At 35.1% G+C, this 51283-nt stretch carries 41 protein-coding genes, 1 tRNA gene and 2 pseudogenes; 20 read left to right on the forward strand and 24 right to left on the reverse strand.

Features of this window, described 5'->3' with window-relative positions; genetic code table 11:
* Positions 1–27: 27 nt before the first annotated feature.
* The 17 genes and pseudogenes from BN2628_RS02185 to BN2628_RS02265 form a co-directional block, all read right to left on the reverse strand.
* Positions 28–438, reverse strand: a pseudogene (locus tag BN2628_RS02185) (DUF6956 domain-containing protein).
* Between the two features lie 399 nt (positions 439–837).
* Positions 838–1248, reverse strand: a pseudogene (locus tag BN2628_RS02190) (DUF6956 domain-containing protein).
* Between the two features lie 41 nt (positions 1249–1289).
* Complete coding sequence (locus BN2628_RS16680; protein ID WP_074023926.1) at positions 1290–1511, reverse strand: DUF3873 domain-containing protein; 222 nt, start codon at positions 1509–1511, stop codon at positions 1290–1292.
* Between the two features lie 76 nt (positions 1512–1587).
* A complete protein-coding gene (locus BN2628_RS02195; protein ID WP_055095906.1) occupies positions 1588–2121 on the reverse strand; it encodes an antirestriction protein ArdA in 534 nt (177 codons plus the stop codon).
* 716 nt (positions 2122–2837) lie between these two features.
* On the reverse strand, positions 2838–4067 hold the full coding sequence (locus BN2628_RS02200) for a site-specific integrase (protein WP_055095908.1): 1230 nt from the start codon (positions 4065–4067) through the stop codon (positions 2838–2840).
* A gap of 276 nt (positions 4068–4343) precedes the next feature.
* A tRNA-Ser gene (locus BN2628_RS02205) sits at positions 4344–4430 on the reverse strand.
* A 106-nt stretch (positions 4431–4536) separates the two neighbouring features.
* Positions 4537–5238 carry a Crp/Fnr family transcriptional regulator gene (locus BN2628_RS02210; protein WP_044230547.1) on the reverse strand — a complete coding sequence of 234 codons (702 nt, stop codon included), beginning with the start codon at positions 5236–5238 and terminating at the stop codon, positions 4537–4539.
* Positions 5239–5433: 195 nt separating this feature from the next.
* The gene (trxB, locus tag BN2628_RS02215) at positions 5434–6381 is read right to left on the reverse strand and encodes a thioredoxin-disulfide reductase (RefSeq protein WP_021930314.1); all 948 of its coding nucleotides are present in this window, start codon (positions 6379–6381) and stop codon (positions 5434–5436) included.
* 12 nt (positions 6382–6393) lie between these two features.
* Complete coding sequence (locus BN2628_RS02220; RefSeq protein WP_021930315.1) at positions 6394–7032, reverse strand: outer membrane lipoprotein periplasmic chaperone LolA1; 639 nt, start codon at positions 7030–7032, stop codon at positions 6394–6396.
* A gap of 1 nt (position 7033) precedes the next feature.
* Positions 7034–9523, reverse strand: coding sequence for an FtsK/SpoIIIE family DNA translocase (locus BN2628_RS02225; protein WP_021930316.1), 2490 nt, complete (start codon positions 9521–9523; stop codon positions 7034–7036).
* 76 nt (positions 9524–9599) lie between these two features.
* Positions 9600–11006 carry a TrkH family potassium uptake protein gene (locus BN2628_RS02230; RefSeq protein WP_257606367.1) on the reverse strand — a complete coding sequence of 469 codons (1407 nt, stop codon included), beginning with the start codon at positions 11004–11006 and terminating at the stop codon, positions 9600–9602.
* A gap of 81 nt (positions 11007–11087) precedes the next feature.
* Positions 11088–12422 (reverse strand): Trk system potassium transporter TrkA, encoded by a 1335-nt coding sequence (gene trkA / locus BN2628_RS02235; protein ID WP_021930318.1) that lies wholly within the window; start codon positions 12420–12422, stop codon positions 11088–11090.
* Positions 12423–12466: 44 nt separating this feature from the next.
* Positions 12467–14362, reverse strand: coding sequence for a 1-deoxy-D-xylulose-5-phosphate synthase (dxs, locus tag BN2628_RS02240; RefSeq protein ID WP_021930319.1), 1896 nt, complete (start codon positions 14360–14362; stop codon positions 12467–12469).
* 452 nt (positions 14363–14814) lie between these two features.
* The gene (locus tag BN2628_RS02250; RefSeq protein ID WP_021930321.1) at positions 14815–15588 is read right to left on the reverse strand and encodes a prephenate dehydrogenase; all 774 of its coding nucleotides are present in this window, start codon (positions 15586–15588) and stop codon (positions 14815–14817) included.
* Positions 15589–15592: 4 nt separating this feature from the next.
* Complete coding sequence (locus BN2628_RS02255; RefSeq protein WP_021930322.1) at positions 15593–16666, reverse strand: bifunctional 3-deoxy-7-phosphoheptulonate synthase/chorismate mutase type II; 1074 nt, start codon at positions 16664–16666, stop codon at positions 15593–15595.
* Positions 16667–16686: 20 nt separating this feature from the next.
* A complete protein-coding gene (locus BN2628_RS02260) occupies positions 16687–17883 on the reverse strand; it encodes a pyridoxal phosphate-dependent aminotransferase (protein WP_021930323.1) in 1197 nt (398 codons plus the stop codon).
* The gene (locus BN2628_RS02265) at positions 17858–18700 is read right to left on the reverse strand and encodes a prephenate dehydratase (protein ID WP_021930324.1); all 843 of its coding nucleotides are present in this window, start codon (positions 18698–18700) and stop codon (positions 17858–17860) included. Before BN2628_RS02265 ends, BN2628_RS02260 begins: the two co-directional genes overlap by 26 nt.
* A 511-nt stretch (positions 18701–19211) precedes the next feature.
* Here BN2628_RS02265 and BN2628_RS02270 point away from each other — a divergent pair.
* The 8 genes from BN2628_RS02270 to BN2628_RS02305 all read left to right on the forward strand — a co-directional run bounded on the left by BN2628_RS02270 (position 19212) and on the right by BN2628_RS02305 (position 28560).
* On the forward strand, positions 19212–19670 hold the full coding sequence (locus BN2628_RS02270; RefSeq protein ID WP_021930325.1) for a hypothetical protein: 459 nt from the start codon (positions 19212–19214) through the stop codon (positions 19668–19670).
* A gap of 211 nt (positions 19671–19881) precedes the next feature.
* Complete coding sequence (locus BN2628_RS02275; protein WP_021930326.1) at positions 19882–20838, forward strand: NmrA family NAD(P)-binding protein; 957 nt, start codon at positions 19882–19884, stop codon at positions 20836–20838.
* 51 nt (positions 20839–20889) lie between these two features.
* The gene (locus BN2628_RS02280; RefSeq protein ID WP_021930327.1) at positions 20890–21405 is read left to right on the forward strand and encodes an NAD(P)H-dependent oxidoreductase; all 516 of its coding nucleotides are present in this window, start codon (positions 20890–20892) and stop codon (positions 21403–21405) included.
* A gap of 5 nt (positions 21406–21410) precedes the next feature.
* Positions 21411–22169: an META domain-containing protein gene (locus tag BN2628_RS02285; protein WP_055095914.1), complete on the forward strand. Its 759-nt coding sequence runs from the start codon at positions 21411–21413 to the stop codon at positions 22167–22169.
* A 127-nt stretch (positions 22170–22296) separates the two neighbouring features.
* On the forward strand, positions 22297–23130 hold the full coding sequence (locus BN2628_RS02290; RefSeq protein WP_055095916.1) for a CvfB family protein: 834 nt from the start codon (positions 22297–22299) through the stop codon (positions 23128–23130).
* Positions 23131–23257: 127 nt separating this feature from the next.
* A complete protein-coding gene (locus BN2628_RS02295) occupies positions 23258–24319 on the forward strand; it encodes a leucine-rich repeat domain-containing protein (RefSeq protein WP_055095918.1) in 1062 nt (353 codons plus the stop codon).
* A gap of 131 nt (positions 24320–24450) precedes the next feature.
* Positions 24451–25452, forward strand: coding sequence for a DUF6340 family protein (locus BN2628_RS02300; protein WP_044230562.1), 1002 nt, complete (start codon positions 24451–24453; stop codon positions 25450–25452).
* Between the two features lie 114 nt (positions 25453–25566).
* The gene (locus tag BN2628_RS02305; protein WP_044230601.1) at positions 25567–28560 is read left to right on the forward strand and encodes an AsmA family protein; all 2994 of its coding nucleotides are present in this window, start codon (positions 25567–25569) and stop codon (positions 28558–28560) included.
* Positions 28561–28637: 77 nt separating this feature from the next.
* On the opposite strand, the gene BN2628_RS02310 is transcribed toward BN2628_RS02305, so the two are convergent.
* From BN2628_RS02310 to lon, 4 genes are all read right to left on the reverse strand, one after another.
* Positions 28638–29900: a phosphoglycerate kinase gene (locus BN2628_RS02310; protein WP_044230563.1), complete on the reverse strand. Its 1263-nt coding sequence runs from the start codon at positions 29898–29900 to the stop codon at positions 28638–28640.
* A gap of 113 nt (positions 29901–30013) precedes the next feature.
* Positions 30014–30844: an orotidine-5'-phosphate decarboxylase gene (gene pyrF, locus BN2628_RS02315; RefSeq protein ID WP_044230602.1), complete on the reverse strand. Its 831-nt coding sequence runs from the start codon at positions 30842–30844 to the stop codon at positions 30014–30016.
* A gap of 10 nt (positions 30845–30854) precedes the next feature.
* Positions 30855–31940 (reverse strand): peptide chain release factor 1, encoded by a 1086-nt coding sequence (prfA, locus tag BN2628_RS02320; RefSeq protein WP_044230564.1) that lies wholly within the window; start codon positions 31938–31940, stop codon positions 30855–30857.
* A gap of 504 nt (positions 31941–32444) precedes the next feature.
* Positions 32445–34898 (reverse strand): endopeptidase La, encoded by a 2454-nt coding sequence (lon, locus tag BN2628_RS02325; RefSeq protein ID WP_087880361.1) that lies wholly within the window; start codon positions 34896–34898, stop codon positions 32445–32447.
* Between the two features lie 239 nt (positions 34899–35137).
* Between lon and BN2628_RS02330 the strand changes: the two genes are divergently transcribed.
* Positions 35138–35848: a tRNA1(Val) (adenine(37)-N6)-methyltransferase gene (locus BN2628_RS02330; RefSeq protein ID WP_044230566.1), complete on the forward strand. Its 711-nt coding sequence runs from the start codon at positions 35138–35140 to the stop codon at positions 35846–35848.
* Here BN2628_RS02330 and BN2628_RS02335 read toward each other — a convergent pair whose 3' ends face one another.
* On the reverse strand, positions 35849–37351 hold the full coding sequence (locus tag BN2628_RS02335) for a potassium/proton antiporter (protein WP_044230567.1): 1503 nt from the start codon (positions 37349–37351) through the stop codon (positions 35849–35851).
* Positions 37352–37537: 186 nt separating this feature from the next.
* On the opposite strand from BN2628_RS02335, the gene gnd reads away from it, so the two are divergent.
* Genes gnd through pgl form a run of 3 tightly spaced genes read left to right on the forward strand, consistent with a single transcriptional unit; the run spans position 37538 to position 41233 of the window.
* On the forward strand, positions 37538–39001 hold the full coding sequence (gene gnd, locus BN2628_RS02340; RefSeq protein ID WP_044230568.1) for a decarboxylating NADP(+)-dependent phosphogluconate dehydrogenase: 1464 nt from the start codon (positions 37538–37540) through the stop codon (positions 38999–39001).
* A 7-nt stretch (positions 39002–39008) separates the two neighbouring features.
* On the forward strand, positions 39009–40532 hold the full coding sequence (gene zwf, locus BN2628_RS02345; RefSeq protein ID WP_044230569.1) for a glucose-6-phosphate dehydrogenase: 1524 nt from the start codon (positions 39009–39011) through the stop codon (positions 40530–40532).
* Complete coding sequence (gene pgl / locus BN2628_RS02350; protein WP_044230570.1) at positions 40529–41233, forward strand: 6-phosphogluconolactonase; 705 nt, start codon at positions 40529–40531, stop codon at positions 41231–41233. Before zwf ends, pgl begins: the two co-directional genes overlap by 4 nt.
* Positions 41234–41239: 6 nt before the next feature.
* On the opposite strand, the gene trmD is transcribed toward pgl, so the two are convergent.
* The gene (gene trmD / locus BN2628_RS02355) at positions 41240–41920 is read right to left on the reverse strand and encodes a tRNA (guanosine(37)-N1)-methyltransferase TrmD (protein WP_044230571.1); all 681 of its coding nucleotides are present in this window, start codon (positions 41918–41920) and stop codon (positions 41240–41242) included.
* Between the two features lie 148 nt (positions 41921–42068).
* Between trmD and ligA the strand changes: the two genes are divergently transcribed.
* The 4 genes from ligA (at position 42069) to BN2628_RS16690 (ending at position 46134) form a co-directional block, all read left to right on the forward strand.
* A complete protein-coding gene (ligA, locus tag BN2628_RS02360; protein WP_044230572.1) occupies positions 42069–44072 on the forward strand; it encodes an NAD-dependent DNA ligase LigA in 2004 nt (667 codons plus the stop codon).
* Between the two features lie 27 nt (positions 44073–44099).
* A complete protein-coding gene (locus BN2628_RS02365) occupies positions 44100–44639 on the forward strand; it encodes a DUF6913 domain-containing protein (RefSeq protein ID WP_044230573.1) in 540 nt (179 codons plus the stop codon).
* Between the two features lie 42 nt (positions 44640–44681).
* Positions 44682–45575, forward strand: coding sequence for a 4-hydroxy-tetrahydrodipicolinate synthase (gene dapA / locus BN2628_RS02370; protein WP_044230574.1), 894 nt, complete (start codon positions 44682–44684; stop codon positions 45573–45575).
* Positions 45576–45672: 97 nt separating this feature from the next.
* Complete coding sequence (locus BN2628_RS16690) at positions 45673–46134, forward strand: DUF4293 domain-containing protein (RefSeq protein ID WP_044230575.1); 462 nt, start codon at positions 45673–45675, stop codon at positions 46132–46134.
* A gap of 73 nt (positions 46135–46207) precedes the next feature.
* Here the strand turns inward: BN2628_RS16690 and uvrA are convergent, their stop codons facing one another.
* Positions 46208–48997, reverse strand: a complete 2790-nt coding sequence (gene uvrA, locus BN2628_RS02385) for an excinuclease ABC subunit UvrA (RefSeq protein ID WP_044230576.1) — start codon at positions 48995–48997, stop codon at positions 46208–46210.
* 222 nt (positions 48998–49219) lie between these two features.
* Here uvrA and BN2628_RS02395 point away from each other — a divergent pair, with 222 nt between their 5' ends.
* The 4 genes from BN2628_RS02395 to BN2628_RS02410 all read left to right on the forward strand — a co-directional run.
* On the forward strand, positions 49220–49429 hold the full coding sequence (locus tag BN2628_RS02395) for a YtxH domain-containing protein (protein WP_021930360.1): 210 nt from the start codon (positions 49220–49222) through the stop codon (positions 49427–49429).
* 120 nt (positions 49430–49549) lie between these two features.
* On the forward strand, positions 49550–49927 hold the full coding sequence (locus tag BN2628_RS02400; protein ID WP_044230578.1) for a phage holin family protein: 378 nt from the start codon (positions 49550–49552) through the stop codon (positions 49925–49927).
* Positions 49924–50175, forward strand: a complete 252-nt coding sequence (locus tag BN2628_RS02405; RefSeq protein ID WP_021930358.1) for a hypothetical protein — start codon at positions 49924–49926, stop codon at positions 50173–50175. Before BN2628_RS02400 ends, BN2628_RS02405 begins: the two co-directional genes overlap by 4 nt.
* A gap of 103 nt (positions 50176–50278) precedes the next feature.
* On the forward strand, positions 50279–51283 hold a 1005-nt coding region (locus BN2628_RS02410), incomplete at its 3' end, for a TlpA disulfide reductase family protein (RefSeq protein ID WP_055095924.1).

Here is a 51283-nt window from a genome sequence, read left to right on the forward strand (position 1 = left end):
GCTCTGTATGGGTACATATTTCTCTAATCACACTTTTATCTGTTCAAAGTTGTATTCTCCCGTTATGACTGCCGTATGGTCGTTTATGGCTACAAATCTGACACATTCATAGCTGTTTACCCAACCTTGCAGAGAAGAAACGCCCTACATGGAAACATCTTCAAAAACGCTGCGGTCTATTTGGCTAATTGGCTCGCCAAAAACTACTATAATTGTCTGAAAGTTCGGCTTGTCCTCCAGCAGCCGCAAATGGTGTAACGTGCCGAACTCGTCAGACTTGCGCCCCCATGCCCAATCCTCCGTGTAGAAATCATCGCCCCACTGGTGCGGATGGTCGAAATGCACTTTCACGTTTACCGAATATTCGTTTTCTTCCGTGTCCTTGATAGCGCCCGTTACCATCATGCCCGTAAAAATGCACTCGCAACGCCTGCCGATTAGGTCTTTGCTTACTTCTGTCGTTTCATGTCCTCAAACTTTTATGGGTTATTGCTCCGTTCTTTCTTCTCTATCCATTCGTTACGCCTGCGGCGGCATTCTGCCAGCGTCTTAGCCANAGCTTTCGTTCTCGTTCAATAATGACAGCGGCGAGGAAGAAGAGCCGCTCCCGTGAGTTGCCCGACTCACAACGCTGAGTTGCCCAACTCAGCACTTTGGGTCGCCCGGCTTGCGGAAACGTGCCGGGCGGCTTTTTTATGCCAGTCTTTCGGGGAATGTCGGCGGGGTTCTTTGCTACTTTCCTTTCCCGGCACTCACTGAAAGAAAATAATGGCGGCAAACAGCCGCCGTTATCTATTAACTGTTTTTAAGGCTCTGTATGGGTACATATTTCTCTAATCACACTTTTATCTGTTCAAAGTTGTATTCTCCCGTTATGACTGCCGTATGGTCGTTTATGGCTACAAATCTGACACATTCATAGCTGTTTACCCAACCTTGCAGAGAAGAAACGCCCTACATGGAAACATCTTCAAAAACGCTGCGGTCTATTTGGCTAATTGGCTCGCCAAAAACTACTATAATTGTCTGAAAGTTCGGCTTGTCCTCCAGCAGCCGCAAATGGTGTAACGTGCCGAACTCGTCAGACTTGCGCCCCCATGCCCAATCCTCCGTGTAGAAATCATCGCCCCACTGGTGCGGATGGTCGAAATGCACTTTCACGTTTACCGAATATTCGTTTTCTTCCGTGTCCTTGATAGCGCCCGTTACCATCATGCCCGTAAAAATGCACTCGCAACGCCTGCCGATTAGGTCTTTGCTTACTTCTGTCGTTTCATGTCCTCAAACTTTTATGGGTTATTGCTCCGTTCTTTCTTCTCTATCCATTCGTTACGCCTGCGGCGGCATTCTGCCAGCGTCTTAGCCACTGTCGAAAACAGTTCCCCGTCCGTGTGGCGGTAGTCATATTGGCAGAATGTCCGTCCCCTGAATGCGCACGAACGGAATTTCACGAACTTTTCCTCTCCCGGTGTTTGGGTGATGCTCACCCCGTTTCTGTTTAATGATTGCATAAATTTCTGTATTTGTTGGTTACGAATTTGTTATTTTAGTGGGCAGGGCTTTGACACCCCGCCCGGATTATCCTTTTCAAGCCGCCCGGAATACAAAGCCGTCATCAAACCAATAATCGCACATGAACAAATCACGGGCAAATTTTTCATAATCGAAATAGGTCTTTGCGAACTCCGGCAGGTCGTAGCATTCTTCCACGATTTGATAGGCAAAATCTTCTTCATCGTCATACTGCCCTTGATACTCGTCTTGGAAGTCCCTAACAAGGTCGTCCGCATCCTTTTCGCCCACGTCATAGCCTTTGTAGTTGCACCACACGAAAAAGGCTTCCTGTTCCGTGTCGCCCAAATTTTCCACCGCATCCCGCAAGGTGAAGAAGTTCTCGGAAATCCAGCTTTCGGAAATCAAGTTCTCCGGGATGTTCTCGTAATCCTGAAACATAAATTCCGCATCTTCCTCGTCCTTGTGAAGCTCCCGGCAGGCTTCGTAAAACTCTTCCTTGTCCACATAGTCCGACAAGTCCAGCCATGCGCCGAACAGTGAACCGTTGTTGTACTTGCCGTAAGTGCCTACATAAACTTTTGCTTCTGATAATGTTGCCGTTTCCATATCGCTGTAATTTTTAAGTTTTTAATTTTTATGCGGATTCGAGAGGTGAGGGAGTTGAAGTTTCACTGAACTTTTTTCCCGTTTCCCGTAAATCCGACCTTTTTTTATGCGTCTTCCGTCGGGTCGGTCGTTTTCGTTTCACATAGGCTGGTTTGTGAAGTGTCCAGAGCGGGCAAGGTTTCGGCAAAAAATACCTCGCAAGGCAGGGAAGATTTTTTGCACGAACCTGCGGCTTGACCTTTCCGGCTCGTAGGGACACGTAGCTACCTTTGCCTATTGAAACGTGAGAAACGACCTCCCGGCTGGGGGACTGCATAAGGGGGAGGGTTTACCGATAGGGAAACGGGATAAAAGTTCTTGTTCCCTTTCATCTGTTAGGGAACACTATACGAAGCGGGCGGGAAAGGCAAGGGTGTCGGAAGCCCGTCTTTCGATACGCTTGTGCGGGTTTCCGAAGGCTCTTTTCACGAAAAACAGTCAGCCATGTTCCGCACGGCTGGCGTTTCGGGGAATGTGCCGGAGGAAAAGGGGATAAAAAATGCGGGTAGCCCGGTGGACTGCCCGCAAGATAAATGGAAACTACTTGTTGGAATACAATCCATTAAACGGCATTTCGTTACCGAAACCGTTACCTGTCTGTTTCCGGTTTGTCATAGGTAACGAAAAATAGAATTATGTCAGTTAGGGGCATCACATTTTGTGATACCCCTAACTGATTATAAAGCGATTTCCTTGTAAATCTTCTCAATGCCAACAAATTTTTTATCAAGCCCTTGCATATCGTTGCCTATCTTGCTGTTGGTTATGCGGGCGTAAATTTGGGTCGTTTCAATATTTGTATGTCCCAGCATCTTGGACACAGTTTCAATGGGTACGCCCTTTGCCAACGTGGTGGTCGTGGCGAACGTGTGCCGGGCAAGATGGAATGTAAGGTTCTTTTTAACCCCGCAAATGTCGGCGATTTCTTTTAAGTACGCATTTAACTTCTGATTGCTGATTACAGGAAGGATCTTGCCATTCGGCAATTTGCCTTTGTACTTCTTCAAAATCATCTTGGGTATATCCAGCAAGGGAACATTTACATCCGTGTTCGTTTTCTGTCGTTTCGTCATTATCCAAAGTTTGCTGTCAAATGACTTACGGATATTTTCCTCACGCAGATTTGCCACATCGCTGTATGCCAAGCCAGTGAAGCAGGAAAAGATAAATAAGTCCCTGACATGTTCCAGCCGTTCGGAAACCATTTTCTTTTTGAGGATGATTTTTATCTCGTCCTCAGTTAAATATCCTCTGTCCACTTTTTCCAAGTGGATTTTATAGTTGAAAAACGGGTCTTTCTCCAATATGCCATTGTTACGGGCAATAATGATAATACGTTTGAAAAACTGCATAAACTTGGCGGTCGTGTTGTAACCGCATTTACAGGCTGTACGCAAATACAATTCAAAATCGGTAATGAACATCGGAGTTATTTCCTTAATGGATATGTCCGATACATTGTATTTGCTTTGTATAAATTCAGCGAGGTGTCGGCGGGTGACTTCGTATTTGCGGTAGGTCGCTATCGTCTTGGATATGCCTACTAACTGCTTAACATCGTCATTGTGCTTTTTAAACAGGGTCAAAATTGTTTCGTGGCTCTCACTATGACCTAAAAACTCGTTCTTCACTTTCTCAGCGGTAACATAGTTGTCTCGCCGTTGCATTTCATGATAAATGGTATTCAGGGCAGAACGTATGTCGTCCAACAAAGCATTTATCTTTCCTGCATCCTTGCCTTTGGCTTTACCTGATGCTACGTTCCAATTATTAGGAAGGATGCTTTGCTTCGTACTGAACTGGCATAGCTTGCCATCAATGGTGATACGTGCCATAATCATGGCTTCACCGTTTTTCCTTTCTGAACCTTTCTTTAGGTAGAATAGTACCCGGAATGTTGATTTCATAACTCATTGTTTTTAGTCGTTGCAAAATTACTTTTTACTTCTTGTTTTTGAGTTATGCAGCAAGTGGACTAATTAGGTCATTATCAGGTCATTTTAGGACAATTCGTTACCGTTTTTGTCCGGTGGCGAATAGGTAACGATTTAGTAACGTTGCACTGTCTTATTCGGTACTTTTGAAGTCTTGGAAGTAGGGCTTTCGGGCAATAAAAAAAGCCACAAATCATTGATTTGTAGCTTTTTGTCCGTTTACTGACCATTTCTGTCCAGTACGTTCAGCGGAGAGAGAGGGATTCGAACCCTCGGTACAGTTACCCGTACAACGGTTTTCGAGACCGTCCCGATCGACCACTCCGGCATCTTTCCTTTTATGTGACAAATTTATAAATAAATATCTTGAAACGGGATATTTAGGAGTACTATTTTTTATAAAATTATTCTGAATAGAAAAACTTTCACAATCTACATGTTGTTATCCAAAACGACTTATTTTTTTCAATTTTTCTTCATCAATAATCTTTATCTTACGACCATCAACAACTATTATCTTTTCGTTAGCAAAACAGGAAAGTGTCCTAATAGCATTAGATGTCGTCATATTAGAAAGATTTGCTAAATCTTCACGAGCCATATATATATTCAGTGTAGCTCCGTCTTCTTCAAGTCCATAATTTTCCTTAAGAACAATCAACGATTCAGCCAATCTTCCTCGGATATGTTTCTGTGTAAGATTTACTGTACGAGCATCAGAAATTCCCAAATCTTTTGCTAATTCTTTTATAAAGAAATATGCTAACTGATTATTTTTACGTATTTGTGTTTCAACGATTTCCATTGGTAGAAAACCTATAGTCGCAGATTCAAATGCAGATGCTGCCGTTACATAATCCTCATTAGCAAAATAAGCTCTATATCCGAAATATTGAACAGGTCGAATCAATCTGATAATTTGGCTACGTCCACCTACACCATCTTTATAGATTTTCACTTTTCCTTTCAAAAGACACATCAACTGGGTTGCTTTTTCCCCTTCACTATATATCATCTCATTTTTTCTGAAAGTCTGAATATGAAAATTATCTGTTAATGTCCTTTTCTCCTCACTATTCAGAATGGCCCACATATCGGACATATCTTCCTTTAAAATAGACTCTAATGTGCTCTTCTTAACCATGACTTGCTATATAACACTGTTGTATAGCACAAATATATAGATTTTTTCAGTTCAAAGGTTTCAAATATGTATAAAATTTATAATATTGGAAGTAAATTTATTAGATTAGATAAAAAAATCCCCATAAAAATCATTTGAATACAAATTTAATCTTTATGGAGACTATATTTATTATATTTTTTCAATTATTGGGTATTATAAACCGTTTTCTACTAAATAACGTTCTGCATCGATAGCAGCCTTACATCCTGATGCAGCTGCGGTAATGGCCTGTCTGTAACGCGGATCTGCCACATCTCCTGCAGCAAATACACCAGGAACATTTGTTTCTGTAGTTCCGTTATAGGTTATTATATACCCATTCTCATCAAGTTTTAGAAATTTGGCAAATATATCGGTATTCGGTTTATGCCCTATTGCTAAAAAGAAACCATCAATCGGTAAATCTATATATTCTTCCCTGTCAGTTCCTTTAGCTTTCACTAAATGAGCGCCTTGTAAATTGCCATCACCAAAAAGTCCGATAGTTTGTGTTTCAAACATAACTTCTATATTCTCTGTTTCCCGTACTCTTTGTTGCATAATTTTAGATGCTCGCAAATAATCCTTACGTACTATCAAATACACTTTACATGCCAGTTGAGCAAGATATATTGCTTCTTCACATGCAGTATCCCCGCCTCCAACGACAGCCACTACTTTTTTACGGTAAAAAAAGCCATCACAAGTAGCACAAGCAGATACACCCATCCCTGAATATTTAGTTTCATCTGGAAGACCTAAATATTTGGCAGATGCACCTGTTGCTATTATTACAGAATCTGCTTCTACTTTTTTCTCACCATCAATGATTACTGAATAAGGTGATTTGTTAAAATCAACTTCTGTTGCAATGCCATAACGTACATCTGCACCAAAACGTATGGCTTGTTTTTTCAAATCTTCCATCATATCAAAACCTGAAATTCCTTCAGGATAACCTGGAAAGTTCTCTATATCTGTTGTAGTTGTCAATTGTCCTCCAGGCTGTATTCCTTCATACAATACCGGAGCCAGATTTGAACGTCCCGCATATATTGCAGCTGTATATCCGGCAGGACCGGAACCAATGATGAGACAGCGAACTTTTTCGTTATTTTCCATATTCTCTTTTATTTATCGTAAATCAATAATTTCAGCTTCAGGGAACTGTCTTTCGTCAAAAACAAATTCCGAATTCTTAAAGTTCAATCCTGTTTGATATTCAGTAACATGTATATTCAAGCTCGTCTTATTGGAATTAAATACGACAATACTTACCGGATATAGTCGAGTTACATCAATCTCCAATAAAATGTTCTTTATGCCTCCGTTCTTTTGGAGCGGAATCAATTCTACTCTTTCCAAACCATTACTTTTTCCTTTATACAGACTCTTAAATTCTTTTTTATAGGATTTTAATATCATATAAGGATTTACTTCTTGTATTTCATCTCGACTTGGTATACTTAAATTTACTTCATTACTTGATGGCATAAATGCCCACTGATTTTTTCCGTCATACCAAATCATCATATCTTGAGATTTAAGGGTAAAACATTGCCCTTGCATCTTTAAAGTTCCGGACGTACGTCCACTCACTTGATTTTGTGCATTCTTATTCTCTATAGAGAATCGTGCCGATATTCCTTTGGAAGCATTGTACTTTGCAACGACTTTATCAAGAAGTTCAGTTGCCTTACTTTGTGAAAAAACAGCACTTCCACATGCCCAGAAGAAAGCGCCAAATATAAAGGAAAATATATATTTTCTCATCTTATCTTAAATTATTAAATATCTGTTCCAACTGGACCTCATCCATTACCAGAACCTGTCGAGGTTTGCTTCCCTCAGAAGGGCCGACAATTCCGGCAGCTTCTAATTGGTCCATAATACGTCCTGCACGATTATATCCTAAAGAAAATTTTCGTTGTATTAGGGAAGTAGAACCTTGCTGATTCAATACAATTAGACGTGCAGCCTCTTCAAACATGGAATCTCTCTCTTTCAGATTTACCTCACCTATTCCAGAATCTCCACCTTCACCTACATACTCGGGTAGGGCATAAGCCGAACTATATCCTTGTTGGGAACCTATGAAATCGCAAATACGCTCAACTTCTGGAGTATCGATTAACGCACACTGGACACGAACTAAAGAACTTCCTTGAGAAAACAACAAATCTCCCCGTCCTATTAATTGATTTGCACCTGGACAGTCAAGAATTGTTCTTGAATCTATCATAGACGAAACTCTAAACGCTACACGAGCAGGGAAGTTAGCTTTTATAACACCTGTAATAATGTTGGTAGAAGGACGTTGTGTTGCAATAATCATATGAATACCTACAGCCCTCGCCAACTGGGCAATACGAGCAATAGGCATTTCTACTTCTTTGCCTGCGGTCATTATTAAATCTGCAAATTCGTCAACTATGACAACAATATAAGGCATATAACGATGTCCGTTGTTCGGATTCAACCTCCGGGAAATAAACTTGGCATTGTATTCTTTTATATTGCGGGTTTGCGCCTTCTTTAACAAATCGTACCTGTCATCCATTTCTTTAGTTATGGAATTCAATGTTTGTACTACTTTGGTAACGTCTGTTATGATAGCGTCCTCACTGTCCGGTAATTTTGCCAAAAAGTGCTTTTCTATGTTTGAATATATACTAAATTCTACTTTTTTGGGATCAACCAACACCAATTTTAGTTGCGAAGGATGCTTTTTATAAAGCAAAGAGGTGATAATCGCATTCAGGCCGACTGATTTACCTTGTCCTGTAGCCCCTGCGACTAAAACATGTGGCATTTTACATAGGTCGAACATAAATACATCATTCGTTATCGTTTTTCCTAAAACAATAGGAAGATCATATTTACTTTCTTGAAATTTTTTCGAGGATATGACCGAAAGCATGGATACAATCTGAGGGTCTTTATTAGGTACTTCAATGCCGATAGTTCCTTTCCCAGGTATAGGTGCAATAATACGAATTCCTAAAGCTGAGAGACTCAATGCTATATCATCCTCTAAATTTCTTATTTTAGAAACCCTGACTCCGGCTTCTGGGATTATCTCATATAATGTTATAGTAGGTCCTACTGTAGCCTTTATCATTTTGATACGGATACCGTAATTTTTCAAAGTTTCTGCAATTTTTTTCTGATTTGCATTTTGCTCTTCCATATCAATCTGACGGTCTGGCTCATCGTATTTTTCCATCAAATCCAATCCTGGAGATTTATATCGAGACAATTCTAAAGTAGGATCATAGTCATCCAATTCATTTCCCTGATATTCCTCTTCTTCAATTATTTCAGTGCCAGCTTCGACAGTAAAAGTATGTTCTTCTCCTTTTTCTGTTATAGGAATATTATCTTGAGAAATATCTGAATTGTTCTCATTTAGGTGTTGGTTGAATACAACCTCAAACTTATCAGTATCATCATTATTGAAATTTTCGATCTGATTTTCATCTATTTCGGGTGCAATATATTCATATGAGTCTTCTTCTTTATCATTATTCGACAATATATCTTCAGTATTTTTATTCTTATTGTCGTTTGGTGACATTTCATCTACATAATTTTTGTCAGAAGATGATATTTCTTCTTTTCTTTTGGAAGAAGCTTTTATATCTAATGAAAATACTTTTCTTAAAAATGGGACCGTAGAAGAACTGATAGAAATCAGAAAAGTCAAAACTCCAGCAATGATTACGAGTAAGGTTCCTGACCAACCGATATTTGCTTTGAGTAATAAGGTCGTGTAGTATCCATGTTGTCCACCTAAGTAAATAAAAGAATCTTGGTAACTATCGATAAAAAAGAAACCGCATATCAAAGATCCTAATATCACTATTGCACATGTGTAGCATATCCACTTAATAACAGAGATTTGCTTGACTTTCATTAGCTTCAGCCCGATAGCACATACAAAAATGCAAATAACAAACGATGATACTCCTACCCATTGATTGATAAACAAATTAGATAGATATGCTCCTAAGGCTCCAGTCCAGTTTTGAATATCATTTTTCACACTACTGAGTTCTGCCAAAGACAAATTCTCCAATTTGCTTTGATCTGCATCTCCCGTATAAAAAAACGACATAAACGAAATAAATAAATATACACCAAACATAACGAAAAGCAATCCCGCAACAAAATGGGTGCGCTCATCCTTGAAGAAATTGATTACCTTTCTTATGAGAGAATCTTCGTTCTTATGTTGTTTTTTATCTTCTTTTTTCTTAACCATAAAAAATTTTTCAATTTTGACAAATACAAAAATACGAAAAGTTTGCCAGTATCTTTTTTGAAATAAAACTATCTGTTTATTTTTTCCAAAAATAGGGAGTAAAAATAATCAAGATTGTAAATAATTCAAGACGACCTACCAACATAACAAAAGACAAAAGCCAGATACCGGCATCCGGAATAAGAGCGAAGTCCGATCCCATTCGACCAAATCCGGGACCAATGTTACTGAGACATGAAAGAGTACATCCAAAAGCCTCTTCGAACGTAAGTCCCATAGCCGAAAGTAATACCGAACTGATGACAAATACAAGCAAATAAACGAAAATGAAAGCTAATATTTTCGATACTAATTCGTATGAAATTACTTTATTATTCACTCGAACCGGAACTACGGCATTCGGATGAATATGGCGATATAGTTCATTAACTGTATTTTTTATCAAGACTACAAGGCGTATTGTTTTTGCTCCTCCACTGGTAGAACCCGCGCAAGCACCAAAAAACATAACCAAAAACAATATGACGGCATAAAATGGTCCCCAGTCGTTGAAATTAGCTGTAGTAAATCCTGTTGTAGTAATATTAGTGACTACCTGAAACAATGATGAACGTATAGTACCTTCTGCAGAACCCTGTATTTGCCCGCTCATAAACAGCCCTGCGGCAATAGCTATAGTAGCCAATATCAAAACATAGGTATACCATCTCACCTCTTCGTCTTTAAAAAGTGACTTATAGTCTCCTTTCACAACAGCAAAATATACTATTGAAAAATTTATACCTGAAATGTACATAAAGAAGATGATAATATAATCAATATAGGCCGAGTTCCAATAAGCAATACTGGCTTGCTTTGTCGAATAACCTCCTGTTGCAGTTGTTGACATGGCATGACAAATTGCATCAAATAAATCCATAGGCCCAAGTACGAGACAAATGACGAGAACTGTTGTTATTGCAACATACATTCCCCATAGTCTTTTTGCTGTTTGGCCTATTCTTGGACGTAATTTATTATGAGTAATGCCTGTTGTTTCAGCATTAAATAATTGTATTCCGCCTCCTGAATTAAGCATTGGCAATATAGCGAGGGTAAACAAAATTATACCCATACCCCCTAACCATTGTGTAAAACATCTCCAAAAAAGAATGCCATGGGGCAAATTATCAATATCTGTCAAAACAGTAGCTCCGGTTGTCGTAAAACCGGAAATTGTTTCAAAAAAGGCATCTGCTACATTCGGAATGCATCCATGTATAATAAAAGGAAGCATTCCAAAAATAGAAAAAAAGATCCATGTTGTAGCAACGATAAGAAAACCTTCTCTCTTTGCCAGATGTTTTGAATGATTACGAGTCGTCATTATCATTATAACACCTGCCACAATCGTGATTCCTATCGTTGTCAAAAAAGCAAAAGCATCACTTTCATCATACCAAAGAGACACCAAGAAAGGTACAATCATAAAAAATGCTTCCATGCATAAAAGCATTCCTATGACTCGAAATACTATTTTAAAATTTATTTGTTGTATATCGTTTTTATGCACTTCTGTATCATTTTAATTAAAGAGTTTCTCTATTTTTCGAATAGCGGTATCCAAGCAAAATACAACAACATGGTCATTTGGCTGAATGTGAGTATTACCATTAACAATAAGCCCTTTACCATCACGAATCAATCCACCTATGGTTAAATCTTTAGGCAAAGACAAATCTTTTACTTGGGCCTTAGTTATTTTTGACCCTTCTTTGGCAATGAGTTCCGCAACTTCTGCATCAGCCAGACTGAGGCACTTCACATTTGAATCATCTTCGTCAAGGAGCAATTGGTAGATACGGCTGGCTGCTATTAGTTTCTTGTTGATAACCGAACCGATATTCAGTCCCTCAGCTACAGTGATAAAAGATATATTTTCGACTTCAGCTACAGTTTTAGGTACGCCAAAACCTTTGGCAGTAAGGCATGCCAGAATGTTGGTCTCTGAGCTATCGGTCAATGCAATAAACGCATCAGTATCCATTATTCCTTCTTCTTTTAGAAGGTCTATATCTCGTCCGTCACCTTGAATAATCACTGTATCATTCATCTTTTCAACCAGCTTATAACTCTTTGCTTTATCCGATTCAATAAGTTTTATTTTGAGATATTCCGGTGCAATATCTGCAATACGTACAGCGATACGGCTTCCCCCCATAATCATTACTTTACGAACATCTATTTCAGTTTTGCCAGTTAACAAACGTATATCTTGTATATGATCTGGGGTAGTAGTAAAATATACGATATCATTCAATCTGATAATATCATTACCACGGGGAATAATCGTTTCGTCTTTTCTCTTTATAGCCGCTATATGATAGAAATTGTGTTCTCTTGTTAAATCACTCAATTTGTAATCGAGAATTTTTGCCTGTTCTCGAAGCTTTGCTCCAATAAGAATAAGTTCTCCATTACATAATTCGAACCAATTCCTTACCCAAGTCCGTTTCAATGCAGTAACTACTTCTTGCGCGGCTAACATTTCTGGATAAATCAATACATCAACTCCAAGTTTTTTAAAAAATGCTTGATTATCAGGTAATAAATATTCGTAATTATCGATGCGAGCCACAGTCTTTACTGCGCCTAAATTGGTAGCCATTGTACAAGCTGTAATATTTCGAGACTCAAATGGGGTTACTGCAACAAACAGATCGGCTCGGTTCACTCCGGCTTTTTTCAGAACATCAAATGAAGTAGGAGAGCCCACGACTGTCATCAAATTATAATTGGCATCTATCCACTGCAATTTCTCGACATCCGTATCGATAAGTATGATATCTTGATCTTCTCGGGATAATAGTTTTGCAAGATGTGTCCCGACTTCTCCAGCTCCCGCAATTATTATTTTCATTGTTCCGTTGTCTTAATATAAAATAATTCTGGATTAATTTTTAATTACCACTCAGAAACCAATATATTTCTTATATTTTCTTCATCCATTTTGCATAATTTATATAATTCTGCAATTGTACCATGTTCTATAAATTGATCAGGTATTCCTATCCGTTTTATACGAGGAGTGTAATTATTATCTGACATAAATTCCAAAACGGCAATACCTAATCCACCTTTTATGCTTCCGTCCTCGACAGTTACAATACGCTTAAATTTTCGGCCTATCTCATGAAGAATTCCTTCATCAATAGGTTTTAAAAAAATCATATCATAATGTGCGATAGAAGCACCTGCTTCTTCAGCCTTTTCTATCGCTTTTGCCGCAATATTTCCTATCGGACCGATACTAATCAACGCTATGTCATTCCCATCCTTTAATTTTCGGCCTTTTCCTATTTCCAATAGTTTGGGAGTACACTTCCAATCTGTCAGTACTCCACGCCCTCGAGGATATCGAATAGTAAATACACCTGTATCTTCTGCTTGGGCTGTATACATCAAATGGCGCAAATAATGTTCATTCATAGGGGATGCTATAGTCATATTGGGAATACATCTCATATATGATAAATCAAATGCTCCATGATGAGTGACGCCATCTTCTCCTACCAGACCTGCACGGTCAAGGCAAAAAATAACATGTAGATTTTGAATAGCAACATCATGTATGACTTCATCAAAAGCCCTTTGCATAAATGTTGAGTATATATTGCAGAACGGAATTAGTCCCTCTTTAGCCAGTCCTCCCGAAAAAGTAACTGCATGTTCCTCAGCAATGCCAACGTCAAATGTTCTATGTGGATATTTGTTCATCATATACGTCATAGAGCACCCTGTAGGCATTGCGGGAGTAATACCTACAATTTTTTCATTTTTCTCAGCTAATTCCAGCAATGTAAGGCCAAATACGTCTTGAAACAATGGTGGCAAATTATTACTGTTGGGAATAATCCGCTCTCCCGTTTCTATATTAAACTTACCAGGAGCATGCCACTCGGTTGCAGCTTTTTCTGCAGGAGCGTACCCTTTGCCTTTTACTGTCCGCAAATGTAGCAGTTTAGGGCCTGTCATATCTTTTATGTCATTTAATACCCGCACCATTGTTCCGACGTCATGACCATCCAATGGGCCGAAATAACGGATATTCAATCCTTCAAAAATATTTTGCCTTCGGCCAATGAGAGCTTTCAGACTATTATTGAAACGTAAAATGAAACCTTTGCTTTCCTCTGTTACCAAGTTAAGTCTACGTAAGGCAAGGTATACCTTATACCTTAGACGATTATAGCGAGGAGAAGTGGTCAATTTTATTAAATATTCATTTAATGCCCCGACATTATGGTCTATGGCCATATCATTATCATTCAGTATAATAAGTAAATTATTGGGGTTAATAGCAGCATTATTTAAACCTTCAAATGCCAATCCTCCTGATATGGATGCGTCTCCTATAACTGCAATTACTTTCTGGTCGTTCTCGTGTTTTAGATTAGCAGCTACTGCCATACCTAAAGCTGCAGAAATTGAATTAGACGCATGCCCTGCTATAAAAGCATCATATTCACTCTCTTTAGGATTTGGAAAGCCACTTATTCCTTTGAATTTGCGATTTGTAGAGAATAAATCTTTTCTACCTGTCAAGATTTTATGACTATACGCCTGATGTCCCACATCCCATACAATGCGATCATATGGAGTATTAAATACATAATGCAAAGCCACAGTAAGTTCTATTGCCCCTAAACTTGATGCAAAATGACCGGGATTATGAGACAATTCCTCTATTATAAATTTTCTTAACTCATCACATACTTGAGGAAGCTGAGAAATGTTAAGTTTCCTTAAGTCTGCTGGAATATGTAATGTCGATAATATATCGTTTTTTTTACTGTTCATAACGAAATCAACAATTCGATTGCAAATGTAGTTCTTTTACCGAAGATTTGTCTCTAATTTAAAGGTTTATTGTTTTTACTATTATTCATTATTTATGAACAATATTGATTTTCATTCCTTTCGCTTTTTTATTTGTTTATAAATAGGAGCAAAAATAATGACACCTGAAAAAAAGATGGTCAATGCTACACGAGTATTTATTCCATGATAACCCTTAATCAATAGATAACATAATAACAACCACAGTAAAGTAATACAGCAGATTCTGAAATTGGATAACTTTCGCATTTTATCGATTTTACAGGTTATATATGCAAATATATACAAAGATTTCTTTAAAGTAAAATTATAGTATAAATATACTCTGATGAATCTAATACAAAAAATATCACCCTTAGTATGGTCCAAGGGTGATATTTTTTTGGAGAGAAGATTCTAAAACAAATTTATACTCATTTCAAATTGTTTCTCACCTTTGTTAAATATTTCTTCATGCTTTCACTATCCTTTTTATTGATTATGTTCAATAATTCAGACAATTGTTCTTGTATAAGTTGTACCTGAGCCGGAGTATGAGGATTAAAGAGAATTTCTGTTAGTAAATAATCATCTTCAGATAATAATCCTCGGGCGATATCCATATGTTTTTTGAATGTTGTTCCTGGTGCTTCTTGGTGTTTCATTACTGAAGCAAACACCAGGGTAGAAGCAAAAGGTATAGATAATGAATAAGCTATAGTCTCATCATGTTCTTTAAATGAATATTCAAAGATTTTAAGCCTCAGATTATTGTATAAATCTTTAAAAAATACCTTTCCCAAATGGTCTGATTCAGAAATAATAATGGTATTTTGAGTACTTAAATCACTCAAATTAGCAAATGTAGGTCCAAACATAGGATGAGTAGATACAAATGGATGTCCTGCATCTTTATAGAATTCAGGTAATCCTGTTTTTACCGAAGCAATATCTGAAATGATACAGTTTGCTGGGATATAAGGCAACACCATTTTGAATGCTTGTATTGTATATTTTACGGTTGCAGCATTGATTACCAGTTCTGGTTCAAAAGCTTTTATTTCATCGAGCTTTGTCATTCGTTGCGTATTAAATGCAAAACGCAAACGCTGAGGGTCAGTGTCAAACAAGGCCACTTCATGCTGGAAACATAATACATCAGCAAAAAAAGACCCCATTTTCCCAGCACCTAAAATTAAAATTTTCATTTCATTAATCGTTCAAAATTTTTATTTGTTGCCTTACCGATTCTTCATGTATAGCTTGTAACACAACTTTCATAAACTCTCCATCCATTTCCATATCTTCAGCTTGATTAATACGCTTATTCAATATTTCATCATAGCGGGCAGTTTGTAATACTGGCATATCGTGTTCTTTCTTATATTGGCCTATTTCCCGAGATACTCTCATTCGTTTTGCTAGTAATTCCAGAAGCTGGTCGTCAAGTTCATCTATCTGTTTTCGCAATTCAGATAAACTCTCTGTGGTTTGAGTCGTCTCGCGTACAACCAGCATATTTAAAATATAATTCAAAACATCAGGAGTAATCTGTTGATTTTTGTCGCTCCATGCACAGTCTGGGTTACAATGTGATTCTATAATCAAACCATCAAATCCTAAATCCATAGCTTGTTGGGATAGAGGAGCAATCAATTCTCTTTTTCCTCCGATATGACTGGGATCGCAGATAATCGGTAAATTTGGAAGGCGGCGACGCAGTTCAATGGGAATGTGCCATTGGGGTAAATTTCGGTACATCTTTTTATCATATGAACTGAATCCGCGATGTATTACACCTATTCGGTGCAATCCTGCATTGTATATCCTTTCTACGGCACCTATCCATAATTCCAAATCTGGATTTACCGGATTTTTAATAAGGATCGGAATATCCACACCTTTCAATGCATCAGCGATTTCTTGTACAGCAAAAGGATTCGCAGTTGTTCTGGCTCCGATCCAAAGTAAGTCTACTCCATATTTTAATGCTTCAAAGACATGTCGTTCGTTTGCTACTTCAGTCGAAACATACATTCCGGTCTCTTCTTTCACATGCTTCAACCATACGAGTCCTTCACTTCCGACACCCTCAAACCCCCCTGGCTTTGTACGGGGTTTCCAAATTCCAGCCCGAAAAATCTTTATACCTTTATTTGCCAAATCTTTTGCTGTAGAAAGCACTTGTTCTTCCGTTTCGGCACTACATGGACCAGCTATAATCAACGGTCTTTTTTCTTCTATACCAGGTAATAAAATAGATTCTAAATTCAATGATTCTGCCATATTTCTATTTTTTATATTTTTTATAATGAATGTGTTATATGTCTTCTTATACGTTCAAGAGCCAGCTCCAACATGTCTTCCTTAGCACACAGCGAGATACGTATATATCGTTCCCCTTGGCTTCCGAAAATTATTCCTGGTGTTATAAAAACATGAGCATCATATAGAACCCTGTCGGCCAATGTAACAGCATCTTTTTCTTGTTCGGGAATACGAGCCCATAAAAACATTCCTACTTGTGACGACTCATAAGTACAATCCAGCTCTTTCGCAATTTTTTCTGCGATTTTCCTGCGTTTACGATAAAGCTCTACATTCATTTCCCGATGCCATTCTTCATCTGTTCCCAGAGCAGTAACAGCAGCAGTCTGTAATGGACGGAACATTCCAGAGTCTATATTACTTTTTACCCTAAGAATCCATTCCACAAATTGAGCATTAGTAGCCAACATTCCGATACGCCATCCGGGCATGTTGTGGGACTTACTCATAGAATTCATTTCAATGCAGATATCTTTTGCTCCGGGAATGCTGAGAATACTTAATCTTTCATTGTTAAGGATAAAACTGTATGGATTATCATTAACAATAATGATTCTATGCTTTTTGCCAAAATCTACTAATTTTTGAAAAAGTCCCTGTGTTGCCGGAGTCCCGGTAGGCATATTCGGATAATTAACCCACATTAATTTTACTCCCGATAAATCTTGTTTCTCTAACTCATGAAAATCCGGCATCCATCCGTTTTCAGGTGTCAACTTGTATTCAATCAAACGAGCCTCTGCCAAACGACTCACCGAATGATAAGTCGGATAACCCGGATTAGGTACCAAAACAGCATCTCCTGGATTGAGAAAAGCTAACGAAATATGTAATATGCCTTCCTTTGAACCTATTAAAGGCTGAATTTCTTTCTGTGGATCTAACTCTACATGAAACCACTTGTTATACCAATTAGAAAAAGCTTTTCTTAATTCCGGTATTCCAACATACGGTTGATATCCATGAGTATCCGGACGTAAACTGTCTTTACATAAGGTTTCTATTGTTTTAGGATGAGGGGGTTGATCTGGACTTCCTATCCCCAGGCTAATAACCTGCTTTCCTTGAGCATTCATTTCCGCAATTTCGCGGAGTTTTTTCGAAAAGTAATATTCACTGATACTATTTACCCGATTTGCGGGTATAATATTAAAGGGGTTGGTTGAATTCTGCATATTCTCCAAGAATTTTAAAATCTTTTGTTAATGGCTTTATTGCGTCAAGAGCTTGTCTATACCGAATATAATTATCGAATGTCACGTCAACATAAAAACGATATTCCCATTCTCGACCAATAATTGGTAATGATTGTATTTTTGTCAAATTGACATCGTAAAAAGAAAGGATAGTAAGTACTTTTGATAGACTTCCTTGTGTATGCGGCAAACTAAATACTAACGATGATTTATTTATTTTTGATTCATCAATAAGTTCATCCTTCTTCCAACTGTCAGCCAAAACCAAAAAACGGGTAAAATTGCGCTTATTCGTTTCTATTCCTTCAGCTAATATATCTAATCCATACAATTCAGCCGCTAATGAACCACAAATTGCAGCATGTCCTTTCAATTTATGCTGAGCTATCTCCAATGCACTGCCTGCAGTATCTCCTTTTTCTACTATTTTAATAGACGGATATGAATGAAGAAAATCTGAACATTGCATCAACGCTATTGGGTGAGAATTTATTTCCGTTATTTTTTCTATTGTTTCTCCCGGAAGTGCAGCTAAAACATGCGAAATTCTGAGTTTATACTCACCAACGACACAAAGTTCACTTTGTCTAAGTAGTTCATGATTTTGTAAAAGAGAACCCGCAATTGTATTTTCTATCGCCATAATCCCCAGCAGAGATGTGTCTTTACTCATATGTGTAAATAACTCATCAAAAGTCTGGCATGGGTCTATCTCAATATCTTCATCCCTGAAAAAACGTCGTGCGGCCATTTCATGATAACAGCCCGAAATACCTTGAATCGCAACTTTTTTCATCACAATTTATTTTTTGTATTTAAAAAATCCCACCTTTTTTTGAAAAAGGCGGGATATGATTTTTATTCATTTACCATATACGTTATCTATATCCCACCTTATGATTTTCATAAAGTAATAAAAATAAAAAACAAAAAAATAAGTATAGGTTAACATCAGCTTTTATCTTAAATTGTTATCAAAAAAAAATCCCGTCATAGGACGGGATTTTATATTTGTTATTGTATTTGTTTTTATTTTTTGTATGCATAAAATCCCGTTTCACTTCCTGCTAAAGTAAAAGTAAAAAAAGAAATAATATGCGTAATTAAAATTCTTCATCTCAACATCAACATTATTTTGTTTTGATGTTGCAAATGTAATGAATAGTTTTTTTTCTCAAAACAAATTGCTATTTTTTTTGAAAAAAAGTACACATAAAAAATTCGAAGGTGATATTAAAAGAAAAGTAACATTTTTCTATAATTATCATTTTTTTTCTATCTTTGACTCATAAAAGGAGAAATATATTATGGAAGCTGATAAAAAGGAGCTCTATGACGATATAATTGAAGCATTCATTTCTGCAATAAAAAAAGCAAATGCCGATAATTCATATTCATTGTCAGATATGTATGTTTGTTTCAAGTATGATGATCTTTCTTTGTCTATATATGACGATATGGAAAGGTTGTTATTGCAAACGACAATAGATGCTTGGGAACCTTTGAAAAGTGAATCGGTCGACTTCAATGAAGTTGTAATTTCGACTCTGAAAGATGTTCTTAATAGTGATATTATGAAAAAAGAGTTCGATACAGTCAATTTTGTTGGGCCTTTTTCTGTCATATTAATCGATGAAGAATATGAACAGATTTGTGAACTTATTACAATAGATAAGGATAACATTTTCCTCGAAGACGATTTTTTCAGTAAAATAGACAAAGAATTGGATGATTTTTTTGAAAAATTAATGTCTGATGTGAAATAATAAATCTCAGTCGCAAAACATATTTTTTCTATAATTAATTGAAAGACCTTTATACATTTTGTGATGGGGTACTTAAAATGATAAAAGATTATTAGAAATAATTATTTTTTCAAATGAAAATTGGGCGAATCTCATTTTTGGGTAAACATAATTTTTTATATAATTCTTAAACAAATCGTATAAGACATCTGTTTTTATAATAAAAATTTGTATGATATTATTAACAGATGTTTCCGATTATTTAGGTAAAACTATTTTATCCAGACTACAATCAAGTGAACAATGGGAAAAAATAAGGGTAATAGTACCACCTGAAAAAAATTTCCATATAGAAAAATATGATAAAACCGAATATGTCACAGGTAGACTAAATGACCATCCTTTCTTAGACAAGGCGCTAAAAGATATAGACACTCTGATACTTAATACCTCCAATATTTTATATGATTATCGAGCTTTGTTCAAAGCTTTAATTAGTGCAGCCAAAGGAAATGAAATAAATCATTTGATATATATCAGTTCTGTATTAGCCGAAGATTCGTCTGACACTATAGCTCATGAATGTCACGAAACAGAGTTGTATATATATCAATCTGGAATACCTTATACTATACTTCGTATAAATATACTAATGGAACAACTTCCGTTTTTTATAGGCAATCCTTATGAAAATGAAAAAATATATTATCCTGGAGGAAATGGAAAAATAAATTTTATTTCTTCAGTTGATGTCTCAGAAGTTATTTTTCATATTTTAAATAATAAGACTTCTAAAAATAAAATACATATACTTTCTCACGAAAACGGATATACATTTTATGATATAGCTTCAAAGTTGTCACAAATAAAACGAAAAAATATTTTTTATGAAGATATTGATCTTCACATATACGAAGAAGCGTTATCTCAGACATTCCTTTCCGTTGATTCTGTCAATCGACTATGTAATATAGCAAGGAGTATAAAACAAAATAAATTCAATATATCAGACTACACTTTGCAACAAATATTAATATCTCAAGTAAATAATAAAAAAAATATTGCTCAAAACATTAAAGAGTGGTTTTTCTGTAAGGAAAATAAACCTTTATTATTAAAGCATTCTATTAAAAATTTACCGGATTTTTTATCAGAAGCCGAGTGGAATAAAATATATACGCTTTTTTAAATTTTTTTCACCCAACAATAACTATCTTTGAATTTACAAAATAAATATACAATGGAAAAGTTTAAAGTTATAATCCTGTTAGCTCATCCGAATATTCAGGATTCTCAGGCTAATAAAGCTCTCATTGAAACCATAAAAGAATACCCCTATGTTGGAATTATCAATTTATACGATAATCCTTATGATGTAGAAATGCAAATAAATATGATAAGCGATTCTAAAGCTGTCATATTTCAATTTCCTCTATATTGGGCTAGTGCACCATCAGAACTAAAAAAATGGATAGATGACGTTTTTACACCTATTTCAAAAACAAATATAGTAAAGGATAAGCCTTTGCAAATTATAACAACAACAGCGTCGGAATATGAAGCATATCGTTCTGGTGGCAGAAATAAGTTTACGTTGGACGAGTTACTCCGGCCATATGAAATGTTAGCAAATCATTCAGGAATGAAATGGTGTACTCCAATGGCAGTATATGGAATAAATACACCATCAGTAGCTATCAATATAGAAAAAGGGAAAAAAGAATACCGTAATATTATAGAACAACTTATTAAATAGATATTATGAAACAATTTATTAGTCTTTTTATTTTATTCACCATATTATTTCCCAGTTGCAAATCAGTGCAAACACCCTCTATTACAGGAAAATGGGAAGTAACAATATTTATTTCCAATAATGATACACTAAAGTTACCCTCTTCTCCAGCAACAATTCTATTGACTGATACAGGAACTATTTACGGTTCTGGTAGTTGTAATCGATATTTTGGGACTTATACTTTCAAAGGAAAAAATAAAATAGATATTGTACCCACAGGACGTACGCAAATGTTTTGTCCTGAAATACTTTTTGAAGATACCTTTATTAAAGCGCTTGAAGATATCGACAACTATTCGATACAGGACAGTGTCTTAGTACTTTCAAATAAAAGCAAAGATATAATTTTAAAGCTATCGCATTTTCAGGATAAAATCATTGGCGTATCCAATGACAGTCATGGGTGTAATACTGCAGCCGGATATACATGGTCTGAAATACGAAATGAATGTATCCGGGTTTTTGAAGATGGAATTAGAGTAAATCCTGTAAATGATCCACGAGCTACGACATCGGCTTTTATCATTTTCTCAATAGATTCTTTGAAAGCGGAGATATTCTTACCTGATCAAGAAGAGCATCCCATATTGAGCAGAAGAATTCTTCCCAATGGAAAATATGCATGGAACATGGAAGACGATGATACATACAATATCAGGTTTACAGAAAATCAATGGATAATTGAAAAAAGAGGGAAGATTCTATATTCAACAAAAAGATAAAACATAATCGATATTGTGATGAAACGTGTTGGTAAAATTTCAATTATTTTTATTGATACTTTTTTATTATATCTCATAATAACGAAATGAAAATTGTATCTTTACAAAATGAAAATTGAGTATAACTATGGTACAAATTGGTAAATATAATACATTAGAAGTCTTAAAGAAAGTTGATTTTGGAATATACTTGAAAGGCGACAATAATGAGGAAATATTGCTCCCATCTCGTTATGTTTCTCATAACTGTCGGCTAGGAGATAAAATCGATGTATTTGTTTATCTTGATTCTGAAGATAGAATTATTGCTACTACAGAACATCCGTATGCCCAAGTCGGGGAATTTGCTTATTTACAAGTAAAATCGACCAATCGAGTAGGGGCATTTCTCGATTGGGGGTTGATGAAAGATATCCTTGTCCCTTTTCGCGAACAAAAAATGACAATGAAGGAAGGATATAGTTACATAGTGTACCTATATGTCGACAGCGAATCGCAACGCATTGCAGCGTCGGCCAAACTTGATAAATATCTTGATAATGTTCCTATAAACTATGTCCCTAACCAAGAAGTCGATATATTAGTAGTACAAAGGACAGACTTAGGCTATAAAGTGATTATCAATAACCTGCATTGGGGAATGGTGTACCACAACGAAATTTTTACAAATATCGAAAAAGGAGACAAACTCAAAGGATATATAAAGCAGATAAGAAATGATGAAAAAATAGATGTATCTCTACAACCCTTTGGTTACGAAAAAATAGATGCTTTATCTCAACAAATCCTCGACGTGCTTAAAGATAATGACAATTATTTGCCTTTATCTGACAAATCTCCGGCAGAAACTATCTATAATTACTTTTCTTGTAGTAAAAAAAATTTCAAAAAAGCAATTGGAGCTTTATATAGAAAACACCTGATTCTTATTTTGAATAATGGCATTAAAGCCATACAGTAGTTAAAATTCACAATACTCTTTTTTAATATAGAACTTTTTTTCAGTCTTATTGTTCTAATCTGTGTGAAGTTAGTCAACGTGATTGTTAATAACTATCAGTAAAGAAGGACATTAAATTTAAAAAGTTATGAAACGAGTATTGTTTACAATGGGAATGCTTTTATTGGGAAGCGTAGTTCTATTTGCGCAGAAACCGAATAAAATGGAAGTTAGGAATCTGCAAAGTTTTTTACAACAAAAATCGGCCAGAGGTGACACAAATGCTGATAGGCTCGAAATTTCCAGCATAAATTCACCTATGACCTGGAAAGGAGTAGTCTGGAATAACGGACAAGTACAAGAAATCAATTGGAAAGATAAAGACCTGGCTGGAGAATTAAACGTAAAAGGCTTTACAGCACTACAAAAATTAGATTGTTCCCGAAACAAAATATCAGCAATCAATGTGACAGGTTGTTCTTCCTTGAATACACTGAATATAAGCCGTAACGTCATTTCTAATTTGGATCTTACTGGCTGCTCTGCTTTGGTCAAGTTAGATTGCTACAAAAATCGATTGACAAACTTAGACCTTTCTGCACCTACTTCTATCAAAAATTTAAATTGTTCAAACAATCTTTTTGTCGAACTAAATGTTTCTGCTGCACCGACATTACAAACTCTTAATGTACAAGGATGTCACTTGGAGGTATTGAAAGTGGATAGTTGTGAAAATCTAAAAAATTTATACTGCGGTTATAATAAACTGACCAATCTCAATCTCTGGGGGACTGTCAACTTACAAAATTTAAATATGGATAATAATAACATAAAAACGATGATTATATCCAAATTACCTTCGTTATTATCCTTATTCTGCAGTGATAACAATATGACAACTCTTGGCGTATTGAATTGTGACGCATTGATGGACTTAGTTTGTTCATATAACAATCTGACTTCTCTTGATCTTAGTGGAACAGATAAACTTACATTTGTTGATTGTTCTTATAATGACTTGACAAATCTTGATTTGAGTAACCGAACCTTATTACAGAGAGTTCTCTGCAATCAGAATCAATTAAATTTATTGGATGTATCTTTCTGTCCAAACTTAGTATACATTAATTGTCGGTACAATCAGATAACAGATTTGAGGACAATCGGAGATAACAATCTTCGTATGATTGCTTGTCAATGGAATTATTAGAATTAAATACATCGATAAATAAAAATATCGCTTACTATTTTTTGTGAATAGTAAGCGATATTTTTTAACTTGGCAGGTAAAAAGAAAAATAAATTTGTAAGTTTGTATATGTAACTAATATTGGCAATCGTATGAAATTATTATTGAATATATTGTGTCTTTTGGGGCTAATGTTAACATCATGTACTACAATTGAAAGTTTGTCTTTCGACATCATACAACCTGCAAAAATCACATTTCCTGTCTATGCTCGTTCTATAACGACTGTATCGAGAAAAATGTCTGAAAAAGAGTTTAGCGGGACTTATATTAATGGATACGAAAAATTACAAAAGTTATCAATAAAGACAAGAAAGAATTTAGGAGCTACCATAGAACGTAGTATTATAAATACCTTAAATGAAACTCAGTATTTCTCACGTATCGAATCATACGGTGAAATAGATGCGGAGGTTCTAAATGATAAAATTATACAAGGGATAAAAGATAGTACTTCAACATCGTCAATACTCTTTTTAAAATCATTTTCAATAGAACCTACATTAATTGATTTTATATATGGGTCGTCATCTGAATATTATACTTCTACTTTTAGGATAAAAATTAAAGCAGTTTTTGATATATATTTGGGAAATGACATCCAATCCAAAACAATCGCATTTACAGACTCCATCAAATGGGATTCATACAGTACCAATAAAGAAGACTTACATCAATTTATTCCGGACATAGATGAATGCTTAAAAGAGGCTGCCGAATATATAGGAAACAAAGTTGTACAACAATTATTACCAAGTAATAAAAATGTCAAGCGTTTTTACTTTAACACTTCATCTCCTATTATGAAGGATGCAGATCGTTATTGGAAAAGTGGAAACTATGACTATGCATCGTATTTGTGGGAATATATGTACGAAACCAGTAAAAAAAATTACTTTAAGGCTATGGCTGCCGCAAATCTTGCATTATATAATGAATTGAAGGACAACTATACACAGGCTGAAATATGGGCTAAAATGTCAATAGATTTATTCAAAGACAATTCAGAGGAACAAAAAATGATGGAAAACTATTTAAAAGAATTGAAGAAAAGAATAGAAGACGATCAAATATTGCGTTTCCAGTTAATCTAAATTTGTTAGATTGAATAAGGTATAAGAATATAATCGAATCACAATTATTTCTATTTTCAATTATAAAAACGTATATAGGTTTGTACCTTTGTATGGGTTATAAATTTTATGAATATGAATACACGTATAAAAAAGAATCTGAAAATAACAATTATTTCTGTTGTTTCGTTTTTATGTATAATATTTATAATAATTGCTATTGTAATCAATTTTATCTTTACTCCGACCAAATTGACGCCGCTGGTATTGAAAATTGCCAATGAAAATCTAAATGCTCGAATGAATATGTCGAGCGTAAACCTAACATTTTTTTCATCATTTCCTGATTTTGAACTACGAATAGAAAATGGTTCTCTTATCTCCAACGTTTTTAATGATAGTATAACGAGAAAGCAAGATTCTTTATTGACATTTTCAAAGTGTGCTATTTCTATAAAACCATTACAGTACATTTATAATAATAAAATCTCTATTAAATATATTCTTTTCGATAAAGCTTCGGTATATGCTTACATATCTAAAGAAGGACAAGCTAACTGGGATATTATCTCTACAGATACGACTGCATCCGCTATTGACACGACAGCATCTTCATTTAACAGCGATATAGATATAAAGAAAATTATATTCAGGCAAGCTAATTTCTATTTTGATGATAGAAATACGGATATTTATACCCATATAGACAGTTTGAATCTTAAAATGAAAATGTCATTAACTCCAGAAATCTCAGAGTTGAAACTAAGTAGTAATTGTAAAAATTTACTATTTTGGCAGAAAGGTGAGTTATTGATAAACCATTTAGCCATAGGATTAGATACTGATTTGGCAGCTAATAAAAAAACAAAAACATTTACGATAGATAATGCAAAAATCAATTTAAACGGATTACAGCTTACTGCCAATGGAGAACTAAAAAGAGACACAACCCATAAAGTGCTAATAATGGATATGGACTATGGGTTACAAGCCCCTTCCGTTGAAAATGTTCTGAAAATGATTCCTAAATCGGTGATAAAAGATAATAAGATAACAGCAGAAGGCCAGGTAGAAATGTCTGGAAAAATAAAAGGAGAATATGGAGATAAAAAACTGCCAACTGTTTCTATGAAACTCAATATAAAAGACGCCTCAGCCCAATATAAAGGAATGCCTTATGGTATAGATAAGTTAAGCGCCGACTTGGATGTTTTTATAGATATAATGCGAAATACTCCATCTTATGCTAATTTGAAGATTTTTAAATTTTTAGGAGCCCATACGGATATTTTGGCTGATGGAAAAGTCGAAAACTTATTAGATGATCCCTATATTACATTTCATACCAAATCGACAGTAGATTTTAATGCACTAGCCCAGACATTTCCTCTTCAACCCGGTGTGACTCTAGGTGGAATACTGACAGCTAATCTTGATTTTAAGGGCAAACTGTCTTCTATAAAAGCACAAGATATTGGGCGTTTATATGTTAAAGGTGACGTTGGCATAAAAAATGTAATTATAAAAGATATTAACAAGAATTTTGATTTTACAGGGGATGCATCATTGAATTTTAGTGGCGATAAAGCTTTATCTGCAAAAGCAAGTATTTCTTCTGTAATCCTCAAAAGTAAAATTGCAAATTCGACAATAGATAGTCTATCTATTTCTGCTGCGTCTCCTGAAGGCCTACCGGACACTACAAGGATTATCCCATTGAATCTTCATGTAAAGATGCAAAAATTAAGAGCATCAATAGGAGATAGTATTAAATTGTACAGTGGAAGAACAGAAGCTGACATTCAATCAAGGCCTTCGAAGAAGAATATCAAGAAGCCAATATTTACAATCAAGCTTAGAACCGATTCTCTTTTCTTTAAGACAAATGATGCAAAAATGGCCATGGATTTGGCTGGATTCAATATAACAACATTCCAAATCCGGGATTCCCTTTGGATTCCACAAGGAACTATCGGTTTTAACCGATTACATTTTATATCTAAAGACTTTGGATTACCTATTCGAATGAAAGAAACCAGTGTAAATTTTGAAAGACGAACTATTTCTTTACAACAAGCAAAAATAAGAATTGGACGCTCTAATATCGTTGCTACCGGTTCTGTCCATAACTTAGGTCGCTTTATGACAAAGAACGAACTTCTCTCTGGGAAACTTAATATCTCATCCAAACGTATTGATTGTAATCAATTAATTGCAGCAATGTCTTCTATTTCAGAAATCAGTGAAGATGATAATATGAATGTCAGTGATTCTATTGCAAACGAAGGAGGGGAGATGCATCTTTTCGTAATACCCAAAAATTTAGATCTCGAATTGACAACAAATGTCGATAAGGTCACTTACAATAAAATGATATTCAAAAATATAAATGGAATTGTTAGATTGAAAGATCAAATTGTCAATTTAGAGAATCTTAGTATGGAAGCTCTTGATGCACAAATGAAAACATCTATGATTTATAAAGCATCTGACCCTTATGTTGCATATACAGGCTTCGATTTCAATATAAACAAAATAAATATTGGAAAATTAGTAGATTTTATTCCCGAATTAGATACTATTGTCCCTATGCTACGTTCCTTCAAAGGGCTTGTTGATTTCAATATTGCAGCGGAAGCACGTCTCGACTCTTTAATGAATATAAAAATTCCTACTTTACGTTCTGCTATATATATAAAAGGAGACAGTCTTGTCTTACTCGATGGAGAGACATTTACCAAATTGGCTAAAATATTGATGTTCAAAAATAAAAAAGAAAATATGTTTGACAGCATTTCTGTCAACATTACAGTAGAAGATGGTAATGTCAAGGTATATCCATTCCTCGTAGAGATAGATCGTTATAGAGCAGCTGTGGGAGGAGAGCAGAAACTGGATATGACCTTTAACTATCATGTATCTATTTTGAAATCGCCATTACCATTTAAAGCTGGTGTAGATATTTATGGAAATTTGGACAAAGTGAAATTTAAAATAACGAGAGCCAAATATAAAAATATGGTATCACCGGCATATATTCAAAAGATTGATAGTACTCGGATGAACATGGGAAAAGTTATCAATAGCCATTTCAGACGATTAATAAATCTATCGCCACGAAATCAATGAAAATAAAAAAAACTTTGCAATAAAAAGGCGATATCCTCGGATAGGATATCGCCTTTTATTATCCTTATACAAAATATTTATCCTTGGATAGCTTTAATTCCTGGAAGTTCTTTTCCTTCAATAGCCTCAAGTAAAGCACCTCCACCAGTTGATACATAAGATACGCCACTTGCTAATCCAAATTTGTTTACGCAAGCTACAGAATCACCACCTCCTACAAGAGAGAAAGCTCCATTCTTCGTTGCTTCAACAATGGCTTCTCCTACAGCGCGAGAACCATGAGAGAAATTGTCAAACTCAAATACTCCTGTAGGTCCATTCCAAAGAATTGTTTTTGATTTCTTTATTACATCAGCAAATAATTCTTCAGATTTAGGCCCAATATCAAGACCTTCCCATCCATCAGGAATTTCGTTGACAGGAGCATATTTAGTGTTAGCTTCATTACTAAAAGAATCTGCAATTTTTGCATCAACAGCCAAAACCAAATTTACATTTTTTTCTTTTGCTTTAGCCATTAACTCTTTTGCTAAATCAAGCTTATCATCTTCACAAATCGAATTTCCGATTTTCCCACCCATTGCTTTTGTAAAAGTATAGGTCATACCACCTGTAATAATCAAATTATCAACTTTATTCAATAAATTTTCGATAATTTCAATTTTAGAAGATACCTTAGAACCTCCCATTATGGCAGTAAATGGACGGTTAATATCTTTCATAACTTTTTCTACAGCTTTAACCTCTTTCTCCATCAGGTAACCAAACATTTTTTTATCAGGAGTGAAATAATCGGCAATCAATGCTGTAGAAGCGTGAGCACGATGAGCTGTACCAAATGCGTCATTTACATAAACGTCAGCTAAACTAGCTAATTCTTTAGTAAACTCTTTCTGACTAGCTTTAACAGCTTTCTTTGCTGTGGCTTTCTCTTCGTCAGTAGCATCCTCTGCCAAACCACGAGGCTTACCTTCTTCCTCTGCATAGAAACGGAGATTCTCAAGAACTAGCACTTCTCCGGGTTTTAAATCGGCAACAGCAGCTTTAACTTCTGGACCTACAGAATCAGCTACAAATTTTACAGGTTGACCCAATAACTCAGACAAATGAGCAACTATATGTTTTAAAGAAAATTTATCTTCTGGACCTTTTTTGGGACGTCCCAGATGAGAACCAATAATAACACTACCTCCATCAGCAATAATTTTTTTCAATGTAGGTAATGCTGCACGCATGCGGGTATCGTCTGTTATTTTTAGATTTTCATCTAATGGTACGTTAAAATCAACACGTACAAATGCCTTTTTTCCAGCAAAATTAAAATTGTCTAGTGTTTGCATATTATAATAAATTTAGAAAGTGATTCTTTTCATTTACCTGCAAAAATAAAAAATATATTAGAAATAAATTGATATTTAGTATTCTTTAATCGGTAAATGATACATTCTTTTTTTTAAATCAAACTCTTCATTTCCAGTAAAGATTTCATCTCTTCCTGTACTTTAAGTGCTTGTTCTCGAGATAATGCAGCGAAATTTTCATCTTGTCCAGCATATATGATTTGACGAGATGAATTTACCAATAAGCCGCACTGATTATTGATTCCATACTCTACAACTTCTCGTAGGCTTCCGCCTTGGGCTCCGACTCCTGGAACCAATAAAAAGTGGTTTGGAACAATACGACGAACATCTTCAAATAATTTTCCTTGAGTAGCTCCTACGACGAACATCATCTGATCTTCGGAAGCCCATTCTTTCGATACTCGAAGCACTTTTTCAAACAAACGTTCTCCATTGGAATCTGTTGTAAACTGAAAATCATGAGAACCTTTATTAGATGTAAGCCCTAAAACAATAACCCATTTATTCGTGTATAACAAAAATGGTTTGACACTATCTTCTCCCATATACGGAGCAACTGTAACCGAATCAATATCTAAATGTTCAAAAAAACTCCGAGCATACATTTCTGAAGTATTTCCAATGTCTCCACGTTTTGCATCCGCAATAATAAATTGGTCAGAGTAGTTCTCCTTTATATATTTTACTGTTTTTTCAAAAGCTTTCCATCCATCGATTCCAAGGCTTTCATAAAAAGCCAAATTAGGTTTATAAGCAACACATAAATCTGCCGTTGCATCTATAATCTGTTTATTAAAAGCAAAAATAGGGTCTTTCTCTTTCAATAAATGTTGCGGAATTTTCTTAACATCAACATCAAGCCCAACGCATAGGAACGATTTTTTCCGCTTAATATTTTCAAAAAGTTCTTTTCTGTTCATATATGATATTTTATAATTCACTTTCTTTTAAACGTTCGGCGTTTTCTGCCACAATCAAATGGTCTATACAATCTTGGATGTCTCCATCCATAAAAGCTGAAAGATTATATATAGTATAATTGATTCTATGATCAGTAATACGGCCTTGTGGGTAATTATAAGTACGGATTTTTGCCGAACGGTCACCCGTAGACACCATAGTCTTTCGTTTACTGGCTATCTCATCCAAATATTTTTGGTACTCCATATTATATATGCGAGAGCGCAATTCGACCATAGCTTTTGCTTTATTTTTTATCTGAGATTTTTCGTCTTGGCATTGGACCGTTATGCCGGTAGGTATGTGTACTAAACGAATGGCAGAATAAGTGGTATTTACGGATTGACCTCCGTGACCAGAAGCACAAAATATATCAGTACGTATATCTTTTTCGTTAATTTCTACATCAAACTCTTCTGCTTCGGGAAGTACAGCAACAGATGCTGCAGACGTATGGACTCGTCCCTGAGTTTCCGTCACTGGGACTCTCTGTACCCGATGTACTCCCGATTCATACTTCATTGTACCATACACACTGTCTCCACTGATAGTAAAAATAATCTCTTTATAACCACCTATCGTTCCGTCACTAAAACTTGTAACTTCGACCTTCCAGCCTTTTGTTTCACAATATTTACAGTACATTCTAAAAAGATCTCCTGCAAAAATGGCAGCTTCATCGCCTCCTGTGCCTCCTCGAATTTCTACAATGGCATTTTTCCCGTCTTGAGGATCAGCAGGAACCAATAATAATTTTATTTTTTCCTCTAAAGCTGGTAGTTTTGATTGGCAATTATCCAATTCTTCTTTTGCCATTTCTTTCAAATCGGCATCCTCTTCCGATTCAAGAATCATTCGAGCTTCTTCTATATGACTAAGTAAAGTTTTATATTCATCTTGGGCTTTCACGATTTTTTCAAGATCACGATACTCTTTCGTCAACTTTACAAACCTTTTCATATCTGCAATAACAGCAGGATCTGTAATGAGTGTACCAACTTCTTTAAAACGAAGAGTCAAGCCCTCAAGTTTATCTATTAAAGTATTTTCGCTCATTCTTTCATTTTGTGTTTCAAGATGCAAATATACTAAATTATTAGAGTAAAATTTAACGATTATGCAATGAAAAGAGTTATTAACCAAATAGCCCGGAATCCCCAAGCTTAAGAATTTTCTTGTCACTCAGGTCCCGGGCTATTTATTTGAGTAGTAGCATATGTAAAACATAAACTTCTACTTCTTTGTTCGGCAGAAATCGTTATTCAATTATAAAATTTGTTTATAACTGATTTTTTTATCCAAAATAGAAGGACCTGTCGTACATTTGTACATCGTAAATTTTGCTCAGCTCAGATTTATGAATTTCTTTTGAGGATGTTTTTCTGTTTTTACAAGGAGAATAGCAGACTATCTGATGAGTGAGAATGGGAAAAGTCCGAAAGAAAACACAAAAATGACCGGATAGTATTTTCTTATTGGAAAATTTTAAATAGGCTCTAAAAAAATCGGAATCGAAAAAAATATGCTCGACTCCGATTTCTCAGTATTTTATTGCATGCTTCAATCAAGTTTTATTGGATGTTTTACTTGCTCATCCAATAATGCAAAATCGAGAACCTCTTTGATATCTCGAACATAGTGGAATGTAAGCCCCTTGAGATAAGATTCTCTTATCTCTTCTATGTCCTTTTTATTTTCTATCGATAATATAATGTCCTTAATATTGGCTCTCTTTGCTGCAAGGATTTTTTCCTTTATGCCACCTACAGGAAGTACACGCCCTCTCAAAGTTATCTCTCCGGTCATAGCCAGATTAGGACGAACTTTGCGCTGAGTAAATGAAGATGCAATAGAAGTTACCATCGTAATACCTGCCGACGGACCATCTTTGGGAATTGCACCTTCTGGAACATGAATATGTACACTCCATTTATCAAATAATTCGTCGTTAATATTCAACATATAAGCATGGGATTTTACAAACTGCATTGCAATAACAGCAGATTCCTTCATCACATCACCTAAATTTCCAGTCAAAGTAAGTTTTTCACCCTTACTTTTGCTTAGACTTGACTCAACGAACAATATTTCACCTCCAACGGCTGTCCATGCTAATCCTGTGACAACCCCTGCATATTCATTTCCTTCATATTTATCTCTATTATATTCAGCAACACCCAAATAATCATGTAAATCTGCGACAGTCAATACATGTGAATATTCTTCTTCAGAAGCTTTCTTACGCGCTATTTTACGCATAATTTTAGCTATTTTCTTATCCAACTCCCGAACTCCCGATTCTCTAGTATATGACTCGACAATAGCATCTAATGTCTTTTTGGGAATATCGATATCATCCTTATCCAATCCATGGTTTTCTAGCTGTTTTGGTACCAGATGCCGGCGGGCAATCTCAACTTTTTCTTCTTGTATATACCCACTTACATCTATCAACTCCATGCGGTCAAGCAATGGTTGAGATACGGTATTCAAATTGTTTGCTGTTGCTATAAATAATATCTTAGACAAATCATAATCAACGTCCAAATAATTATCATGGAATGCATTATTTTGTTCTGGATCAAGAACTTCCAATAGGGCTGAAGCTGGATCTCCTTTAAAGTCATTCCCTATCTTATCAATCTCATCCAATACAAAAACCGGATTTGAAGAACCAGCTTTTAAAAGACCTTGAATAATACGTCCTGGCATAGCTCCAATATAAGTTCGTCGATGCCCTCTAATTTCTGCTTCATCATGGAGACCTCCTAAAGAAATACGGATATATTTCCTTTTCAAAGCTTCTGCAATGGATTTCCCCAAAGATGTTTTTCCTACTCCTGGAGGCCCATACAGGCAGATGATTGGAGATTTGAGATCACCCCTCAATTTTAAAACAGCCAGGTGCTCTATAATACGCTCCTTGACTTTTTCTAAACCATAATGATCTTTATCCAATTGTTTCTGAGCATGTTTGAGATTAAAATTATCTTTAGTATATTCTCCCCACGGCAAATCTACAAAAGTCTCCAAATAATTATATTGGACAGAAAAGTCTGGAGACTGAGGATGAAGGCGTTCCAATTTCTTAACCTCTTTCTCAAAAACTGCACCAACCTTTTCGTCCCACTTTTTATTTGCAGCCTTCTCTCTAAGTTCCAAGATATCTTGCTCTTGGACACTCCCGCCTAACTCATCCTGTATAGTCTTTATTTGCTGTTGTAAAAAATGTTCCCTTTGTTGCTGGTTAATATCTTCACGAGTTTTTGATTGAATATCAGCCTTTATTTGTATCAATTGGGCTTCTTTACTCAGCGAAGCATATAATGAAAAAGCTCTTTGTTTTAGAGAACCGATATTTAATAATTCCTGCTTTTGTTGAGCTACAATAGGAATATTTGAACACAAGAAGTTAATCAAATAATAGGAATTATCTATATTTCGTAATGCAAAGCTTAATTCTCGAGTAGGCTCGCCCAGTGTTTTTAGGATTTTAAATGTTAACTCTTTTATTGCTGATATGAGAGCTTCAAATTCTTTATCATTTTCTACAGGCAATTCATCTTCTAATAGAGTTATATTGCCTTTCAAATATGGATTTAAAGTTGTCAAATTATCAAGATGAAAACGTTTTTTCCCTTGTAATATTACTGTAGAACTGGAGTCGGGCATTTCCAAAATTTTTACAATTTCAGCAACGGTTCCGATATCATATAAATCCTCATACTCAGGATTATCTATAGACATTTCTTTCTGGCATGTAACTCCAATCAAACGTTTCTTTTCATATGCCTCTTTTACCAGCTGCAAAGATTTTGGCCGGCCTACAGATACTGGAAGTGCAACGCCCGGATACATAACCATATTACGCAATGGCAAAATTGGCAAATCTGTTTTAGCCACTCCAGAACATTCCATATCAGGGTTTCCCTCTATTTCTGTAAAAATTGGCATAATAGTAGCATTCTCTTCCGTATCTTCCAACGGGTTATTGTCATTAAAGAAATTCTTCATATATTTACTTGTCATTTTGTCAGGTTATTATCCTAAATACAATCATCTCTCATTATAAAACATAATGCGTTTCAATATTGCAATGAGCGTGCCAAAGTTAATCATTCAAAGCCTTACCATGAAATTATTATTATTTTTTTGTTTATTTGCATTCGAATTAGAACTTATTCAAAATTTTATTAGGATATAAAAAGATTAGAAACAACCGTTTTTAACTTATAAACATAAATATCGAATAAATGAGTAATTCATATTTTAAATTCAAACAATTTACGATTTACCAAGATAATTGCGCCATGAAAGTCGGAACTGACGGGGCTCTTTTAGGGGCTTGGTGCTCATTTCCACAAAAAGGTATGATATTGGATATTGGATGTGGAACCGGCCTCATTTCTATTATGGCAGCACAACGAACTGAAGCATTGGTAGACGGAGTTGAAATAGACCAAAATGCCTATAAACAAGCACAAGAAAACGTGGCTTTGACGCCTTGGAAGAACAGAATCAATTTGTACTTCAATGATTTCAATCTGTTTGCCCAAAATACTACAACCCAATATGATTACATTGTTTCTAATCCGCCTTTTTTCAAAGATTCTCTTCTTTCACCTTCTACAAGTAGAAATAATGCCCGTCACACTATATCTCTGAATTATGAAACTTTATTTTCTAAATCAACAAATTTACTGAAACCCAAAGGTAAAATAGCAATTATTTTCCCATATGAATTAGAGAATTATATCTTTTCAATAGCATTATTCTATCAATTTTATCCTATCCGCATAACTCGGGTAAAAGGCCATGCAAAACGCCCGATAAAAAGAATTATCACAGAGTGGGGAAGGGAACTGGTAGAATACAAATCAGATGAATTAAATATAGAATCAATACCCGGTACATATAGTCCCGAATTTATATCTTTATTACAAGATTTCTACTTAAAATTTTAGCTAACTGTTTTTCTCCATTGAATAGTTTTTAATGCCTAAACTTTCATACGCATGCCTCAACTCTTCATCATTATCACTTATCACTAGTAATTTATCTCCAATATTCAATTTTGTATGTCCTTTTGGAACAAAAAAATGCTCTGCTCTTTTCACCATTACAACTAATGTGTTATCGGGCAAAGTCAAATCCATCAACTTGTTACCATTCATCAGAACATTTTCACTTACAGTAATTTCAGACATCGCTGATTTTATTTCATCCGGTAGGGAAACATCAAAGTCTTTTTTCAACTCACCATTCTCGGCAAGACCGAGCCATTTTGCCATAGGTCCAACAGTAGTTCCCTGAATAATTAAAGACACTATAGTGATAAAAAATACTATATTAAAAATAAATCGTGCATTTTCTATACCTGCTATTAGAGGGTATGTAGCAAAAATAATTGGAACAGCACCTCGCAAACCTACCCAAGAAATATAACGACGAGCATTTTTACTAAAACGCCGGAACGGTAAAACACATATAATAACAGACAATGGTCTTGACATGAATATCATAAAAAAGCCAATCAGCAAACCTATAACAGCTACCGGTAGTAACTCCGATGGATTTACTAATAGGCCAAGAGTTAAAAACATCACGATTTGAAATAACCAAGTAAATCCATCAAAAAAAGTACTCACACTGCGTTTATGCACAATTTTATGATTCCCTACTACAAGTCCGGCTATATAAACGGCCAAATATCCGTTTCCTTTTAAAATATCGGTAATAGAAAATATAAAAAAGACAAAAGCCAATAATAATACCGAATACAAAGACTGATTATCAATATTGATTCGATTCATGAACCAGACTGTAATCCGCCCCAAGATATAACCTGATATAGCACCAATACTCAATTGCATAAATAACATCAATCCTGAATTCCAAACATCAAATTCTCCCACTTGAATAATTTGAATTAGTAATAATGTCAACATGTAAGCCATCGGGTCGTTACTTCCGCTTTCTAATTCTAGAACTGGACGAAGTTTTTCCTTTAAACCGAGCCCCTTGGACCGAAGTATCGAAAATACTGAAGCGGAGTCTGTAGACGACATGACTGCAGCTAAAAGCATTGATTCTGCTAAGCTAAGTGAAACTACTGTAGTCAATAAACCTGTAATGTAATAAATGAATAAGCCTGTGATAATAGTAGTCAACAAAACTCCTACCGTGGCCAAAACTATACCAGGGCCCAATATGGGTTTTATTTCTCGATATTTAGTATCCATTCCCCCTGAGAAGAGGATGATACTAAGAGCCATAACACCTATAAATTGAGCTTCTTTCGGATTATGAAACTGGATACCCAATCCATCACTGCCAAATAGCATTCCAACGCCTAAAAATAAAAGCAATGCGGGTACACCGAACCGATAACCTGCTTTACCAGCCACTACACTGATAAATAGCAATATAGAGCCTAAAAATAAAATATTTCCTGCGTTAAGTTCCATATGTTTTTTATATTGTTTTTTAACAAAAATACAGATTTGAATGGATAGAACAAAATATGCATTAAATTGTCCCCAATTTTTAATGTTTTTTTTGTAAATCTGGCTTTAGCTATTTTTATTCATATATTTATGAACAATAAAATTAGTAAATTGGTTGAAATATATAATATATAAAAATGTAATCAAATGAAAAAAGCTGATATCGGGATAATAGGATTAGCAGTCATGGGAGAAAACTTAGCCTTAAATTTTGAAAGTAAAGGATATACTGTTGCCATATATAACAAAAAAGATCATCCAGAAGATGATGTTGTTGGAGTATTTAGAAAGGGTAGAGGGAAAAATAAAAATTTTATAGGAGCTGAAACTCTGAAAGAATTTGTAGATTCTCTCAATCATCCTCGGAAAATCATGATGATGATAAGGGCTGGTGAGCCTGTAGATGAAGTTAAGAACCAGCTAATTTCATTATTATCACCAGGTGATATCATTATCGACGGTGGAAACTCTGATTTTCATGATACGGAACGTCGAGTAAAGGAGTGTGAAGAGCATAAAATATTATTTGTTGGAGCTGGCGTTTCCGGAGGTGAAGAAGGTGCATTAAACGGACCGTCTATAATGCCAGGTGGTTCAATTGACGCATGGCCTCATATAAAAGAGCCATTGCAAAATGTTGCAGCAAAACTCGATGATGGAACTCCTTGTTGCCAATGGATAGGGCCGGGTGGAGCCGGACATTTCGTAAAGATGGTACATAATGGTATCGAATATGGAGATATGCAAATTATAGCAGAAGCATACTCTTTATTAAAAAATTGCGGAAACAAATCGAACGAAATGATTTCCGAAATTTTCAACACATGGAATCGTGGAGAACTGAATAGTTTTCTCATAGAAATAACAGCTCAAATATTTAGATATAAAGATAAGGATGGCACTTTTCTTATCGATAAAATTCTGGATGTAGCCGGACAAAAAGGCACTGGCAAATGGAGCGTTATTACTGCATTGGAAGAAAATGACCCATTGACATTGATAACCCAAGCTGTATATGCCAGAATTCTGTCCAGTCTATCTGAAGATAGGAATCACGCATCGCAAATATATTCTAACTTCTCCACTGCATCACAAAGGGTTTCTAACATTGAAGCAAATGCAATCAAAAATGCTCTTTATGCTTCAAAGATAATTTCTTATGCTCAGGGATTTTCTTTACTGAAGAAAGCATCAGACCGCTATCAATGGAATCTTGATTTGGGAAGTATTGCTATGATATGGAGAAAAGGTTGTATTATTCGATCGGCTTTCCTAAATAGGATTACTCAAGCATATACTGAAAATCCTTATCTTGAAAACCTTTTGTTTGACGAATATTTTATCAATACCATTAACGGTTTATTAGTAAATTGGCGACAAGTTATTTCTGAAGGAGTATTACAAGGGATACCCTTACCATGTATGTCTGCTGCATTAAGCTATTTTGATGGATTACGGACACGACATTCGACAGCCAACCTCATCCAAGCTCAACGAGATTATTTCGGAGCTCATACTTATGAACGGACTGATGCCGAAAGGGGCAAGTTTTTTCATACGAACTGGACAGGAAAAGGGAGTAATACAACCTCTGGGTCTTATCAATTATAAATAAATTATGAAAAAAGCAGAAAATCAAATATTAGTTATCTTTGGAGCTTCTGGTGATTTGACCCACCGAAAATTATTACCTGCGCTTTTCGAATTATATTCTAGGGACTTACTTCCAGAAAAGTTCCAAGTTATAGGAGCGGCCAGAACTCCTCAAAGTACTGACGAATTTAGGAATAAGCAACAAGCATTTATTTCTGAAGTTCTAAAAATTTCAGACTATTCCCAATTGTCTAAATTGGCAGACTTCCTTCAATTGATAAATTACATTGATTTTGATACTGATGATGCCAAGCAATATCAAATATTGAAGGAAAAAATAATTTTTCTTGAAGAAGAATACAATATACCGGACAATATTATTTACTATTTAGCTGCACCTCCTGCTATGTATGATATTATACCTGTCAATTTACAAAAATGTGGTATGAATGTAAGCTTGTCCGGTGGAAGCCGAAAAATAATAATAGAGAAACCTTTTGGATATGATTTAGAATCAGCGCAAAGACTAAATCATTTGTTAGAATCGATTTTTCATGAATCCGAAATATTCCGTATCGACCATTATTTAGGAAAAGAAACTGTGCAGAATATTCTTGTTCTCCGATTTTCCAACGGAATTTTTGAACCATTATGGAACCGGAACTATATTGACTTTATAGAGATTATATCTACAGAAACATTAGGTGTCGAAAACAGAGGTAAGTACTATGATATTGTCGGAGCATTAAGAGATATGGTACAAAATCACTTAATGCAACTAATGGCTTTTATTGCCATGGAACCTCCAGCCACATTTGATCCAGAATCAATTCGGGACGAAATCGCCAAAGTTTTCAAAGCTTTACATGTATATTCTCCTGAAGAAAGAGTTCACAATATAATACGAGGACAATATATGGAAGGTGATATAGACGAAAAAAAGGTAATTGGATATCGCCGTGAAAAAAATGTTGCCCCAAACTCCAATACTGAAACATATATCGCTATGAAACTAATGATTGATAACTGGAGATGGGGAGGGATTCCATTTTTCATCTATACAGGAAAACGTTTGAAAGAAAAACGGACAGAGATTATTATTCATTTCAAATCGACACCACAACAACTCTTTATCGGACAGTGCTCAGGAAGCTCATGTAATCAACTCATTATTAAAGTTCAACCGGATGAAAGTATTTTATTAAAATTCGGACTAAAGATTCCAGGAGCAGGATTTGAAGTCAAGCAAGTCAGTATGGATTTCAAATATAATACATTGAGTAAAGAAAAACTTCCGGATGCATATGAACGTCTCTTGTTAGACGCTATGTTAGGAGATTCGACTCTATTTTCTAGAAATGATGCATTAGAGGCCAGTTGGAAATTCATTGATCCTATAGAAGAAGAATGGAAAAAACATCCATCCAAAGACTTATGTTATTATAAAGCCGGTAGTACTGGTCCTGCCATAATCAGTAATTTTAGGGAACAGACATTCAGATATATTCGGAATGAGTGTGAATTGCCTATACGAAACGAAATGCAATGAAAAATTTAAGAAGATATCATAATACAGACATCCTTTTTAAGTCTCTAACACAAGATATAAAGGAAAAAATGGATTTGGACCTGAATTCTCTTTTTTATTTAGCTATATCTGGAGGAAATACTGCTATAAAGATGTTCGATTATTGGATAAACAAGAATCTTATACCTATATCATGGGAACGGATACGGTTCTTTTGGGTTGATGAACGCTGTGTTCCGCCAAATAATTCAGAAAGTAATTATTTTCAGGCGAAAAAGCATTTATTTGAACCGTTGAATATACCTATGGAACATATTTTTAGAATCAAGGGAGAAAAGAATCCACATGAAGAAGCCTCAGAATACGGAAATCTAATAAACAATTTAGTCCCTCACAAAAACAACAAGCCCGCATTTAATACCGTAATCTTAGGTACGGGTCTCGATGGCCATACTGCATCGATATTTCCAAATAACTTATCATTATTAACGAATAATGATAATTATGCTGTCGTTCAACATCCGGAAAAACCACAAATGAGAATATCCATGACAGGAACATTGATATTAAATGCTGACTCTATAATATTGCCAATTGTAGGTAAAGAGAAAAAGGATATTATAAAAAAAATAATATCCGATGATAAAGAGGACTTATACCTTCCTGGTAATTATATTTACAAAACAGCGAAGAATATAACTCTGTATCTTGAATATATATAGTAAAAGTCATTCATCTTCTAATAAGTCAGGACGCAGACGACGAGTACGTTCTACGGACATATCATGCTCCCATTCTTCTATTTTTCGTTGATGCCCCGACAATAGTATATCTGGAACTTTCCATCCTTTATATTCTGATGGTCGAGTATATATAGGCGCAGCCAAAAGATTATCTTGGAATGAATCGGACAAGGCCGATTGTTCATCGCCAATCGCCCCCGGAATTAACCTGATGATGGCATCGCACATTACAGCTGCAGCTAACTCTCCCCCTGTAAGGACATAATCACCTATCGATATCTCTTTTGTTATAAGGTGTTCCCGAATGCGGTAATCTATTCCTTTATAATGACCACACAAAATTATCAAATTTCCAGCCATAGACAAGCGATTCGCCATAGACTGTTTAAATTGCTCTCCATCGGGAGAGGTAAATATTACTTCATCGTAAATGCGTTCACTTTTTAGTTTACTAATAGCCCTATCAACAGGTTCTATTTGCATCACCATTCCTGCTGTTCCTCCGAAAGGGTAATCATCTACTCGCCGATGCTTATTGGTTGAATAATCTCGAAGATTATGGACAAAAATTTCTGCCAGGCCTTTATCTTGGGCTCTTTTCAATATAGAACAGTTCAAGGGACTATCGAGCAATTCCGGTAAGACTGTAATGATATCAATGCGCATGTAATCAATTTTTCTTTTGCGCAAAATTAACTTTTTGAATCGGGCTACGCAATCTTTTTATTTGTTTCTTTTTTATGAAGAATAAATAGAACAAAAATATGCGATAAACAGTTTTTCTCTATATTTGCATAAGAGAAATATAATTCTGATGGATGAAATAAAAAATAAAATTGACGAGCTCAGACAAAAGCTTAATGAGCATAATTATAACTATTATGTGTGTAACTCACCAACTATATCAGACCGAGACTTTGATATGATGATGGACGAATTACAAAAGCTGGAAGAAAAATATCCCGAATTTAATGATCCGAATTCTCCAACTCAAAGAGTGGGAAACGATATAAATAAATCATTTTCTCAAGTCGAACATAAATATCCGATGCTTTCTTTGGGTAACACCTATACAAAAGAAGAGGTAGAAGCTTTCTATGAACGTGTTAAAAGTGGACTGAACGATAATTTCAAAATCGTAGGAGAATTGAAATATGATGGGACATCGATTTCTCTTACTTATATTGATGGGAAATTGGTACGTGCTGTTACCCGGGGTGATGGTGTCAGGGGAGATGATGTTACTGAAAATGTAAAGACCATCCGAAGTATTCCTTTACAATTGAGAGGAAGCAATTATCCAAAAGAATTTGAAATAAGGGGTGAAATCCTTATGCCTTGGACTGTATTCGAAGCACTGAATGAAGAACGGGAGAGACAGGAAGAACCTCTTTTTGCCAATCCTCGTAATGCAGCGGCCGGAACTCTTAAATCTCAAAATTCTGCAGTTGTAGCTTCTCGAAATTTAGATGCATATTTGTACTATATATTAGGTGATGGACTTCCGTCAGATAGTCATTATGAAAACTTGCAAATAGCTCGTAGTTGGGGATTTAAGATTTCTGATGCAATGAAGGTCTGTGATACGCTCGATGATATGATGAGTTTCATCGATTATTGGGATATTAACCGAAAGAATTTGCCTGTTGCAACTGATGGTATAGTATTCAAAGTATCGTCTCTTTTACAACAGAAAAATTTGGGTTATACAGCAAAATCTCCACGATGGGCCATTGCTTATAAATTCCAAGCAGAACGAGCTATAACACGATTGAATTCTGTGTCTTACCAGGTTGGACGTACGGGGACGATTACCCCCGTAGCCAATCTCGAACCAGTACAACTATCAGGAACCATTGTCAAAAGGGCATCTTTACACAATGACGACATTATTCAGTCTCTTGACTTACATATTGGTGATATGGTATATGTCGAAAAAGGGGGAGAAATCATTCCTAAAATAACGGGGGTCGATAAGGATACAAGAATGCTAATCGGTGAGAAAGTTCATTTTATAAAGCGCTGCCCGGAATGTAACACACCATTAATCAGATATGAAGGAGAAGCTGCACACTATTGTCCAAATGAAGACGGTTGTCCTCCTCAGATAAAAGGTAAAATTGAGCATTTTATCAGTCGGAAGGCGATGAATATAGACGGTTTGGGACCGGAAACAATAGACCTTTTTTACCGTATTGGATGGCTAAAAGACGTATCAGACCTGTATCATTTAAAGGAAAATGAAATTGCCGAGCAAGAAAGATTGGGGGAAAAGTCGGCAAAAAATATAGTCGAGGCTATCGAAAATTCAAAGAATGTTCCATTCGAACGTGTTCTTTTCGCTTTAGGTATTCGTTTTGTAGGGGAGACTGTTGCAAAAAAGTTAGCAAATGCTTTTATAAACATCGATGCCTTAATGAATGCTTCAGAAGAGGATTTAATATCTGTCGATGAAATAGGAATCAAAATAGCACAAAGCATACATAAATATTTTGAGAAAGAAGGTCATCTAAGCCTTATATCCCGACTAAAAGATGCAGGGTTGCAATTTGCGCTTTCCCGAGAAAGATTAGAAAATCAATCGGATAGATTAAAGGGTGCTACTATTGTTATTAGTGGTACATTTAATCATCATTCACGTGACGAGTATAAATTATTAATAGAGCAGAACGGAGGGAAGAATACAGGATCAGTATCTGCTAAAACCTCATATTTATTAGCTGGCGAAAACATGGGGCCGGCAAAACTTGAGAAAGCAAAAAAATTGGGAATAAAAATTATCTCGGAGACTGACTTTTTGGAAATGATACAATCATGACTCTTTATAAATGAAAAACCATAAAATATGCTGTCATATTTAATTAAAAGAGAAATAAAAAAACAATTAAAACGCTCGACAATAAAGCGAAAAAAGAGATTTTTGGATTATAGAGATGTTGACGCTATAACTTTTATGGTTGAACAGAGACAATTAGAAGAACTAAAACCTCTAATGCAAAGTTTCTTATTGGAGGGAATACAAGCTTCAATAGTCGTACTGAATATTGCAGGTATTCCGATTGACCCGGAATATCCGGCAGTTTCTATTATCGAAATACGAGCTGAAAATACAGTTAAGCAAAAGATGCTTCCTAATAAAGAAATAGTGAAACGCTTTATTAGTATTCGCCCGTCAGTTGTTTGTGATTTAACCACTCAAGAATTTTTGCCTCTGTTATATCTATTAAGTATCTCAATGGCAACGATGAAAATCGGAATAGAAAAAGGGGAGCTCCCTCTCTTTGATTTTATGCTAAAACCTTTAGATGAAAATTCATCGTATGAGTTAGCTAAAAATTTGTTTTTTTATTGGAAGAGCATTGATATAAAAAATAATAATTCGTAATTTTGAGGCCGCTTAATTAGACTTTTTGAATCAAAAGGATATATGACACAAATTAATTTAAAAGGAATGGGCGTAGCCCTGATTACCCCTTTCAAAGAAGACGAATCAGTAGACTATGATGCTCTTTCCAGGCTAATTGAATACCAGATTAAGAATGGTGTGGATTATCTTGTTGTATTAGGAACCACAGCAGAAACACCCACCTTGACAGAAGAAGAAAAAGACAAAATTCTACAATTGGTTATCGAACGAATAAAAGGACGCGTGCCCATTGTGTTGGGACTTGGAGGGAATAATACTAAAGGAATCGTAGACACATTAAAAAATAAAAATTTCACAGGAGTCGATGCAATTTTATCTGTAGTACCTTACTATAATAAACCATCTCAAGAGGGGATTTATCAACATTATAAAGCGATTGCTTCAGCAACAAAACTACCTGTTATTTTGTATAATGTCCCGGGACGTACAGGTGTAAATATGACTGCGCAAACGACTCTGAGATTAGCGAACGAATTTGACAATATCGTAGCTATTAAAGAAGCTTCAGGAAATATCACTCAAATGGATGATATTATAAAGCATAAACCGAAAGACTTCATGGTTATTTCAGGTGACGATGGTATAACATTCCCGTTAATTACGTTAGGAGCTGTTGGGGTAATTTCTGTTATAGGAAATGCATTTCCTAAAGAATTTAGTCGTATGGTACGATTGGCAATAAATGGAGATTACGACAATGCCCTTCAGATTCACCATCGTTTTACTGAACTATTCGAACTTTTGTTTGTAGACGGAAATCCTGCAGGGGTAAAAAGTATTTTAAGTGTAATGGGATACATTCAAAATAAATTACGATTACCATTAGTTCCGACGCGGATAACCACATTTGAAAAAATACGTGAAGTTTTGAACAAATTGAATATAATCTGTTAAACATTAAACAAAGCAAAATTATAATCTATTGTCAATAATCAACATTTATCTTATAATTATGTTGAATAGATAAAACAATATTTACTCAAATATTATTATGATACAAAGAATTCAATCTATATTTTTATTAATTGTAGCGGCTTTAATGGTTACATTAATCTTCATGCCCTTGGCAAGTTTCAATACAGTAAATGCATCTTTTGAGTTTATGTCATATGGTGTAGTTTCTTTGGGTGAACCTTCATTTACAGCTGTTACAACTTGGTCACTTACAACACTTTTATCTCTTTCAGGTATATTGGCATTTATATCCATCTTCTTTTACAAGAAAAGATCATTACAAATACGGTGTTGTCAATTTAACTTTTTATTAATATTGGCTTTTTATTTGGTCTTTTTTATTTATTGGTGGACTATACAGGATGACCTTGCTGCTCAAAGTATCGCATTGGAGGCGTCTTTAACAATGCCTATTGCCGCCTTGATTTTGGATTATTTAGCTATGAAAAAAATAAAACAAGATGATGATTTGGTAAAATCTATGGATCGCATTAGATAAAAGTAATCTACATAAAATAAGGCCCGGGACTATCAAGTATTTCTGGGTCTTATTTTATGTAGAAACTATCGTATCATGCCAACTTCTCTTTTAAGAATTTTCCAGTATAGGAATTGGAACAATTTGCGACATCTTCAGGCGTACCCTCACAAACTAGATAGCCACCTTTATCTCCACCTTCAGGCCCCATATCTATGATATAATCGGCACATTTGATAACATCCATATTATGCTCAATTATAATCACAGTATGGCCTTTATCTATCAGTGCATTAAATGCTTTCAATAAAGTCTTTATATCATGAAAATGTAGTCCGGTTGTAGGTTCGTCAAATATAAAAATCGTAGGCTCCAATTTTTCATTACTTAAAAAGTATGCCAACTTAACTCTTTGGTTTTCACCACCAGAAAGAGTAGAAGATGATTGCCCTAACTTTATGTAACCTAATCCTACATCTTGCAACGGTTGTAACCTTTTAATAATTTTATTTTCAGTATTACCCGGATAGGCAGAAAAGAATTCAATTGCCTGATTTATTGTCATATCCAAGACATCATTGATATTTTTTCCATGATATTCGATTTCCAACACCTCTTGCTTAAATCTTTTTCCATGGCAACTTTCACATTCCAATGTAATATCTGCCATAAATTGCATTTCCACAGTAATCGTACCTTCTCCTTTACACTCTTCACAGCGCCCACCTTCTACGTTAAAGGAAAAATAAGCTGGGGTAAACCCCATTTGTTTTGCTCCCTGTTGTTCTGCAAATAATTTTCGGATTTCATCATAAGCCTTTAAATATGTAGCAGGATTTGAACGGGATGATTTACCAATAGGATTTTGATCGACAAACTCGATATGTTTCATAAAGTCGATATCTCCAGAAAGTTTATTATATGTTCCCGGCAATTCACTTCCCTCATCATAATAACGTGATAATGCCTTAAAAAGAACATCTCTGACCAATGAAGATTTGCCAGAACCACTAACTCCCGTCACCACAGTCATTACTTGTAAAGGAAATGAAACATTTATATTTTTTAGATTGTTATGAGCTGCACCTTCAATATTGATTGACATATTCCACGGTCGCCTGTATTCAGGTATATCTATGATTTCTTCACCTGTCAGATACCGAACAGTATAGCTTTTCGATGCCCTTTTTAAATTTGACAAATCTCCTTGATATACGACTTCACCACCTAATCTACCTGCTTTCGGTCCTATATCTATAATATAATCAGCAGCTTTTATTATATCTTCATCATGCTCTACAACAATAACCGTATTTCCTAAATTTTGTAATTTTCGTAATACTTGTATCAATAATCCAGTATCCCGAGAATGTAAACCGATACTGGGCTCATCCAATATGTAAAGAGACCCGACCAAACTACTACCTAATGATGTAGCCAAATTTATTCGCTGGCTTTCCCCTCCGGATAAGGTAGACGATAAACGATTAAGTGTCAAATATCCCAAACCCACATCAAGAAGGAATGTAATACGGCTGTTTATCTCGGTTAATAGTCGCTTTGCAACGGACGTATCGTATTCATCCAACATAAGTTCGTCAAAAAAAACTTTCAGTTCAGTAATCGGTAATTGTACCAATTCTGAAATAGATTTACCTCCAATCTTAACATATTGAGCTTGAGGCTTCAATCTACTTCCTTTACAATCCGGACATAATGTTTTCCCCCGATATCGGGCTAGCATTACTCTATATTGAATTTTATATTGATTTTCTTCCAACATGCGAAAAAAATCATTTATTCCTTCAAAATATTCGTTCCCGTTCCATAATAATTCTTTTTGCTTTGATGTCAATTGATAATATGGTCGATGAATGGGAAAACCTATTTTTTCAGAAACACGAACAAGCTCTTTTTTCCATTCGCTCATTTTTTCTCCTCGCCAGCAAACTACAGCATCCTCATATACAGATAAAGCCTTATTGGGTATTACCAAATCTTCATCTATACCGATAACTTTACCAAAACCCTCACAGGTAGGGCATGCACCCACAGGACTATTAAAACTGAACATTAGATCATTCGGCTCTTCAAAAATAATTCCATCAGCTTCGAATCGTTTAGAAAAAAAATGTTCTTCAGTCTTATTGTTTGATATATAGAATTTTACAATACATTCTCCGCCTCCTTCAAAAAATGCTGTTTCTACAGAGTCAGATAATCGGCTTATTGTATCATTATTTGAAGAACAGCTCAAACGGTCTATCAACAATCTTATACTTCCCTCGTCAAGATTGTCTGTATTATTTTTTATCTCTTCAATTCTAAGTATTTTGTCTTGATATTCTATACGATTGTAACCTTCTTTCAACAAAACATCCAATTGGGAGTCCAACGATCGCCCCTCAGGTAAATGAATAGAGGTCAATATTGCAAAACGTGTACCTTCGGGATAAGAAAGCATACATTTAACAACATCTTCGACTTGATGCTTCTTTACTTCTTTCCCTGAAACTGGAGAGATGGTCTTTCCAATACGAGAATAAAGTAATCGTAGATAATCATAAATTTCTGTAGAGGTTCCTACTGTAGAACGAGGATTGCGAGTATTGACTTTTTGTTCTATGGCTATAGCTGGTGGAATACCTTTTATAAAATCACACTCAGGTTTACTCATACGCCCCAAAAATTGTCTAGCATATGCAGACAAACTTTCCACATAGCGACGTTGGCCTTCTGCATATAGAGTATCAAAAGCCAATGAAGACTTACCTGAGCCAGATAATCCCGTAATTACAACTAATTTATTTCTTGGAATTTCAATATCTATGTTCTTTAGATTATTTACTCTTGCTCCTTTTATAAAGATATTGTTCTCTGACATAATTAGGCATCCATTTTATAAAGAGTACAAAGATAATACAAATCCATATTTTCGTTATATTTAGATACAGCTCTTTTAGTTAAAATTACAGATAATTTTAACTTACCGCATATAAATAACGAGGAAATAAAATATATTAAAAAAAGTGACATATTTCTGAACAAATGAGGTATATACTCTTGTTTTTTATTTATATTTGTAATAACACTAAAAATCATAGTTATGAAAAATTTATCAGCTTTATTTGCATTTTTAGGAGGTGCCGCTGTAGGTGCTACATTGGGCATTTTATTTGCTCCAGAAAAAGGAATTGATACTCGTCAACGCATTGTTCGTATTTTACGTGAGAAGGGTATAAAACTCAATCGCAAAGAGATGGATGAGCTTGTTGACCAAATTGCAACCGAAATTAGTGGAGGCAGTGAAGAATAAATATCTGCCGAATTATATCCGGCATTATAAGATGGTATTGTAATGCCGGATAAATTTAATACACTTGATTACAAATTGTTGATAGTGAAAATGAAATAATCCTAATAAAAATCAATCGTAATGTCCGAAGTGGATACTAAACAATCATCTGTTCACCGAATAATTTCCGAAATAAAAAAATACCTCATATTACAACGGGACTTATTAAAAGTAGAAGGAGTAGAAAAACTTACAGTATTAGTCACTGCATTTTTACTACTCATGCTGTTTGTAATATTAGGAACAGCTGCACTATTTTATTTTCTTTTTGCATTTGCGTATATATTGGCTCCTCATGTAGGAGGATTAACTGTTAGTTTTTTAATTATCGGATGTATTCCTCTTTTGTTATTAATTATTTCCTTTTTCTTCAGGAAACAATTGATAATAAATCCAATTGTAAGATTTTTAGCAGGCTTATTTTTGATAGATTCTGACAAACAAAATTCTGAACAATGAACCTGAGCGATAAAAATGGAAAAATTACATTTGATTCTTTAGTATCTTACAAGCGGAATTTGAAAAATCAAATTGCCGAGCAACAAGTAAAATTGCAAGAATCTTATCATCAACTGACTGCACCGTTTTCGCGCCAAGCAACAACTTCATCTTTCATGGGTACATTCGCTAAAAGCGTCGCAATATTTGATGGTCTTATGTTTGGATTTCGGATGTTTCGAAAAATTCGGAATATATTCCGCCGCTAAATTTCATATTATATTCTCTTTTATACATAGTTAATTTACAAATTCTTAAAAACTTTATTCCTTATTATTTTGTTTTGAATACATAAATTAAAAAAGGTAAACTATGTATTCAAAAATAATATCAGGAATATTGATATTAACTATAACATTATCTTGTTCCGATAACTATAATATAGAAGGTACTATCGACTCTATTGCTAATGGCGATATCGTTATTTTGCAAAAGCAGCAGGGCCAGTCGTTTATAAATATCGACAGTGCCCACATCAAAGATGGACATTTTTCATTTAAAGGTAGGCAAGATACCGCAACAATGGCTCTTATCTCCATATCGGGTAAAGATAAACTTCCTTTTACCCCACTTCTTTTTATTCTTGAAAATGGAAATTTAAGAGCCCGAATAGATACATTATCTTCTATTTCAGGTACAGAATTAAATGATAAATTCCAAAACTATATGGATGATAGGTCATTTCTCGATATAAAACTAGAACAGCTGAGCCGGCAATATGTCACAACATACGTAAAGGGGCAATTAACAGATAGTTTGTTTGTTAGATTGCAGAAAGAATTTGGAGAATATGAAACTCAACTAAAAGATTTGACACGAAACTATATTTTAAACAATACTAACAATATTTCTGGTGTATATTTATTTATTCAGAACAGTTTTCTTTTTCCTCCCGAAACCCAAAAAGAGATTATTGAAAATGGGGGAGAATTTTTTGAGCATAACCCAGCAATTCAAACATTTTCAAAATTGTTATCTATGAACAAAAATGTAGAAATCAGCATGCCTTATATCAATTTGAAAATGCAAACTCCGAGTGGTAGCCCTGTTACTTTATCTGATTACATTCAAAAAGGAAAATATGTTCTAATTGATTTTTGGGCATCTTGGTGTGCACCTTGTCGTAAACAAATGCCAGAATTAATAAAAATATACGACCGTTTCAAGAATAAAAATTTCGAAATTGTTGGTGTATCATTTGATAATAGCAAAAATGAATGGGTAGAATATATAAATGACATGAAAATTTCATGGCCTCAAATGTCCGACTTAAAAGGATGGGATTCCGACGCAATTATGCTATATGCCATTCAAGGA

Origin of the sequence: Gabonia massiliensis (assembly GCF_001403595.1) — a bacterium.
GTDB classification, from domain to species: domain Bacteria; phylum Bacteroidota; class Bacteroidia; order Bacteroidales; family Coprobacteraceae; genus Coprobacter; species Coprobacter secundus.

Bases quoted from the DNA above. Each gene is read 5' to 3' on its own strand.
- BN2628_RS16680 (WP_074023926.1), bottom strand. From the start codon at position 1,511: ATGCAATCATTAAACAGAAACGGGGTGAGCATCACCCAAACACCGGGA.
- BN2628_RS02195 (WP_055095906.1), bottom strand. From the start codon at position 2,121: ATGGAAACGGCAACATTATCAGAAGCAAAAGTTTATGTAGGCACTTAC.
- BN2628_RS02200 (WP_055095908.1), bottom strand. From the start codon at position 4,067: ATGAAATCAACATTCCGGGTACTATTCTACCTAAAGAAAGGTTCAGAA.
- BN2628_RS02210 (WP_044230547.1), bottom strand. From the start codon at position 5,238: ATGGTTAAGAAGAGCACATTAGAGTCTATTTTAAAGGAAGATATGTCC.
- trxB (WP_021930314.1), bottom strand. From the start codon at position 6,381: ATGGAAAATAACGAAAAAGTTCGCTGTCTCATCATTGGTTCCGGTCCT.
- BN2628_RS02220 (WP_021930315.1), bottom strand. From the start codon at position 7,032: ATGAGAAAATATATATTTTCCTTTATATTTGGCGCTTTCTTCTGGGCA.
- BN2628_RS02225 (WP_021930316.1), bottom strand. From the start codon at position 9,523: ATGGTTAAGAAAAAAGAAGATAAAAAACAACATAAGAACGAAGATTCT.
- BN2628_RS02230 (WP_257606367.1), bottom strand. From the start codon at position 11,006: ATGGAAGCATTTTTTATGATTGTACCTTTCTTGGTGTCTCTTTGGTAT.
- trkA (WP_021930318.1), bottom strand. From the start codon at position 12,422: ATGAAAATAATAATTGCGGGAGCTGGAGAAGTCGGGACACATCTTGCA.
- dxs (WP_021930319.1), bottom strand. From the start codon at position 14,362: ATGAACAGTAAAAAAAACGATATATTATCGACATTACATATTCCAGCA.
- BN2628_RS02250 (WP_021930321.1), bottom strand. From the start codon at position 15,588: ATGAAAATTTTAATTTTAGGTGCTGGGAAAATGGGGTCTTTTTTTGCT.
- BN2628_RS02255 (WP_021930322.1), bottom strand. From the start codon at position 16,666: ATGGCAGAATCATTGAATTTAGAATCTATTTTATTACCTGGTATAGAA.
- BN2628_RS02260 (WP_021930323.1), bottom strand. From the start codon at position 17,883: ATGCAGAATTCAACCAACCCCTTTAATATTATACCCGCAAATCGGGTA.
- BN2628_RS02265 (WP_021930324.1), bottom strand. From the start codon at position 18,700: ATGAAAAAAGTTGCGATTCAAGGTATTTCGGGCTGTTATCATGAAATG.
- BN2628_RS02270 (WP_021930325.1), top strand. From the start codon at position 19,212: ATGGAAGCTGATAAAAAGGAGCTCTATGACGATATAATTGAAGCATTC.
- BN2628_RS02275 (WP_021930326.1), top strand. From the start codon at position 19,882: ATGATATTATTAACAGATGTTTCCGATTATTTAGGTAAAACTATTTTA.
- BN2628_RS02280 (WP_021930327.1), top strand. From the start codon at position 20,890: ATGGAAAAGTTTAAAGTTATAATCCTGTTAGCTCATCCGAATATTCAG.
- BN2628_RS02285 (WP_055095914.1), top strand. From the start codon at position 21,411: ATGAAACAATTTATTAGTCTTTTTATTTTATTCACCATATTATTTCCC.
- BN2628_RS02290 (WP_055095916.1), top strand. From the start codon at position 22,297: ATGGTACAAATTGGTAAATATAATACATTAGAAGTCTTAAAGAAAGTT.
- BN2628_RS02295 (WP_055095918.1), top strand. From the start codon at position 23,258: ATGAAACGAGTATTGTTTACAATGGGAATGCTTTTATTGGGAAGCGTA.
- BN2628_RS02300 (WP_044230562.1), top strand. From the start codon at position 24,451: ATGAAATTATTATTGAATATATTGTGTCTTTTGGGGCTAATGTTAACA.
- BN2628_RS02305 (WP_044230601.1), top strand. From the start codon at position 25,567: ATGAATACACGTATAAAAAAGAATCTGAAAATAACAATTATTTCTGTT.
- BN2628_RS02310 (WP_044230563.1), bottom strand. From the start codon at position 29,900: ATGCAAACACTAGACAATTTTAATTTTGCTGGAAAAAAGGCATTTGTA.
- pyrF (WP_044230602.1), bottom strand. From the start codon at position 30,844: ATGAACAGAAAAGAACTTTTTGAAAATATTAAGCGGAAAAAATCGTTC.
- prfA (WP_044230564.1), bottom strand. From the start codon at position 31,940: ATGAGCGAAAATACTTTAATAGATAAACTTGAGGGCTTGACTCTTCGT.
- lon (WP_087880361.1), bottom strand. From the start codon at position 34,898: ATGAAGAATTTCTTTAATGACAATAACCCGTTGGAAGATACGGAAGAG.
- BN2628_RS02330 (WP_044230566.1), top strand. From the start codon at position 35,138: ATGAGTAATTCATATTTTAAATTCAAACAATTTACGATTTACCAAGAT.
- BN2628_RS02335 (WP_044230567.1), bottom strand. From the start codon at position 37,351: ATGGAACTTAACGCAGGAAATATTTTATTTTTAGGCTCTATATTGCTA.
- gnd (WP_044230568.1), top strand. From the start codon at position 37,538: ATGAAAAAAGCTGATATCGGGATAATAGGATTAGCAGTCATGGGAGAA.
- zwf (WP_044230569.1), top strand. From the start codon at position 39,009: ATGAAAAAAGCAGAAAATCAAATATTAGTTATCTTTGGAGCTTCTGGT.
- pgl (WP_044230570.1), top strand. From the start codon at position 40,529: ATGAAAAATTTAAGAAGATATCATAATACAGACATCCTTTTTAAGTCT.
- trmD (WP_044230571.1), bottom strand. From the start codon at position 41,920: ATGCGCATTGATATCATTACAGTCTTACCGGAATTGCTCGATAGTCCC.
- ligA (WP_044230572.1), top strand. From the start codon at position 42,069: ATGGATGAAATAAAAAATAAAATTGACGAGCTCAGACAAAAGCTTAAT.
- BN2628_RS02365 (WP_044230573.1), top strand. From the start codon at position 44,100: ATGCTGTCATATTTAATTAAAAGAGAAATAAAAAAACAATTAAAACGC.
- dapA (WP_044230574.1), top strand. From the start codon at position 44,682: ATGACACAAATTAATTTAAAAGGAATGGGCGTAGCCCTGATTACCCCT.
- BN2628_RS16690 (WP_044230575.1), top strand. From the start codon at position 45,673: ATGATACAAAGAATTCAATCTATATTTTTATTAATTGTAGCGGCTTTA.
- uvrA (WP_044230576.1), bottom strand. From the start codon at position 48,997: ATGTCAGAGAACAATATCTTTATAAAAGGAGCAAGAGTAAATAATCTA.
- BN2628_RS02395 (WP_021930360.1), top strand. From the start codon at position 49,220: ATGAAAAATTTATCAGCTTTATTTGCATTTTTAGGAGGTGCCGCTGTA.
- BN2628_RS02400 (WP_044230578.1), top strand. From the start codon at position 49,550: ATGTCCGAAGTGGATACTAAACAATCATCTGTTCACCGAATAATTTCC.
- BN2628_RS02405 (WP_021930358.1), top strand. From the start codon at position 49,924: ATGAACCTGAGCGATAAAAATGGAAAAATTACATTTGATTCTTTAGTA.